A 57671-nucleotide genomic window follows, 5' to 3' on the forward strand; every position below is an offset into this window, starting at 1 on the left:
CGGCTCCGCCATCACCCTCGAGACCAGCGAGCCTCTCTTCTACCTCGCCGCCGCCCTCAACACCTGCGGCTACGACGCCGACCTCGCCGCCTCCGCCCCGATTCGCCTCAAGGTCCGCGAAGAGATCAACGCCGAGGTCGCCTCCAGTCCCGCCGCCCGCACCAGCCGGGACGCACTCTGCAGCTACATCCGCCTCCACACCCTCAACGACAGCGGCCTCAACCTCGCCCAGTACATCTCCCTCGCGCTCTACGTCACCCCGCCGCCCGCCCTCACCCCCACTGCCGACGAGACCGAGCTTCCCCCCGACGCCACCCAGGTCGTCAACATCCTTCCGCTGCTCCGAACCTTCGCCGAAGACATCCACCTCAACGCCATCTGGGGCGAGCACCGCACCGAGTACGAAGCCCTCGTCAACCGCGTCCACGACCCCCTGACCAAGATGGTGCTCAACACCAACATCTACCTTCGCCTCCCCGTCAGCAGCTACGACGGCCGCCGCTTCCTCGTCCTGCTCGAGCCCATGCTCGCACCCTCCTCCACCAACGCCCGCATCTACGCCAGCGACTACATCGTCGTCGCCTCGCCCGCCGGCGAACCCCTCGGCGCGGTCCACATGGACGACATCCGCCACATCTATCTCCACTACGAGATCGAGCCCCTCGTCTATTCGCGTGCCTCCGCCATGGAGCGGCTCACGCCCCTGCTCAAAGCCGTCCACGACTCCCCCCTCGAGTTCACCTACAAGTCCGAGATCGTCCCCCTCATCACCGAGTGCCTCATCAAGGCGATCGAGGCCCACACCATGGACGTAGGCATCCCCAAACCCCAGCGCCCCACCGTCGTCCGCGAGCGCACCGACATGGAGCGCTTCGACGCCGAGAACACCGCCTACGAGCATCAGGCCGAGGCCGTCCGCCGCAAGACCCTCGACCTCGACATGCGCCAGGGCTGGATCCTCGCCAACTACTTCTACGACCAGATCGCCCAGATGGAGAAGGACTCCGTCAGCCTCAAAGAAGACATCGGTCAGATGGTCTACGGCATGGACGTCGATCGCGAACGCAAGCTGGCCCGCGACATCGCCTTCCTTCCCCAGGGCACCCACGATGTCCTCAACCAGTCCGCAGCTCAACTTACCGGACTCCAGCTGGCTGAGATGAAGTTGTACAAAGGTGATCTCCCCGGCGCCTCCGAGATCGCCAACAAGGTCCTCGCCGACCCCACCGGCGACCACGCCCAGGCCCACTACGTCCTCGCTCGCGTCAACCTCATGCAGCGTCAGCCCGGCGCTGCCATCGGCGACTTCCAGCAGGTGCTCGACACCTCCAAAGATCCCCGCACCCTCGCCTGGTCGCACATCTACTTAGGCAGACTCTACGACGTCAACCAGGAGCGCCCGAAGGCCGTAGCCGAGTATCAGGCCGCACTCGTCGTCCGCGACGCCCAGCCCGACACCAAGGCCGCCGCGGAAAAGGGCATCAAAGAACCATTCGCCGCACCCAAGGTCGAGCACGCACCCCAGCCCGACGATGACGACGCTCCACTCGACCCAAGCGGCAAAGCGGAGAAGGAAGCCTACCGTCCGCCACCGCCGCCCCAGTAACCATCCGTCCGGCAGCTGCATCCATCCGGTAAAGTAGAGCGCAGAGGGGTCTTGATGACGACATGACGACGCGTCACAAAAAGCCCGGAGATTCCGCAAGCCCCGTACGTCCCGCACGTCCGGCCCGGCCAACCAAGCCGCAGCCCAACGGCGCCCCCGCGTCCATCTTCGATCACACCTTCAAGAACCCCGACCTCCTCACCTGGGCCCTCACCCACCGCTCCCTCGCCTACGAGACCGACCCCTCCGCATCGCCCGATCCCGAAGCCGACAACGAGCAGCTCGAGTTCCTCGGAGACGCCGTTCTCGGCCTCGCCGTCGCCGAATCCCTCTTCCGCCGCTTTCCCTCCTCGCGCGAGGGCGAACTCACCCGTCTCCGCTCCTCGCTCGTCAGCCGCCGCCACCTCGGTGAAGTAGGCAAACGCATCGACCTCGGCTCTCTCCTCCGTCTCGGTCGCGGCGAAGAACAAAGCGGTGGACGCAGCAAACCCGCCCTCCTCGCCAACGCCATCGAAGCCGTCATCGCCGCCCTCTACCTCGACGGCGGCCTCGACGCCGCCCGTGCCTTCATCGAAAAGCAGATCATCGAACCCGCCGTGCCCGACCTCAACCTCGCCCTCCAGGCCAGCGAAACCTTCAGCGGAGCCATCGGCGACCACAAATCCGCTCTGCAGGAGCACCTCCAGGCCATCGGCGCAGGCCAGCCCCAATACGTCCTCACCGCCCAAAGCGGCCCCGACCATCAAAAACTCTTCCGCGTCGAAGTCCGCGTCGATGACGGCTCCGGCGGCTCCCGCGCACTCGCCGAATCCGAAGGCAGCACCAAGAAACAAGCCCAGCAGGAGGCCGCCCGCCTCGCCTTCCAGCGCCTGCTCTCCGAAGCCGCCGCTGTCCTCCCTGCCGCAGCCGAAATGGAGGCGACGAAGTGACCCCACCCGTCATCGCCTCCCAACCCCCGACCGCCTCTCCAGCCCCGCATCCACTCCCAGCCGAGCCCACCCGCCGCCATTCGTCCGCCCTTCACCACCCACCCGCGCATCACGAAAAAGCCGGCGTACTGCCCTCGCTCCAGTCCCTCCTCTACCTCATCGTCATCGCCATCTTCATCATCACCTTCTGCGTCCAGCCCTTTCGCATCCCGTCAGAGTCCATGGAGTCCACCCTCCTCGTCGGCGACTTCCTGCTCGTCAACAAACAGTCCGCCGCCCCCGACGGCTCCGGCACCCTCCTTCCCGCCGCCGCCATCCACCGCGGCGACGTCATCGTCTTCCACGACCCCGTCGACGCCACCCTCCACCTCGTCAAGCGCGTCATCGGCATCCCCGGCGACCACCTCCGCCTCCGCGACGGCCGCGTCTATATCAACGGCCGCGCCCTCGCCGAACCCTACGCCGTCTATCGCCCCAGCCCGCCCGACAACTTCCGCGACAACTTCCCCCGCCTCCAGTCCGCCGACCCCGAGATCGACTCCCGCTGGTGGATCCGCATGCGCTCCCTCATCGACAACGGCGAACTCATCATCCCCACCGGCAACTACTTCGTCCTCGGCGACAACCGCAACGACAGCGAAGACTCCCGCTACTGGGGCTTCGTCCCCCGCAACGCCATCGTAGGCAAACCCCTTCTCATCTACTTCTCCCTCCAGCAGCACGACTCCGACGGCTCCTTCCCGCAAAACGCCGTCGCCGCCCCACCCGGCCACCATCCCTCCAGCAGAATCGACGCCGTCGTCGACTTCGCCCGCTGGAGCCGCGTCCTCCAAATCGTCCACTAGCTCATTCGCCCTCTTCTCGCGCGAATTCCGCCCCCATCAGCGATACACTGATAGCTGCATCGTGGAGACGAACTTGACCAACACCCTGGAAACCGAAGCCAACATCCCCGAGACCACCCAGCAGGACCAGGCCGAGACCCCGCTCGAATCCCTCGCCTCCATCTGCACCGTCCTCGCCATCGGTCTCTTCGTCATGACCTTCATCTTCCAGAACTTCGAGATCCCCTCCGCCTCCATGGTCAAGACGCTCCTCATCGGCGACCACGTCCTGGTGGACCGCATCGCCCTCGCCCCGCCCGCCAAGTGGGCACCCTTCGTCTTCTATCGTGACGTCCACCGCGGCGACATCATCGTCTTCTTCAAACCCGGCGAGCCCGACCTCTTCCTCGTCAAGCGCACCATCGGCATCCCCGGCGACCACATCCACCTCCGCAACGGCGTCGTCTACCTCAACGGCGTCGCCCAGAACGAGCCCTACGCCGGCATGCCCGTCTCCGACGACAACCCCCAGCACGCCTTCAACGCCTACCGCGACGACTTTCCCGCCGTCCCCCCCGGCCCCTACGACCAGGTCACCGCAAGCTGGTCCGACGATCTCCCCAGCCACATCCAGGACGGCGACCTCGTCGTCCCCCCCGGCAAAGTCTTCGCCATGGGCGACAACCGCACCGAATCCCTCGACGGCCGCTACTGGGGCTTCGTCCCCCGCGAAAACATCGTAGGCCGACCTCTATTCGTCTACTGGTCCTTCCAGACCCCCGCCGACCAGATCGACAAGCAGAGCATCGGCGAACGCATCAGCTTCATGGGCCACATCCTGGTCCACATCTTCGACGAAACCCGCTGGAAGCGTACCTTCCATCTCATCAAGTAAAGAGGACATCGCCGGCGCAGGCACCTCCCGCCCGCGCCGGCCAATCGTCATGCACGAAGCCGATCCAACCATCGAGCAGGCCGAAGCCTCCGGAGCGATCCCTCATCGCACCCTCCGCCGCCTCCTCTATCTCTCCTTCGCCGTCCTCGCGGTGATGCTCCTCGTCCTGCTTCCACCCCTCATCAACGTCAGCCGCTTCCAGCGCCGCATCGCCACCAGCATCGGCGACAGCCTCGGCCGCCCCGTCCACCTCGACAAGGTCAGCCTCAACCTCCTGCCCTTTCCCGGCTTCACCTTCGAAAACTTCGTCGTCGATGAAGACCCCGCCTTCGGCTCCGAGCCCATCATCCGCGCCAACTCCGTCCGCGCCACCCTCCGCATCAGCTCCCTCTGGCGCAAACGCGTCGAGTTCTCCACCATCAGCTTCACCGAACCCAGCGTCAACCTCGTCCACACCGCAGCAGGGAAGTGGAACCTCCAGAGCATCCTCCTCCACGCCGCCCACATCGACGCCGCACCCACCAGCCAGCGCTCCGCCGGCCCCGCGCCCCGCTTCCCCTACATCGAAGCCACCGGCGCCCGCCTCAACCTCAAGCTCGACCAGGAAAAAACCCCCATCTCCCTCACCGACGCCGACTTCGCCCTCTGGCTCCCCGACCCCCAGCAGTGGCACCTCCGCCTCACCGCCCATCCCGCCCGCACCGACACCAACGTCTCCGACACCGGCACCCTCCAGGTCGAAGGCACCCTCGGCCGCGCCCCCTCCTTTGCCCAGGTCCCCATCAACCTCCGCGGCGAGTGGAGCAACACCCCCCTCGGCCAGGCCAGCCAGGTCCTCCTCGGCCGCGACCTCGGCCTCCGCGGCGAGATGAGCGTCACCGCCAACGCCCAGGGAACCATCGGCAACAGCGCCATCCAGGCCACCGTTCACCTCACCTCCGTCCGCCGCGCCGAGTTCGTCCCCGAGCTCCCCCTCGCCCTCGACATCCAGTGCCTCTCCACCGCCACCGGCGACTTCCACGGCTTCGAGAACATCCACTGCAGCTGGCCCCCCGCCGGCTCCTCCAATGCTCCCACCCTCGCCATTACCGGAGCCGTCCCCGACATCCGCCGCCCCCAGGCCTCCGCCCTTGAGATCGGCACCCCCGGCCTTCCCGCCGCCACGCTACTGGGGTGGCTCCACGTCGCCAGCTCCCGCGTCCCCGCCAACCTCATCGCCGCCGGCACCCTCACCGGCGCGATCTTCTTCCGTCCCTCCTCCCCCGCACCGCTCCAAGGCCAGCTCCTCCTCACACGAGCCAGCCTCATCAACCCCCGCGCGGGCACCGCCCTCCAGGGCAACACCTCCCTCATCACCAGCGACATAACCCTCCAATCCCCACCCCAGCCCAACCAAACCCCAGCCAACACCCCCCGCAGCAACGATCCCCACCACAAATACAGCGCCCTCACCCCCACCGGCAGCGTCTTCCTCCTCACCCCCACCTCACTCGACCTCGGCGGAAGAGACCCCGCAACCCTCGACGGCCACTTCGACGCCACCGGCTACACCCTGCACCTCACCGGCATGGCCTCCATCGCCCGCCTCCAAACCCTCTCCACCGCCCTCCCTCAGTTCGGCGACGGCCTCGCCAAAGCCCTACCCACCAACCGCGCCAGCGGCCCCTTCCGCGTAGACCTCACCTCCACACGCACGTGGGGCGGACCCCAAACCTGGACCGACAACACCACCGCCCACCCCGTCGCCACCCATCCCCACCACCGCCGCTAACCCCACCACCACCAGCCACACAAAAAACCACCAGCAACCACCCAAGCACCAGCAGTTGCCCTTACCTTGCAACCGTTGTTGTCTTTGCTGTTGCTGTTGTCGTTGCCTGCTCTTTTGTTTATCATCCCGTCGGGATCTGCGGTTGTCGTTGTCGTTGTCGTTGCTGTCGCTGTCGCTGTTGCTGTTGCTGCTGCTGCTGCGGTTGTGGTTGCTGTTGTTGTTGCCTGCCCTTTGGTTTGTCGTCCCGCAGGGATCCGCTGTTGTTTTGTCTTTGTTGTTGCCGTTGTTTTTGCTGTTGCAGCTAGGTACAGCGAAGCTTCAGCCTCGCGTCTAAGACCGCCGCCGCAAAGCGGCCTCCACTCTGCCGAAGACCGGGGGGCCCCAACGAGCGTTCTTGCTCGATGGGGTGTAACGCCGGAGCGAAAGGCGAAGCCGAAGCGACTAAATATTCCCTTTGCCGTTGTCTCTCCTCCCCAACCCGCCCAAACCTTGTCAACCCCCAAACCCACGAAAACCCGCGCCAGCCGCGAACATTCGCGTGACGCATTAGTTATCCCCCAACCGCTATACTGGATACAGAGCATAGAAAAGCCCCGACAAAGTCGGGGCTTTTCCCATTAACAACCTAACCTGTTTATAAAGAAATATTTACCCGTAACCCATTTAGAATGAAATTTTTACGAAGAGCTAATTTCGCAAATATATAAAATAAAAGACTTAGCGAGGGGGTATAGGGAGGGGAGGGGGTACCCCAAAACCAAAACTAACCCCGAACCGAGATCCCCGAGAACGTAAGCACAACCCGCCCGCGCACCGGAGCCCCAAAGACACTTGCTGGCTGAAACACGCTCATCAAGAGCTGATCCACCACCTGGCTCTTTACTGCTTCACTCTCAGGTCCGGAGACGATGTTGTAGTCGTACACCTGGCCAAGCTCGTTGACGTACGCCTCGACCACGATCATCGAGTCATGATCGGTAACGATCGGACGAGCGTTCACCGCCGAGTACAGATAGTGAGGAGAGGTCATCGCGCCCAGCGGCTCGTCGTTCGCCATCACCGGCTCCGGCACAGCTACCATGCCGAGCAGCAGCGCAATGCCGCCCACCAGCACCACGGCACCGGCAAGACCAGCCGAGACCTGCACCAGCATAGGCCGTACGGCGTTGTCCCACTTCAGGCTCACGGTATCGAGCCAGCTCGACTTGCGATGCGCTTGCTCGTGTGAGATCGCCAGCCGCAGCTTGAGACCGAGATCGGCAGGAGCCTTCGCCGGACCGAGAATGCTGAGCGACCGCTGCATACTCCGCAGCGCATCGAACTGTTCCGTGCAGGCGTCGCAGCTCTCCAGATGCGAGGCAATCTCCTGCATCTGCTGTCCGCTCACAGCACCATCGAGATAGTCGGAGAAAGAGGCTCGGCACTTCAGGCACAGTGGAGAGTTCATTGTGTCACCGTCCGATTAGATGTCTGGGACTCAGCGTAGGACGCAGAATGGGACGACGCAATGACACTTCTGGTGCCGGGGGTGTCGAGCAGGATACGCAGGGCCGAACGCCCGCGCGTCAGCCGCGACTTCACCGTGCCCAGATTGATGTTCAGGATCTCAGCGATCTCGTCGTACGCAAAGCCTTCGATCTCGCGCAGAATAACTACCGTGCGAAACGCCTCAGGCAACTGCCGGAGAGCCCCTTCGATCCGCTCGCGAACCTCAGCCTGCGCCGCATGGTCGAACGGAGAGTCGCCGCGATCGGCAAGCGTCGCGCTCAGCCGGAGTCCGCCATTGTCGGAATCGACGTCGGAGTCCGAGTCGAGCGAAGAGTCGATCGTAATCTCCTGCTTCTTGTGCCGCGACCACCAGCGCCGCTGGTTGGACGCCTCGTGCAGCGCGATGCGATAGAGCCAGGTGCGCAGGCTCGCTTCGCCGTGGAAGCCGCGAATGCTGCGAAACACCTTGATGAAGACCTCTTGGGTGATATCAGCGGCGTCGGCCGGATCATTCAGGCTGCGCGCAATTAGCGAGTAGAGAGGCTGATGATACTGCGCGATCAGAATGGCGAACGCCTCCTCGGAGCCGGCCTTCAGGTCGGCGACGAGTGCAGCATCCTCGGTCGAAATGCCAATCGCGCTGGCTAAATTGCCCACTATCGTGCCCGCCTGCATATCGGGTACCCTCTACACTACGACTTGGTGAATCACCTTAGCAAATGCAGAGCCAGCGAAGCCCCGCAGAGAACAGCATCGGTCCAAAGACAAAGAGGTAACTGCGCCGCCGGCGGCCGAGTGCTCGCTCACTCTAATATCTTTAGACACCGGAACATACCAGATATGTTCCCGAGTGACATTGACGAATGCCACCGACTCCTCCAAAATAGAGAGAGTCCTTCCGCAAGAGTGGGCCTGTGGCGCAGCTGGGAGCGCGCTTCCATGGCATGGAAGAGGTCATCGGTTCGATCCCGATCAGGTCCACCAAACAACCTACCGTAAAATCAATCACTTAGAGCAAGGCCCAGAGTATCGTACAGAAATCGTACAGCGGCCTATACTTTCCTTATGCGCGTTTACCGCGCAAGGAAAGGAGTGCTCCCATGCTCTCGCCCTATACCCGCCACTACGCGCCCTGCAAACAGGTCGACATCTCCTACCGCCGCTGCAAATGTCCGAAGTGGGTTCAGGGAAATCTTCCCGATGGCCGCTACCTGCGCAAGTCCGCCAAGACGCGGAGCTGGGAGAAGGCGGAGCTGCTCTGCCGCAGGCTCGAAGACGAGTCCGACCCCAACAAGCCCGAGGCCAGGCCACGCGCGAAGATCGTCGATGCCATTCAGACGTTTCGTGCGGATGAGGATTCCCGCCGCCTGACCGAGGGCACACTCAAGAAGAGCCGGTACTTCTTCGAGACACAGTTAAAGGAGTGGGCAAAGAACGAGGGCATCGTCTACCTCGACCAGCTCACCCCGGCTGTGCTGACCAAGTTCCGCTCCGGATGGACGAACGCCGCGCAGACCATGCAGCGTAAGCACGAGCGGTTGATCGCCTTCCTCTGGTTCTGCGTCCGCATGGACTGGATGACGAAGAACCCCGCCATCCTCTTGAAACGGGTGAAGGCCGAGCCCACCCCCACGGACTACTTCCCGAAGGACGAGTTCAAGGCGCTGGTGGACGGAACCTATGCCTATGGAGACTGGCGCGGCGGCCACGACTTTGAGCACGGCCGTGATCGCTTGAGAGCTTTGATCTTGATGATGCGATGGGCGGGACTCGCGATCAAGGACGCGGTGACGCTGGAGCGGACACGCCTGAGCGACGATGGGAACCTCTTCCTCTACCGTGCCAAGACCGGGGTGGCGGTCTATGTGCCGCTGCCACCTGAAGTACATACACTGTTGCGGTCGCTTCCGAATTCAAATCCTCACTACTTCTTCTGGAGCGGCAACGGCGACCCGGAGACGGCCAAGCGCGGGTGGGTGCGTTCCCTGGCTTTGCTCTTCAAAAATGTGGCTCTGAAGAGTCCGGATGGCACGCTGAAACGCTGCCACTCCCATATGTTCCGCGATACCTTTGCCGTCGAATTGCTCTTGGCTGGTGTGCCCATTGACCAGGTTTCGCTGCTATTGGGGCACAGCAGCGTCAAAGTGACGGAGAAGCACTACGCGCCCTTCGTCAAAGCTCGGCAGGCGCAGTTGGCGCAATCGGCGCGGATGGCATGGGAACAGGCTGAGGAGAGGCGCCCGGCCATGCCGGTGAAGGGCAAGAAAGCCGTTGCCGTCAGTGCGGCATGACAGCCTTGCGACGCTCACTTGCGTTATCTGCCACTACGATAGGAGAAGGACCCGCAATGGCAAATGTTCCAGCCATTTCCGAAGACTACACCGGCATCCGCGCAGGGATCGTTGCGCTGTTGCAGGAGGCCCGTGCGGCGTCAATGCGCTGATGACTGCCACATACTGGCAGATCGGACGACGGATCGCCGAGTTTGAGCAACGCGGAGAACAGCGCGCCGAGTATGGCGAGCAACTGATCGAAGAACTCGCCAGAGACCTGACGCGGCAGTTCGGTCGCGGATTTGGCAGAGCCAATCTTTGGCAGATGCGGGCTTTCTACCGGGCGTGGCCAGACCAAAACATTCTCCAGACACCGTCTGGAGAATCTGGAATCCAGCAACTTTCCAGCCGCTTTCCGCTGCCTTGGTCTGCATATGTCCGGCTGCTCTCGGTCAAGCGCCCAGAAGCACGCTCCTTCTATGAGACGGAAGCCCTTCGGTCCGGCTGGTCGATTCGGCAGCTCAACCGACAGATCGAAAGTCAGTTTTATGAACGAATCGCGCTCTCCAAGAATAAGGCAGCCATGTTGAAGAGGGCCGAGAGCGCTCAACCCAACGATGCGGTCACTCCAGAAGAGGCGATTAAAGATCCGTTCGTCCTGGAGTTCCTTGACCTCAAGGACGAATACTCTGAATCCGATTTGGAAGAGGCGCTCATCCGGCACCTACCGACTTTCTGCTGGAATTGGGCGACGACTTCGCCTTCCTTGGGTCGGCAGCGCAGGTTGCGTATTGACGATTCCTGGTTTCGCATCGACCTCCTCTTCTTCCATCGGCGTTTGCGCTGTCTCGTGATCGTCGATCTCAGGGCAGGAAAATTCAACTATGCGGACGCTGGCCAGATGCACCTCTACCTGAACTACGCCCGCGAACATTGGATGAAGCCGGATGAAAATCCGCCGGTGGGTTTGATCCTCTGCGCGGAGAAAGGCGTTGCCGAGGCGCACTATGCTCTCGACAACCTCTCCAACAAGGTGCTGGCCGCCGAGTATCAAACAATCCTGCCGGATGAAAAACTCATCGCCGAAGAATTGAAACGTTCACGTTCGAGGATCGAAGAACGATTCTCGCTTGCAAGCGGGGAACACTAGATCAACTTCCGATAGCCGACCACCCAGCCCGAAGGCCCCAGCCTCCTGTGCAGGTCTCGATAAGTGATTTGGCCTGAAGTTGTAAGTTGCTACTCAAGCGTATGCCTGAAGCGTTGCCAATGCAGCCTCATTCAAGCCTTCCCAATGAGTTACAGCCTTGTTCAAATCGATGAATCTGTATCGGTCAAGCAGCTCACGCCGACTCTTTTCATCGGCGCGGAAATCAATCATCACCAAGGGGGTTTTTCTGTACTCAAGAAACCCATCATCCCAATACTTAGTTTGGTAGTTGGTAACTAGCCGATATATCACCTGTCGCAGATACTCGTCTTGCGCGGGCATAGAAAACCCGATAATGGTCATCCCGAAATTAAGGCCACCATCTCGTCCTAAACCTTTCCAGAAGTCCTGAAAGATGGATGAATACACTAGCTTCAGAGGAGACGGGTTCAGCAAGAGCGGGGTTGCAAGAAACAACGGTCCGCTCTTGTATAGCTCCGCTGCGTTTCCGACCCTGTAAATACGTTGTAACGGATCGCCCGAAAATCGCGGGCCATCTGTCAACGGCTTCAGATCAAGCTCCTGAGTCTTGCTAAATACTGGGTGCTCATGCCCCGGATGTAGTCCTCGTACTAGCCGCGTCTCTTCGATCTCGTCATACTGTGTCCGGTCGAACCAATCTACTGAACCGTGCATTTTTAGAATCACAACTTCTTCTCTGGAACTGTCGATTTCTGCCTGACCATTGCCGACATTCTGGTATCGAGACGGGAAAAGGCGATAGGCGATTCCCTCGACATCAAGGGCCCGCTCAAGCAGGGTGTCGTAGTTGAACGTTAGGACGACATCCGATGGCTTGAGGAGTCGAGCGAATGCCAAGTACAAACTCGGAATGTTTTCTTTTTGAGGTGTGCGTTCGGTGAGAATTTCGCCGATGAGCGTCTTGACTAGAATCTGTGTTTCGTTTCCATCCGGACTCCAGGTGTCTGATCCTCGAAGGCCTAAATAATGCTCAACATCAAGGTATGCCATGAATTCTTCAAACTGCACAGCCTCCGGTGAAAGAATCTCTGCATCACAGTCTCTCTTGTAATCGATGTAGGCTTGCAAATCTTTCGCGAAATTTTGATTGGCTCTGTCACTGGTTGACTTGGCTCTCCTGCGTATCTCGGGCCATAGCTCATTGGCCAGAGGTAGCCCCGCTAAGCACGAAAATCCCGCGCCTAATATGTATATCGAATACCTCTTGGTGACGGAGTGTGTCGTACTCACGGAACCAGGCATATGCGGAGTCACCTTTCGACGAAGACGTTTGAATCCCAATCGCCCTTTTAGTGTTGCATGTCCGTCGATACATCGCCGAGTCACTCATCGAGCGTCGAGAATACTCCAAGCTCCAGATTTCTCTCGAACTTCGGGCAGCACTGACGCTGTCTATTCTAGGAACGACTGCCCACGATCCGTCCCACACTCAAAACGGGCTCTTTAGTCCCACTGAAGTTCATCCGCGTTTCCGCAAGCGCTGGTGAACACGCAACATCACGCTCTCCGGTATTCGCAGAGTTCGGTAGCCTCGCGCAAACCGGCTCTCCGTCGTACCCCATTCGATCACCCCAGGTTCCTTTTCGAAGATCCTTCGGATGGTGTTTCCGCTAAGCCCCCAAGACTTGGAAATGTCGTTCACCGAGTAATGCCTTTCGAGAGCAGGGTCATCGGTGGAAGGTTCTGGTTCGACCCACCGCTCCCCACTCCATCGCCCAGATGGCGGCTCTATCCGGTTTGTCCGTTGGATGATTGAGGCCAAAGCCATACGGCATCTCCAAACGTGGAATGACGGTATCGGAAGATACCGGGAAATGTGCCTAGCCTCTCTCGACAGAAGCGTCCTGTCTAATACTTTTCATTTATCGGGTGATACGTTTCACGTATCACCTTGGGACAACTTCGTCGAAAACAGGCATTTTGCCGCGTGGCGTAATTATGGCCAAAACCCACTTTTCTGTTGATAACCGGGATTTAGATTGACAGAATTTCCACAGGCGGAGATGGAGATGCGGTTATCCGCTCGTTTGGAGCAGAGTCGAGAACGCTACTTCTTGTCGAGCGGTGGGCTATGTATGAATGGGCCGAGCTTCGCCATTTCAAATACTTGCTGACGATCCTGGAGAGACAGGGATTCCGACCTGCTGCGGAGGAGTTGCGTACCGCGCAACCCAATCTCAGCGTTCAGGCCAGACAGTTCCAGGAGAACGCTTCGGTTCGTCTCTTTCGCAAGATGAAGGGCGGGCGTATCCGGCCCACGGACACTGGAGTTGCATTCAAGGTCTTAGCTAAGTTCCTGCTGGAGACACGCGATGAAGTCATCGATGCGCTCATAGCGATTGAGCGCGGTGAGGTTGACTCCGTTCGGTTCGGATGGGGAGCCGGTTGGATTGGATCTTCAACGTTCCGACGTTCACCCGATGGAAGAGGCAAGCGGGTTCCGTGCTTTGCTGGACTTGGAGGAGCCGAAGTACAGCGTCGAGCAAATCAGCGCGAAGACGGGCAAGAGTCCGGTGTACGTGGCCTCTCGCCTTAAGCTGACTGAGCTAACGCAGAACGTTGTGGATGCGTTTTACCGTGAGGAGATCGGCGTCGGCCACGCGCTCCTGCTGGCGAAACTCCAGCCCGACCAGCAGGAACAGGCGCTCGCTGTTTGCTTCAAAGAGGATTGGAGCGCGGGTGGCCAGAAGGCGAAACGCATTCTGCTTCCTGTCCGCAGCCTGCAATTCTGGATTGAGTCGAACATTCTTCTCGTTCTGAAACTCGCGCCCTTCGATAAGCGCGATGCGCAGCTTGTACCAGCGGCAGGCAGTTGCGTGGACTGCCCCATGCGGACAGGGCATAACAAGCTCCTGTTCTCCGATCTAGGCAAACTGGACGCTTGCACCTCGCCTGGTTGCTATCAGGCGAAGGTAGAAGCCCACGTCGCTAAGGCCATCGCTGCCAAGCCCACGCTCGTGCAAATCAGCACAGCCCATGGACAGCAGAAAGAAGGCAGCGTCACGTTGCCGCGCAACAAGTACACCGAAATCCGGCCCGACAAGCCCGCCACCAAAGAACAGGCCACACGACCGGAGTTCAAAACATGCAAATACACCACCGATGCCATCGTCTCCGATGGCATCGACAAAGGCGAACTGCGCAAGGTCTGCACCGAGCCAACCTGCCCGGTGCATCATCCCAAGTCGCGTTCGCAGAAGGTCGCGGACGATCCGAAGTGGAAGGCGGAACAGGAGAAGCAGCGTCGGGAGACTGCCATCGCCAACACGACAGGAATCCGCATTCTCGCGGCCATCACCGCAGCCGTCCCGGTGCGATTGATGAAACGCGACCTGTTGTTTGTGGCCGAACGCTTGGCATCCTTGCTGGACGAAAACCGTCTTGCCATCGTTGCCAAGCAGTACGGCATCAGGAAGTCCAAAGACAGCGACTCACTTGGGAAGCTGTTTGCCGCATACCTGCGTCGTGCCGAGGAAAGCGTATTGGGCAAAGTGTTGGTGGAATCCACCATCCTCTACATGGCCACCCGGCACAACCCGTCGCAGGTGCTTCACGATGCCGCCGCTGTCTATAAGGTGGATATCCGACTATTCCGCCACGCGTCGAATATACGAATACCATCCTAGGTCATTCGCTCGCCAAAGCAATGGGACCACTTGTGCGTTGGGCTGCGTGAACTCCACCGTGCCGAAGAAGTTCGTGTTGAAGATGCGCTTGATTGCGTCGATCGAGGCCGTACTAGCAGGCGCATCGGCCCCCGTCATGTCGGCAACACCGGCGTTGTTTACCAGCACATCCAGGTGGCCAAAAAACCCTCCCCCCGGCGGCTTCTACATGGTTGGAGTGAACTCGATGCATCTGAGTTGCGCCGGAACTGGGAGTCGGACGATCATTGCCGAGGCTGGCAGCGGTGAGGATTCGCTCACCTGGACCTTTCTTCAAAACTCCTTATCGAAAACTTATCGCTTTTGTTCCTACGATCGTGCGGGAACCGGGTGGAGTGAGCCCCAGCCTGGCGTGCGGGATGCACTAGCCATCTCAAGTCAACTGCACGAGTTGCTAAAAACGGCGCACGAGCAAGGCCCGTTTGTGTTGCTGGGCCATTCACTAGGTGGCCTGTACATCAGGGAATACGCGCAGCAATATCCCAGCGATATTTCAGCTCTCATCTTCCTGGACGCCGCGACACCAGGGGCCTACGAGGGCAAAGCCGCTGATGCACTAGGCTTGGGTGAGGCGACACTGCGGCAACTGACCACTTTTTCCTTTCCAGTGTGGGCCATGGAAGTGTCCGGTTATGCGCGATTGAAACACCTCTGTTCCGAATTTCCTCCGGCTCTTTCCTCGATCCAGGGGTTGTTTATGGCCGACCAATGCATTCCCTCTCAGGATGCGGAACAGCGCCATGAAGCCGTAGCACTTCCGTCCGATGAGCAGGAAGTCTCAAATCTTCCTGGAACCTTACCGGTGCTGGTCCTGTCAGAAGATAAGAGCCCCGTTCTTCAGACGCCTGAGGCTTTCACAACCTGGAATATGCTTCAGGACAGTTTGTTGAGGCTTTACCCGAAGAGCTACCGTGTCATAGCTGCAAACAGTGACCACTTCTTGCAAACAGATTGTCCCAACTTCGCTGCTGACCAGATCCGTGCCTTTCTCGAGCCCGTTCAGGACGGATCTGCCGTATACGGTAAAACGACCACTGCTCCTTGTCGTTAGAACATGACTTGGTGCAATGCCGATCGCGAAGCTAAGCCGAGAGATGATGACGTTACAAGCGTCTTACGGATTGAAGTCGCAGCCATCTATGCCAATTCGACCACAACCTTGGCAGCGGGCACGCCTCTCCTCTGAATGTCGAAGGCGGTCTGGATATCGACATTCTCATCATGAATGCTGGGGCGCAGTTCGGAACCACCAATCATAGGACTGGTGACGGATTCGAATCCACATTCGTGATCAACCACCTGGCGCACTATCTTCTGCTCAGTCTTTTGGAGCCTAGCCTCGCGAAGAACGCCACCATCGTCATCACCACTAGCGATGTCCATGATCCCAAGCAGGTTCCATTTGGACCGAAGGAACTCGATCCCGAGGCGCTTGCTCATCCCAAAGACAAGGGCGGCTTCATGCCGGGAATTAGAGCTTACGCAAGCTCGAAGCTCTGCAATCTTCTCACTGCACGTGCCTTTGAAATCTCCCCATAAGCAGTGAGCAATGGCCTGCGGGTCATTGCTTATAACCCCGGACTGACTGCCGGCACGTCGTTGTTTCGCGAATGGCCCTGGTGGGCAAAGTTGATGATGGCAGTGGCTTCCAGACTTTTGGGGCGCTAATACGATCGAGCAGGCGGCAGATGCGATCGCCGCCCTTGGGCTCGGAACAGTTGTGCCGCCGGCCGGCCGCATCTACGCCTCACTGGTGAAAGGCAAGCTGACATGGCCGAACCCTTCAGAGCTGGCGCAAAGCGATACAGCAATGAAGGAGCTTTGGGTAGAGCGATTGGCCTGCCAAAGAGCAGACAGCACTTCAGCCCAAACCGTAAGATCGGCTAAGGAGTTGTTAGACAATGAAAAAGCTATCGGAGAACTTCAGCAGAGCTCGCGTCGAGACTGACGAATTAGTGACTGATGCCTGTCACTGACGGATTCTCGTCGCGAAAGTTGTCGCGTGTAGGAACTGCAGGAACGAAACTCGATCCTGCAGCAGCTATCTATCGTTTTTTGTGGCAACGAGAGAGGACGGCTTATCTCAAACTTCCGCATTCGACAAACACAATGTGAAAGCTTCGTATCAATCGTCCCGCAGCCTTCCAACCAAATGGCGGCGTCCAGGTCAGAGCAAGTTGTGGACTGATCCTCCCTTGTTCCTTTATGAAGCGACGGTTGACGCGACCATAACTCGCCAGTGACGGACATCAGTCACAAATCTGTCACGAATGGCTAGGCCATCGGTCACGCTCCTGAAGGTTGATCTTAATGTAAAAGAATCACTTAGATCTGGATTCCTCGGCCGCATTGTCAGGCCGTAGTTTGGCAATCCCCTTGCTTGCAAGGAGATTGGTTGCGAAGAAGCTCCCTCGCCTTTTGTTAATGCGCATGTCGTTAGACTCGCGTTGATGGCGGGTTGCGGCATATGGAAGGATCCAATGCATGCTCTTGCCTGCAAATACAAAGCCGTGCGGGCGATAACGCGCTCTCTCGTAGTGAGCTTGTCGGCCGAAGATCAGATGGTACAGTCCTGTCCTGAGGCGAGTCCCGCGAAATGGCATCAGGCTCATACAACGTGGTTCTTCGAGACATTTGTGCTACGGCCATTTCTCGCAAATTACAAACCTTTCCGCGAAGAGTTCCATCGTCTCTTCAACAGTTACTACATTTCTCTCGGCGAGGGGATTGCCAAGAAGAAGCTGCAGTCCTCCTTTTCCCGACCATCCCTGGATGAGATACACGCCTTTCGAGAGTATGTGGACCACGAAATGGAGAGGCTGTTGGCGCAGCCTATAGACGCGGAAGGGGCGCGACGAGTGGTGTTGGGTTTGAATCACGAGCAACATCACCAGGAACTGGCACTGGCGGATATCAAGCACGCATTCTTCTCGAATCCTCTGCGTCCCTCGTATGAACAGACTCCCTTGGCAGACGAGGCCGGCCTCCCGATACCGAAGCTTAGCTGGCACAGTATAGAGGGCGGACTGATTGAAAGCGGCTGTCTGATCGGTGTTGAAGACCCACAGGATTTCTGCTTTGACAACGAGACTCCGCGCCACAGGGTTTATCTGCGGCCCTTCCAGATTGCAAACCGCGAAGTCACATGCCGAGAGTATCTGGAGTTTATGGCGGATGATGCGTATATGCGTCCCGAATTATGGTTGTCAGATGGCTGGGAGACATTAAAGTATTCGGGTTGGGAGGCTCCGCTCTATTGGGAGCGTGACTTCAGCGATGTGACGGGGTGGTGCATCTTTACGTTGAGAGGATGGCACGGCCTCTCCTCCCTTCTCGATACCCCCGTGTGCCACATCAGCTTCTTCGAGGCCGACGCGTTCGCGCGTTGGCGTGGCTGCCGACTCCCAACCGAGGCAGAATGGGAATCAGTCGCCAGCCAGAAGCTACGCACCGGGAATCTGCTCGATACGGGAAGACTGCATCCGGCAGCGGCGACGGGCGAGGGTGTTAATCAGCTCTTTGGAGATTGTTGGGAATGGACGGCCAGCCCCTATATCGCCTATCCGGGATATAAACCCCTCCCCGATGCGTTGAGCGAATACAACGGAAAGTTCATGTCCGGCCAGATGATTCTGCGCGGCGGGTCCTGTGTCACGCCTACAGATCATGTGCGCGCCACTTACCGGAATTTCTGCCGGCCAGCGGCTCGCTGGCAGTTCACCGGAATGCGTTTGGCAGCTTGAAACGTACTGTCCTGATGAGGACTTGCGGTGGCACAGTAGATATCTGTGCCTTCCGCCGTATCGCGACAAGCCCGCGACTAATTCCCGCCAGTGTCGGACATTCGTCTCGAATTTGCCACTCCGCGGGACCTGTAAAAACGCTGTCAGTAGAAGTGATGCATCGCAATGACAATAACTTAGCCTTGGAGATGTACTTACTTGAGGAGTCTCACTCTTTGGCATTGCATTTGCAATCACAGCTCGTGAACGCGAGTATTGAAAGGTGACGAATGGGACTGTCCTGGCAACAAGGTCCGCTTTCATCAGGCGCAATCGAGCGGTTTCTAGTGCCTGAGCCATTGCCCAAGCGACTTCTGTATATCGAGCCGCTACGGCGGCGCATGCGTGTGCGTTTCGGTGGAATGTGGATCGCCGATAGCGAGCATGTCCTTTTGCTCTTTGAACCCGGCCGGTACCCGGTGGCCTACTTTCCGGAGACTGATATCTCTCCAGAAACGCTGGAGCACAGCGAGCACACAACTCGGCACCCCGACCTTGGCGACACCTCCTGGTACATAGTCAAGGCAGGCGAGAAGCAAGCACAGCGAGGTGCGTGGCAACACGTCGACCTACCTGCTTACGCAAGTGAGCTGCAGTCTCGGGTCGCATTCTCCTGGGCAGCTATGGATGCTTTTTATGAAGAAGACGAACGAATTTTGGGCCACGCCGCAGACAGCTACCATCGTATCGACATCCGCCAGACCTCTCGTAACCTCATTGTTCGCCATGGCGACCGAGTGATCGCAGATACTAAGCGGCCACTTGCCCTGTACGAGTCTGGCTTTGCGCCGCGCTGGTACGTTCCACGTGCCGATATCGACGAGTCTGCGCTGACCGTAGTGGAACACCACCAGACCTTCTGCCCATACAAGGGGTTGTGTAGCTACTACGACCTCGGTGACGCACGTCTGGGGGCATGGTCGTATCGTGAGGCCTATCCCGAAGTTGGCCGTATCTCTGATCTGGTGTCGTTCGAGCCGGACGTAGTTTCGGTAGAACTCGACGGGACGCAGCTAAAGCTTGAAACGGGGCAGACGGTAATCACGCATGGTCCTGATCGCGAATTGAGTGTTGCTGAGGCTCGTCTACGCGGATAACCAAATACCGCAATAACGATGGGACTATAAGGTTGCAGGCGTACAGGAGACCGAACCGTGAGAACGCCAAGTTTTTCAATCGAAGTGATCGTGGTGCCCGTAAGTGATGTCGGGCAGGCGCTACGGTTCTATGTCGATCAGATCGGCTTCAAGCTCGATGTGGATTACTGCCCGACCGATGCGTTTCGGATCGTTCAACTCACTCCGCCGGGGTCCAACTGCTCCATCCAGGTCGGCAAAGGGCTCACCGACGCGCCCGCCGGTTCGCTTCGCAACGTCTATATCGTCGTCACGGATCTGGAAGCCGCGTGCGAGAGTCTGCTCGAACGTAGGGTCAAGGTGAGTGAGATCCGTCACAAGACGCCCGTTGGAGCTTGGGACGGAGGATTCGCATCCGGGCTCGACCCTGCTCGCGGAGACTACGCCAGCCTCGCAAATTTCTCTGATCCGGATGGCAACGGCTGGGTGCTACAGGAGCGCGGCTACCGAAACGCGTGACGAAGCTTGGACGGCAACTTGCAATGCAAGCTCGTCAACATCCCTCGGACGTCAGCGAATGTTTTTGAGTACAGGAGGAATTTCGAGCCGGATGACTCAACTGCGTCACACTGCGGAAAGTGATTGCCGTCGGTCATGTGAAAACCATTTTTGCTTCACGGTGATGGGCAGCCCCAGGATATTGGCGGGGCGCCTATCGAGACATTATCTATACATAACCAGATCGGCCAAGTAAGGAGAACTTGTCATGACTCAAGTGCAATCGGAACGAGCAAACAGTGCGGGATCCATCCCTTTGACATCGGTTCATAAGATAGAAGTTGATGGTGTTCATGTCTTTTACCGCTCAGCCGGCAACTCAGAGGCACCTGTGGTCCTCCTGCTGCACGGATTTCCCAGCTCGTCGTTCATGTTCCGCAACCTCATTACCCGTCTCGCCGATCAGTACCGCGTGATCGCGCCTGATCTTCCTGGATTTGGATTCACGGAGGTGCCGGAAGAACGGAAATACACGTATACGTTCGACGCATTGGCCGGCACGATTGATGCCTTTACTGAGGCGCTCGGCCTCAAGAGCTATGCGATCTATGTGTTTGATTACGGAGCCCCGACGGGCCTACGTCTGGCGATACGCCATCCGGAAAGAGTGACGACCATCGTCTCACAGAACGGCAATGCCTACGAAGAGGGTCTTGGCGATGCGTGGGGACCGATCAGAACATATTGGGCTCAGCCAACGGCAGAAAACAGAGAAGTAATTCGCAAAAATATTCTGAACTTCGAAGGGACTCGCTGGCAGTACACCTTTGGAGTATCGAATCCGGAAGTGGTTGCGCCAGAGTCGTACACACTGGATGCGGCTTTGCTGGAACGTCTCGGAAACAAAGATATCCAGCTTGATCTGTTTCTCGATTATGCGTCCAACTTGAAACTCTACCCGAAGTTTCAGGAGTACTTCCGTCAGTCGAAACCACCTTTGCTTGCTATTTGGGGTAAGAACGACCCCTTCTTCATCCCCGCCGGAGCAGAAGCGTTCCGTAAGGACATTCCCAATGCGCAGGTCCGCTTCCTCGACACAGGCCACTTTGCCATTGAGACACACTTTGTGGAGATCGCTGCTGCGATGAAGGAGTTCCTTGGGGCGAATGGAGTCATCGGCCTGCGGTAGAGGTAGCAATCCCTTCTACTCAAAGCGGCATGGTCGTGTTGGTTCATTGAACTCGTGCCTGCGGATTATTGCAGGCACTTTATTTGGAACGAGGAGAAAATGATGGAACGTCGTAATTTTTTAGGTGCACTCACAGGTACATCCCTGGGTGTTCTGCTCAACGGGTCTCTCGGCGAATTTGCGCAGGCGCAAAGCACCACAAAAGCCACGAGTTCCCATAGCTCCGGGACGAGCCAGTTTCCTCCGAACTCAACTATCGTTTTGGTGCATGCGGCGTGGGCGGACGGTTCGTGTTGGCGCAACGTTATTCTGCCTCTAGAACGCCGCGGTCTTCAAGTCATCTGCGCGCCGCTTCCGCTCACATCCCTAACTAACGACACTATTGCGCTAAGTCAGGTATTGGAACGAACCACCGGCCCAGTGGTTCTGGTGGGACATGCCTATTCAGGCGCCGTGATCGCTGCGGTGCGGGAAGACCGGGTGAAGTCTTTGGTTTATATCACGGCGCTCGCGCCGGATGAGGGTGAGACCGTAGCCAAAGTGTTTTATCTCAACCCCAATTCTCCGAAAGCACCGAAGATGGTTCCTGATTCCCATGGCTTTGTATGGCTGCCGGACGACGCGTTTCCCCGAGCGCTTACCCATAAGGCTTCCGCCGATGAATCAAAGATTGCTGCGGCTACGCAACGGCCACTTGGCGTTAAGTGCATTCAGGAACTGGCACCAACACCGGCATGGAAGACCAAGCCGTCGTGGTTTTTGGTCGCAGAAGAAGATCGCATGATCAGTCAGAAGACCCAGCTTTTCATGGCGAATCGTATGCACGCAAAGATTCATTCGGTTCCTGCGGATCACTCTCCGATGATCTCGGATCCCCCGGCCGTCATCAAAGTGATCCTTGAGGCAGCACACGAAACGCTTTCAAAATAGCGTTTGCATAACGAATCTCAATCCTTACCAAAGCATGTAGAAGAGGGTAATTATATGACCGCGAAAAGATCTGTCGCCATCGTCACCGGCGCGAGCCAGGGCATCGGCCGCGCTACCGCACTGCGCTTAGCACGAGATTTCTCGTCTATCGTGCTGGCCGCGAGAAATCAGGACGAGTTGCAGAAAACCGCTGCAGAAGTTAACGCTGCCGGCGCCGAATCACTTGTGTTTGCTCTGGACCTCCGCGAGGCTAGGGCAGCAGAAGTTCTGGTGAAAGGCACACTCGAGCGTTTCGGCCGGATCGATGCTTTGCTGAACATAGCCGGTGCCGTACCCCAGATTGACCTGTTCGAAATGACTGATGCGCAATGGGACGATGGTGCTGCGCTGAAGTTCCACGGTGCGCGCCGCCTTACTATGCAGGCCTGGGATGCATTGAAGGCTTCAAATGGCTCCGTCGTGCTGATTTCCGGAAGCGCCGCTCTCGATCCGAAACCAGGCTTCGCTGCTGTTGCTGCGATCAACGCTGCGATCATAGCGCTGGCAAAAGCGTTCGCAGAGCAAGGCATCAAGGACGGAGTGCAGGTTAATAGCGTTGTCCCAGGCGCAGTCATGACAGGACGAAGGCAATCCTTTTTCCAAAAGTGGGGGCCCGCACACAACCTCACAGTAGAAGAAGCTATTAAAAAGTTTCCTGAAGAAGCAGGCATCACTCGTTTCGGCAAACCGGAAGAGATTGCCGACCTGTTGGCCTATATAGTGTCACCCGCTGCGAAGTGGATGACAGGATCGTCTGTGCGAATGGACGGCGGCGAAATCAAGGGCATCTAGCCTGTTAGATGCTTTGCGTTGCATCTGGCTGAAGGGGATTACACGATGATAGTTACAAATGGAAAATATGCGGGCATGTCTAAGGTCTCTAACGAAAGTGGGTTATCGCTGTTGTTTGCAGTAGATCAGAGAAGCTCGCTAAAGAAAATGCTCGTTGCAGATGGTCGTGCGAATGCCTTGGATCAGAACCTCGATGAGATCAAGACGATTGTCACCAAGATGCTGATCCCGCATACCTCAGCCATTTTGTTCGTCCCCCCATGGGCAACTCGGGTCGAGAGTCCGGCGCAGTAGCAACGGGGATGATGGAAGATTTGGTGCGTCGAAGCCATTCAGAAGGTGCGGGAGACGGCGTCAAAATAATGAATGTCAACGTTCAAAAGGAAAAGGAATTAGAGCTGATAGCCGCTATTTTGGCTGGGGACGCTCAACTCTATCATCAGTTGATTCGTCCTTATGAGCGTAGTGTCTACATCATGTCGCTCTCCTGCATGAAAAACGTGAAGGATGCCGAGGATGTCGCACGGGAAACGTTCGTCAAGGCCTATCGAAACCTCTGGGCTTTCCAGGGCGATTCGGGGTTCAATGCATGGCTTATCAGCATTGCGCTAAACGAGGCGAGAAGCAGGCCAAGGCGGCAGACACCCATCCAGATCGCTTCTTTTGAAGCCCCAGAGTGAAGAGATTCCTGTCACTCCAATACTCTTGCGAGGTTGGCGAGAACTCCCTTGCGAGATAATTGAGCGCGAGGAAATTAGGGGCTTACTCCGGCAAGCAGTTGAGATGCTTGGGGACGTTCAACAGCAAGTATTTCTTCTACACGATGTAGAAGAGTTCAATGTAAGCGACATAGCGCAGATTCTGAACATCAAGGCCTCGTTAGTAAAGGGGAGCTTGGACCGGGCGCGAATGTTACTGCAAAGGTTCCTAGTACCCAAATTGAACGTAACCAGCAGCGCATCCGCCCACCGCGACGAACCTAGCCACTGATATCCGTCACTGTCGGAAATCCGTCGCAACTTCGTCAGTCGGCAATTGAGATAATTTTGATGTCGCAAAGCGATCCCGCAGAGTAGAAAGAGCTTAGCTGGATAAGGTGTCTTCACAGAATAGGTGCTGAGTTTGGAATTCCGGTTGCATAAACCCTACTGGCATACGTTGGCAGCGTCCTATTCTGCATCAGTCGGGCATCAGATGGTGTATTAGATGGGACCCATCGGCGGGTCGTATACGCAACATCTTCAGCCATCGCAAGGAAAGGTAATTATGAGTCTGGATTCGTCAGGAAGTGTTGCTAATGCGGAGAAACAAGAGCTCTCAAGAGACGCCAAAAGCAGTTTAACCAAATTGGCTGCATGGATAAACGATCGTAACGTCCCTTTCCTAGTCACCAGTCTTGGCATGATTGTTATGCTCCTCTGGGCTGGGTCTTATAAGCTGACTGCTCCAGGAGCCGAAGGGATAGTACCCCTAATCTCCAACAGTCCATTGATCTGGTGGCACTTCAAATTATTTGGCCCTTATGTTGGCTCCGATATCATCGGACTTACCGAATTCACAGCCGCGATATTGATTATCGCAGGCTATTTCAGGCCCAAAGCCGGTATCTTGGGTGGGCTCATTACCACGCTCATGTTCTTTATAACCAGCACTATGGTCATAACTACCCCGGGCGCGATTATTGCCGTTCAGGGGATCAAGTACATGAGATACATGAGCTTTGTTGGCCTGTTCCTTTTCAAGGATGTTATATCACTCGGGGTGTCGTTTTACCTCATTAGCTATTTTGGCAGGAAAGCTATCCTTGCCGAAAACAGGAGCTAGGAGACAAAACAGATTGAGGTCAAGGTCCGCATCGTAAGTTCTTTGGCACGGGCGAGAAGTTGAGATTCTCTAGCGGATCACTCAAAAGGAGAACTGCACAAATGGACTTTCAGCGACAGCCGGAAGTTTACGATCTACTCATCCTCGGCAGCGGCGCGGGCTCGAAACTTCTGGCTTGGACTTTTGCAGGACAAGGCCAGAAGGTTGCGGTGGTGGAACGCAGGTATGTTGGGGGAGCCTGCCCTAACATTGCATGTCTTCCCAGTAAGAATGTCATTCATACGGCTCAGATCGCGGACTACGTTCGGCGCAGCGAGACGTTTGGAATCAGCATCGACAACTTCCGCGTCAATATGCCCGTCGTGAGAGATCGAAAGCGAAAAATGGTCCAGGAACTGGTAGATACACATCTCGCGCTCTACAGGCAAAGTGGGGCGGAGCTAATCATGGCATCCGGGCAGTTTGTGGGGGCAAAGATACTTGAGGCGACTCTGCCGGATGGAACGAAGCGGTTGCTGAGTGGCAAGAATATAGTGATCGGCACAGGGACGCACGCGCTTATCGAGAACATTCCTGGGCTGGCAGCAGCGCAGCCGATGACTCACGTCGAGGCCCTGGAACTTGATGTTGTGCCCGAGCACCTGATCATTCTCGGAGCCGGGTACGTCGGCCTGGAGTTAGCACAGGCGATGCGCCGGTTCGGCAGTAAAGTCACGGTCATAGACCGTAATCATCGCGTAATTCACCATGAAGACGACGACGTCACCGAGGGTCTGCAGCAGCTGTTTCAGGACGAAGGCATCGAGTTCGTTTTGAACGCCAGCGTGAAAAGCGTCTCAGGAGTTATCAGGTGGGTCTGTTCGTGTCGCGATCGAGCAGAACGGTGTGGCGAATTCGTTCGACGGTACTCATCTTTTAGTCGCGAGCGGGCGCGTACCGAATACAAAGGACATCGGACTCGAACTCACTGGAGTGGAACTGACAGAGCGGGGATATATCAAAGTAAACGACCGCCTGGAAACGACCGCGCCTGGCATATGGGCGGTGGGCGAGGTGGCGGGAAGCCGGCAATTTACGCACATCAGCGAGGATGATTTCCGGGTGGTCCGTGATAATCTGCCGGTGGAAACCATGTGACGATCGGTCGACAAGTGCCCTTCTGTCTCTTCACGGATCCTAAGTACGCGCGCGTTGGAATGACGGAAAAGGAGGCGAAGGCTCAGGGGATTGGCTATCATCTTTTTAAAATCCCGATGGCGGCAGTATTACGGGCACGCAGTCTTATGGAAACGCGCGGATTCTTGAAGTGCATGGTGGAGCGTGATAGCGATCGCATTCTCGGGTTCGCGGCGTTTGGCGTGGGCGCAGGCGAGATCATGGGATGCGTACAAATTGCGATGCTCGGCCGAATGCCATATACCACTCTTCGCGAGGCGATCCTCGCCCATCCGACGATTCCAGAGGGGTTGACCGCTCTGTTTTCGCTGGCGTATCTCAATAGACACTGCGGGATTACAGATAAAGAATAGTGAATCGTCCAATCGAGAATTCAGTGCCCAAACTACTGTCCGTCAATGTCGGTCTTCCACGAGAAATTGAATGGCAGGGCAAACTTGTTCGTACCGCGATTTTAAAGCGTTCCTTACCTCATCGCGTTATTGCTCGACGATTGAATCTTGATGGCGATGGCCAGGCAGATCTTCAAGGTCATGGCGGCGAACAGCGTGCCGTGATGGTCTATCAGATCCAGGCCTATCGGTATTGGGAGCGCGAACTCGGCCAGAAAGGCTTTGAGTTCGGACAGTTTGGAGAGAATTTCACTGTGGATGGTCTGGCGGACGATGAGGTCTGCGTCGGAGACCGGTACAGAATCGGCAGTGCGGTATTTGAGGTGACGCAGCCCCGCGTTACTTGCTATCGGCTCGGAATTCGAATGAATAACCTTCAGATGCCTGCTCTCCTCGTTTCACATCGGAGGCCCGGGTTCTATTGCCGCGTAATCGAAGAGGGAGAAGTGGGTGCCGAAGACGAAATTCTAAAGATCGCTGACGGGCCAGGAAAAATCTCAGTCGCTGAAATCGATTCTTTGTTGTATCTTCCGAACCACGACCCCAGCCGAATCGCGATTGCAGCATCCATTCCTGCACTGAGTCCGGGATGGAAAGGCTCTCTGGAGGAGTTGCTCAAGGCAGACAAAAGGGGAGTCCATACCGGAAACGCAGGACTAACACCGTCCATTTCGCCCCCGCCCGCATGGAACGGCTTCCGAAGGCTCAGGGTGGCATCGGTTCATCGGGAGACGAGCGAAGTGACGTCAATCGTGTTCGTGGCGGTCGATGGGCCGCCTCTCCCTCCTGCGCTCCCCGGTCAGTATCTCGTGTTGCGGCTGGTCCCCGACAAGAGTTCACATCCCATCGTCCGCAGCCACTCCATCTCAGGCTCTTCAAGTTCGGGCTCCTATCGCATCAGTGTCAAGCGCGGGACGGGCCCAGGGAGCCGCTATCTGGTGGATGCGACACAGATCGGCGATTCATTCGAGATCAGTGCTCCGCGCGGCGATTTCGTGTTGCGATCTGGTGTTCGCCCTGTCGTGCTGTTGAGCGCAGGTATTGGCATCACTCCGCTTCTCTCCATGCTGTATACCCTTGCAACGGCTGAGGTCGAACAGCGTCGGGAAGTATGGTGGATTCATGCCGCACGGAATGCAAAAGAGCACGCTTTCGCTGAGGAAGCGCGAAAACTTCTGGCCGAAATTCCTGGAAATCACTCGGCAATCGCATATAGTAAACCGGAATTGACAGATAGTCTCGGCGAGGGCTTCGACATTGACGGACACCTTGACCTCGCGAACTTGCAACGACTCGGGATCCCCACCGAAGCCGAATTCTATTTGTGCGGTCCGACGGAGTTTCTCGCGGATATGCGTCGTGATCTGACTTCTTTGAGGATTCCGCCAGACGCGGTGCATCAGGAGGTATTCGGACCGGCAAACTCCACCGAGGCGGGGATGGCGAAAGCGGAGGGCAGAATTCCGCATCCGCCAATTGGTTCTCAAGGGGATGGACCTATCGTGTCCTTCACTCGCAGTGGTCTTGCGGTGCCGTGGGACAACCGTTTCCGGAGCCTGTTGGAATTTGCTGAAGCTTGTGACGTGCCGGTGAAATGGTCCTGTCGCACCGGTGTCTGTCATATTTGCGAGTGCGGAATCCTGGACGGCAGGCTGAACTACACTCCCGAGCCGCTGGACCAGCCAGCGGCAGGCAATGTGTTGATTTGCTGCTCGACGCCTGAATCGCAAGTCAATTTAGACTTATGATCCTCACAGAAAGAACTAAGCGGAAAGAAACCGCTTTACGGCAACCAGAGTGTCGTCAGGGTTGTCTTCCGGAAAGAAGTGGCCACCCTTTATCGATTGTCCTTGCGCATGCGGAGTCCATTGTCTCCAAATGCCCAGCGATCCTCCGTCTTTTGCATAGAAGGTATCTAGTGGGCCACCCTCAGCCCAGAGATGCAGCATTGGGCATTCGGTTTGCCTCGATGCTTCCTAGTCGACGCGATCATGTTCAACATCGATCGTCGCTGCGGCTCGATACTCCTCACAGATGCCGTGAATACGAGCTGGATCGCGAAACGCTAAAAGATATTCTTCGAGAATCTCTGAGCCAAAGGTGCCGTGTCCAAAGGGGTTATCGAAGACAGCCTCGGGTGCCCCAAGCAGATATCTTTCCGGAAGAGGCTGCTGCTGTGCCAGTAAAACCCAAGGCCAGTAGGTCCGAGCAAAGCGCGCATCGGATCGGCTCCAAGATTCGAGAATTGGAATTACATCGAGTACAGCGAGACGCTCCACATTCTTCGGATGGTCCAGGGCCATACGGTAGGAGACGCGCCTCCACGATCGTGCCCAATTAACGTGAAAGTCGGAAATCCGAGTTTCACCATCACGTCGACCAATTCCTTAGCCATTGCGCGCTTTGAATAAGGGAAGTGATCGTTCGTAGAAGCCGGTATCCCGCTACGGCCATAGGCGCGTAAGTCTACGCATATTACGGTATGGTTCTCTGCAAGTTTCGGCGCAAGGAACCGCCACATTAGGCTGGTGCGTGGAAAGCCGTGTACCAACAAAATAGCCGGCCCGCTCCCATAGCGACGTACGAATATCGTATTTCCTGCGACCTCAACCTGAGACATCTCGAAAGAACTCCGATCGGCTGAAGTTGCTCCAGTTTCCATCGGGCGTTGCGCATGCACGAGCTTGGCGAGTGGGCTCGTCAATAGGACACCAAGAGACGCCCCTTTGAGTGTGTTAAGAAACATACGACGCTCTCCATTGTTCCTGCTGGTAATGACTATTTCTCTCACTATCGCGGCGCCTACTATTAAGCGCTGTAGAACCCCTTACTTATTGCAAGCGTCATGCCAAAAACAGATGGCATCATTCGTGTGGAGATTGTTGAGATAAGTTGTTCTGACTTCGCAAGATGGCTTGCTAATGGAAATAAAAGATTAATGCCGCTGGTGACAGATCTGTGACGGATAGCCAGCACTGGCAGTTTTTCGTTGCAACCGCCATCGCATCGAATCTCTGTGGGGTTGAACTAGTAGAATTTCGAAAGAGTCCCGGTCCGGACATCCACGTGCAATGCTTAAAAAGCAGTCTTACTATGTCATTGCGAGGACCAGATGATGAATCCTTCATCTTCAGCTACAACGGAATTTCATTGCCCTTCCAATAGTGAACAACGAGTGGCCGCACTCAACTCAATAGAGGAGTTGAAGGGCCTGACTCTGGAAGAACTGCTATGGATTGCGGATTCTGGCACTGAGCGATCTGCCCAGAATGGAGAGCTAATTTTCAGCCAGGGATCACCACCACATCATCTCATCTTCGTTCTCGCTGGCGAGGTCGTGATCAAACGTCACACCTCGAGCTCTGTCTCGGTACTCACAGGCAGGACGGGACGAATCACCGGGAAGACCCCTTTTTCTCGTATTCAGGCTTGGAACGCTGATGGCCGGGCTTCAAGCAATGTTTGGCTTCTCGAACTTCACGAAAGCCAGTTTCCGGCATTGTTAAGTGCGATTCCATCGATGACGGAACGCATGGTTCGGGTTCTGATCGACCGTAACAGAGAGTACACAAGGGCTGAAGAACAGATAGGCAAGATCTCGGCGCTCAGTAAACTTGCCGGAAATCTGGCGCACGAATTGAACAATCCGGCGAGCGCCGCACGGAGTGCGACGCTCGCGCTGGGCCAGCATTCGGCGCTCGTTAAAAGCGATGTGCGGTATCAACTTGGCTTGAGATTGGCAGACCATACGGCTCTTGATCTTTATCTTGAGGGGCTGGATGCAATTCGATCGAGAGTCGGTTCAGGATCTCGTTCCAGCACTGTAATGCTCACTGGTGAACTGGAAGAAGCGCTGTGCGATTGGTTGCAAGACAAGGGCTTCGAAGAGGCGTGGAAATTAGCACCTGTCCTCGCGGAGGCTGAAGTGTCGATCTCTCAGCTTCAGGATTTCTTGGCTCCGATTCCACTTGATCTTCAGACGATTGCGTTGCGCGACCTTCTGGCGACAGTGAGTCGGGATGCATCCATTGCTTCAGTCATTCAGGCAAGCGAACGGATCTTTCGAATCGTCGCCGCAGTGAAGGATTATTCCTACATGGATCGCCAACCTCTTCAGGAAATCGATATCCCGAGTGCTTTAGACAACGTCCTGATGATGTTCCAACCGCGCCTGAAGGGCCTGATCATCAAGAAGAATGTCGCACCGGAGCTGCCCTTGTTCCAGGGCTTTGGGAGCGAGTTGAATCAAGCATTCTCGGCCTTGATTGAAAATAGTCTCGACGCCATTGGGGATAAAGGGACCCTTACGCTATCGGTGAAACTGCAGGGCAAGACATTTCTCGTCGAAGTTGAGGATGACGGCCACGGAATTCCGAAGGAATGTCAGGATCGCGTGTTCGAGCCATTCTTCACGACCAAGCCATTTGGTGGAGGATTAGGGCTTGGGCTTGATACTGTCCAACGGGTTGTAGCAAAGCACTTCGGCGCGGTGTCGTTTGATACATCCGCCCAAGGCACAACTTTTCACGTCCGACTGCCGCTGGATCGGGTAGAAATCTACTAACGCATCGCGTTACGGCGCATTTATGGGTGCTACAGTCGCAAAGAGAGGTGCAAACCCAGATGGCTTTTCGCCTGTTATATGGCAGTTGGAGCTCCCGTACGAAAGCGTGAAGTACAAGGGCGTCAACGCAGAACTCGATACATGCGAAGCAGACCAGAACGGTACTGAAATACGGAACCATCAGACAGCGAATACAAGAGCGCCGATCGCCATTCCAACGAAGTTCGCAAAGGTTGCGAGTCCCGTGATTTGTTCTCTGTGTTTCGGGTCGAGCGATGCCGGATGCTCGACATCAAAGGATGAGTCGCATCAAACACGACCGATAGAGCGGTGATGATCAGAGCCGAGATCCAAAGCATACTATGCTTCCAGGGAACCGACGGCCGCGTTACCCGTTTGCCCAAGCTGAGTGCTGGTGGTGAAGGCGTTGAAACAGTGTGATTACATCGCGGATCAGCGTTACAAGATCGAACGACAGAAGTGTCGCGTAGGTCAGCTTTCAGTAAGTGCGCTCGTGGAATGCCTCTCTGCTGCTCAGGAAGACCGCCTCGGTCGCATGGGAATCGCTTTGTCGCAACTCGCGATGTTTGCCAAAATCGATTTCTCTGCTGTTGACTCTTGCGCTCGCGCGTCGCGGTCTATGCATATCTGAATCCTTATAATCGCACGCACGCAAAGAGGCAAAGCAGTACAAGGCAGCTATTCGCAACGTTAGTCCTCTGCTTGCCGATAGCACAGGCATCAATCTTCACGCGCATAGGGGTTGTAGATGTTGAAGTAATCAACCTCCTAGCCGGAGGAACTCGCGTCACCGTGCTCGCCTAGAGAAAAACTTTCGCTATGGTAAAGAATCGGATAGTCTGCTGACGTCGCGTGCGGCTGCCTTGGTGAAGGTCATGCGGATTCCATGCTTCGGTCGCAGGATGACCATCGGACGCGCTTCGATCGTCTGACCTGGAGTCAGCTGAAAATCGTAGCTCCTGAGTAGATTGCTTAGAATCATGAGGATCTGCAGCATCGCATAGTGATTGCCGATACAAACCCGGGGTCCGCCTCCGAAGGGCAGATAGGTGAAGGGTGTGCGCAGCTTCTCGCTCCCTTTGATAAAACGCTCCGGGTCAAAACTCTCCGGACTTTGCCAATGGCTCGGAGCATGGTGCGCGCCGTACACGTAAACGATGACCGTCGAACCTTGGGGTATGACAATGTCACCTATTCGGTCGTCCGCTACTGCCATGCGGTCGATCATCCAAAACGGTGGATAGAGACGGAGCCCCTCCTGAATCACTTGCGTGGTGAATTCAAGTCTGGGCATGTGCGCGTGGCTCAGAGGTTCGTCACCCATTACGGAATCGAACTCCTGCCGTATTCTTTCGAGGCAATCCGGCTGCGTGCTCAGAATATAGAGAAGCCACGATAGACCATTCGATGATGTTTCATGGCCAGCGACCAGAAGTTGCATGCTCTCGCTGAGGACCAGCTCATCACTCATGCCTTCGCCGTTACTGTAACGGGCGTCCATCAAGGTCTGCAACAGATCGTGACCGGGCGCTTGCTGGCGACGCATCTTGATGTAATTCATAAGAATGTTGTCCGCGCGGGCTCGCATCTCTTCATGTCTGCGCAGTTCGCCTGACACTTCAAACCATGGATTCAGATAAGGCTGAAGGGTCTGCCGAACGATAAATTCCTGAACGGTGCAGATGGTTTGGCTTACGACGTCGATGTCTTCGTCTTTTAGCTTGGCGCCAAAGAGGGAACGGGCGACCATCGCGAAGGTCATCTTCATCAGGTGAGGGTAGATATCGACGGGGTCGGCACCGAGTTGTCGATCGAAATCACGCAGTGACTCGACGAGGGAGTCCTGCATAATCGCTGACAGAGCCTCAAGTTGCTTTCGGTCGAAACCCTTTTGGATGAGGCGTCGCTGGGTGCGCCAAGCTTCACCGTGGGTGGTAAGGAGACCTTTGCCCAGGAAGTGGCCCATTCGCTTTACTTGAATTTCGGATTTCTGGTAGTTTTCTGCATTGGTCTTCAACACGTGCTGAATGACCGTTGGATTGGTGGTAACGATGGCCTCTTTGAGGCCGCCCAAATAGAAACGAAACGTGTCGCCGAAGAGCTCGGTGTACTTTGATAACACCTGCACGGGATTGCTTACCATCGCGCGCGAATCGGCAAAAGATCGAAATCGGGAGACGGCGGGTATAGGTGTGGACAACGTTACACCTCGGTCTCCGGGAGCTTCGCTAGAACTATGAGGAGTTTCATGTGGTCCGGCTGAAGCTGTTGGGGTAGCCATAAGTAAAGTACGAAACGCTCAAAATTAGGTTTCACTTCCTAATTGTTTCAAAAGTATCAGATGATGCCAGATCGCACGCGTCATGGTCGGATGTTGTCGATAGGGAACTCCGAACTCGTCGGCAGTCTCCTGCACAATCCGGGTCAGCGGAGCGTAGTGAGTGTGGCACACAAAAGGGCACAGGTGATGTGCGATGTGATGGTTGAGGCCGCCCGTAAGCCAGCCCACGACCGGGTTGCTGGTCGCATAGTCGGCCGTAGTCGCAAAGATGTGATACACGCTATTGTCGAACTCGTTACGGCTCGAGGGGAAGTACGTACTGTCGATCGTGTGCGTGGTCTGGAATACCAGCGATACTGTCAAACCGACGATCAAATGGACGATCACGAACGCCCCAGCAACCAGTAAAGGCGATCTCCCTAGCAGCATCACCGGCAAAATAAGCATGTAGGCGAGGTAGAAAGCCTTTCCTGCGAAGAGGATGGCGTACTCTCGAGCCGGATGCCTGGTGCGTTTCAGATAGTCGTGGGTTGGAAAGAAAAAGGCCTCAAAGTCCCTTACGAAGACATAGTCGAGCGAAAACATCGCGTAAAAAAACAGTGCATAGATGTGCTGGAAGCGGTGCCACCCTGCACGGGGCTCATGAGGTGTAAATCGAAAGATGCCGCGACCTGTGAGCGCATCGTCTTCGCCGTGGAGATTGATGCAGGAGTGGTGGCCTCGATGATGGAGGATTCGCCACATATACGAGTTGATTCCGCAGATATCGAAGACATAGTTCAGGGTTTTATTTACGGACGGCACAGACGAGATGGCGTTGTGATTGCTGTCGTGGGCGATGTTCAGCAGAAGAAATGTCTGGGCTAGGCCGCCTAAAAGATAAAAGGCAACAAACTTCCACGAATCCAGCCTAAGTGCGTAGATAACAGCCCAACTGCCCGCCAGCACTGCGAGACCCACAGCGATCTTGACCCACATCGTGCGGTCGGCTTTGGGGGAAATATTGCCATCGACGAAGAATTTATCGAGGCGTCGTCGTAAGACCTTCGGGAAGGAAGAGGCACTTGCCGGGTCGCCGATCGGCTGCCACGACGAACCTTCGGGTGGTGCGATACTATCTGTATCCTGAATGAGAGTGATCACCACTTCGGTCCCGGACGTCACTGGTGCCTCCGCAAATCATTTCAAGCCTGTCCGGAGCATCCTGGCCGGCAGAGTCGATGACCGACGCCAGGGGTGAGATCGTATGACCCTGCCACCCGCAGCGTTGCAAACTCATGGTACCGCGAAGACTTAAGGATAATCAAGGATATCCACCAAATGAAGGCTCCGCACCGCATTCTGTGAGCGAAGACGCGTTGCATTGCTTATCGGCTCTGCTACCATAACCCGATGGATCGCGTTTGAATGGGGTGATGGACAGCCCCTCAGGGCTTCGTCGCCCTATCTATTCGGTCGCCATAAGATTTGCCTTTACCGGACTGAATGATATGGAAAGCGCAAAACGACTCAGAGACCCAGCCGCATTTCTCCTCGCCAAGTCACCGGAGAGCAGCAATAAGTGTAATGTTTTAGTACGTACTGAATTTTGTTATTTAACCTCGGGAGTATTGCTGATCTATTATGGCGTCGATTTTAGACCAATTGGATAGGCTGGGAGACGAACACCCGCACAAACTCCTTTATTCGTACCTTGACCTGAACGGCAACCCAATCGAATGCTACTCCTACGCGTCGTTTATTGAGCGGACGAAGGCGATCGCCGGTCATTTGCTGAAGGAGGGTCGTTTCGCGGCAGAGGACCGACTTTTGCTCGCCTACCCGCCGGGACTCGAAATGATCTGCGCGTTTTTTGGTTGCGTACGCGCCGGATTGATCCCCGTTCCGGTCTATCCGCCCAGCTCTCGCGGCTTCCAGAGCGCGCTGTACAAGATGGTCCACATCGCCAAGGATTGCCAGGCTTCCGGGATTCTAACGAGCGCTGACTACCAGGCATCTCTAAAGACAAACCTCACTCGAAGCGGCGTGTCGGCGTCCGGTGTCGACATCGACTACATCTCCGGTCTTCCATGGATTGTCACCGAAGAGTTCGTCTCTGAGACTTCGAGCGAGCCTTACTTCGGCACTTCGAAGATTCTGTTCCTCCAATACACATCAGGGTCGACGATGGAACCCAAGGGTGTAATGGTGACGCACGAGAACATCCTGCAGACCTGTCCGCTTGTGATCGACCATCCCAACCCGATCGTTGTATCGTGGCTTCCGCAGTATCACGATATGGGACTAATCGGATGCTACCTTTATCCTGCGCTGAGAGGCGGCACAACATACGGCTTCGCCTCCATGGACTTCATTCAGCGGCCTATCCTGTGGTTCGACACGATAACAACCTATCGGGCAACCGCGACTGCGGCTCCCAACTTTGCTTACGACTACTGCCTGCGTCCCGGAAGGCTGTCCAAGGAGGGCCTGGAAGACTGCGATCTTAGCTCTCTCCGGGTGCTGATGTGCGCTGCGGAACCCGTAAAGCCGGATACCTTCACACGGTTTCTGGAGACCTTTGAGCCCTTTGGGCTGAAATCGGAGAGCTTTTATGCTGCCTTCGGGCTGGCTGAAAATACTCTTGCCGTTTCACTCGGCGGCCGCACTATTGTTTCCGTCAACAAGCGTGCTCTCGCTCTGGGTAAGGCGCGCATGACGACCGAGGTCTCGGAAATCGACGGGGCGACGCAGATTGTCAGTTGTGGCACTCCTCTCGCAGGTATCGACGTTAAGATCGTCGATCCGGAGCAGCATGTCGCTCTGAAGCCGGGCCACATCGGTGAGATCTGGGTCGCCGGAAGCGGCAAGTGCCTGGGTTACTGGAATAATCCGGAACTGACGCTGAAGCAGTTTCGTGCGCGACTCGTAGACGATAGCCCTTATGACGATGGCTACCTCCGAACCGGAGATATGGGATTCTTCAACGACGGCGAACTCTTTGTTTGTGGTCGCATCAAGGACATGATCATCCTCCGTGGACAGAACTACTATCCGCAGGATATCGAGAACGTTGTGGAGAGAGCGTCCGGCCTGATCAGGCCCCATTGCATCGCTGCATTCCAGATTCACGAAGATAGCGAGCCTGCGCTGGCAATCGTGGCTGAAGTGAAAAATCCTAAGGCTGTTCCGGATGCGCGAAAGATTGCTGCCGCCGTTCGGAATTATCTGAATGTAGAAGTGGCGTTGATCTCCTTCATAGCTCCCCGTGCGATCCCGAGAACCAGTTCGGGCAAGATCATGCGCCACAAAGCTAAGCACATGTGGCTGGAAGGACAATTTACCGTTCTCTCGGAGTTTTCGAGGGAGAAGGACGCCGGGTGCTCCGAGTCTGATTCCGGCATAAAGTCGTCTTTCGACGAATTGAAGGCCAGGTACAACTTGACGGGCATGGAGTCCTACAACCTGGTTGAAGCTGGGCTGGATTCCCTGGATCTTGTTGTGTTCATGCATGAGCTCAAAGAGCTTTTGAAGGATAAAGGCGCTGAGATGCTGGCGCGGCAGGTCGATATCGGAGTCATTCAGCGTGTCAGCGTAGCCGATCTATTCCGATTGGCGGAGCAGTTGGAACATGCACCTGAAGAAGCACTGGTTCAGTTACGCCAATCCTTGGCAGCTTTCCGTGATGAGCAGCGCGCAGCGGAAAAGCAGATGATGAGCGACGACAGCAAACTCGTCTTCGACCCTCCGGTACCAACCTCTTTGCCCGAAACACCGATTGCGAATCACGTGCTGTTGACGGGTGGTACAGGTTTTATCGGACCGTTTTTGATGAAGAGCTTGCTGGAACAGACCCGAGCGAAGATCTATGTTCTCGTTAGGGCGTCCGACGAAGTCCAGGGCAGTCAACGACTGCGTGCGGCCATGGAGTCGATGGGACCTTGTCCGGCCAGGATGATGCAGATGTTTGAGGCCCGCGTCATTCCAATCTGTGGCGACCTCGGGCAGCCAATGTTGGGTCTAACGCAGGACGTCTGGGATTTCCTGGCCAGTGAAATGGATACCGTCTTCCACAACGGGGCTACGGTGAACTATTTGTTTAACTACGACCGCATGCGTGACGCGAACGTGATGGGGACCAATGAGGTCTTGAGACTGGCGTTCGAAGGACGGTCTAAGGAATTCAATTATGTCTCGACTACCTTTGTGTTTGGCTGGGCTGTCAAATCTGTTCTATATGAGACCGACTTCAACAAGGATATGGAGCTTCTTGATTTCGGGTACAGCCAGTCCAAATGGGTAGCAGAGCAAGTGGTTGCAGACGCGCGCAGCCGAGGACTCTCCACGCGGATCTTCCGTCCTGCTCTCGTGAGCCCCTCGATAACGGGCGGAGGCAACAACTTCGATATCGCCGTTCGCCTTGTGGCGTTTATGGTGAATCACGGCATTGGAGTCGACGCCCTGAACCAGGTTAGCTTCGTTCCCGCGGACATTGTGGCGAACAATATCGTCGCAATCTCCACGACTGCCGGTACTGCGAACAAGACGTACCACGTGGTGCGGGACGACTATGCGAATATGCTGGATATTACCGGGCTCATTACCAAGTCGACCGGTCGGCAATTCGATATATTCAGCATCTCCGACTTCGTTCCCGAGCTGATCCGGAGATGTCGGAAAGAAGATCTTCTCTTTCCGCTGCTGGATTTTCTGGTGGGCTCCGTGGACAACATCTCCGCGATGGAGTTCAAGCGCTATGAGAGCTCTTCCTATCAGGAGGCCCGCGACGCCTCGAAGTGGGGCATCCCGGACCCGTCTCTCGAAGATACGGTCGCTGGTATTTTGAAGTTCATGCACCGCAAAGGGATTATTTCAGTTGCGGCTCGTGAACTCAGCACTGCGCCATCACCTACTGAACCTCTTGCCTGCACGGACGCATAATCCGTCTACTGCTTTTTGAATACCAAGTTCTCGGTTAGATGTTGGCCATTTTCAAAGATGCCGGAGGTGGTCAGCGTCATCTGCTGACCATCCGCGGAGACCACCCACCTGTCTTTTTGAGCTACTTGGTCGTCTCGCCAGTAGCTCGCGTCCACGGTGTGGGGATCGACAAGTTGAAGTGTGACGGTATCGTTGCGGGAGTTCTTTAAATCGTATTTCTTCCCGTCAAAGCGGGCGGTGTAGCTGAAGTCACCCGAAAAACGCACCCCACCGTTTCCATCTGCCTCGATCTTGACTATCGACCCCTGTCGCAAACGAGTCTTGCTGGGGTCCTGCGTCCACTCGCCAGCCAATGGGTCACCGGCGACCTTCGCCCCCCCGCTCCGAGCCCACTCGGTGATCTGGTCGGCATGACCTGCGCTTATCGTCGTAATCGTTAGCTCGTTCCCATTACTTGATAATCTCTCGCGAACCGTCGCCACGACAGCTCCATTCTTCTTCTCCTTCACCTCGGCCTGCCTTTTACCGATCCTGCGCAACTCGACCTGATTGAACGCAGGATTCCCAGATACGGACGTCTCGTGTCCATCCGACTTCGCTGTGAAGTCGAGGCGGGTTTCGCCAGACATGACGACATGTACTGCGTCATGTAGAGCTGTGACGGAGAGTTTATTGGGAGGATTCAAGCTAGATTGCGCGGAGATGAGCGTCCAGGAGCCAATACGGGGGTCTGAGGCTCCAGATTGAAAAGCGGCAAGCAGTGCGAGCAACGCGAATTTAAGAATTGATCCTCCTAATCAGACGGAACAAATTTAGCAGATTCAGAGAGCCAGATGGGTCTGCGCCGAGCATCTGTTTCGTCCTACTAAGTCTTTTGATGCCTGCGGAGTAGGGCAGATCACCTAACTTGCGACTATTTGTATGACATTATGGGACTCATGTATGTGCGCCGTTTTTGGGTGGCCGGGATAGTTCTTGCCGCTGTCATTGCGCTTCTTCCGTTCTCTTTCCACTCCGAGCGCCATCTGGAGACGGCAACCCGTGTCGAGGGGAGCGAAGCAGAGACGGTCCGGCAGGAGCTTGTCAGCCGTTTTCATTCCCCATTCGTGGATAGAGTTGTCCTGGTGATTCAGGGGCTCCCTCCTGCGGATTCGGTAGAGGGCGGCCAAGCGTTAGCAACTGTCGTCGCAGCTCTGAAAGAGGAACCCGGGGTGTCCGGCGTCGTCTCCTATCTCGAGTTGCGCGATCCGATCTTTTTGGGCAAGGGCGGTGGAACCTTTGTTCTGGTGGGCCTGTCGTCGACCGATGGCCCAGTGGAGGCGCTCGTTCCTAAGCTTCATGAGCGGGCAAACTCTCTCGCCAATCAACTGCGGGGCCATTACCCGGCGGTGAAACTAGAGCTGACGGGCGAGCTCCCGCTGAACTTCGACATTCGCAAGGCAAGCGCCGACGATGTGCGACGCGGCGAAAGCCTGGTGATTCCTGCGACCCTCGTACTTTTACTGGTGGCCTTCGGAAGCCTGGTCGCGGCCATGATTCCATTAGCCGTTGGTCAGCTTGCCATCGCGACTACTCTCGCGATCACCGGACTACTAGCTCATCGCTTCCACTTATCCATTCTGGTTCAGAACTTGGCTACTATGCTTGGTCTAGGTTTGGGAATCGACTACGCGCTTCTCATGGTTAGCCGTTTCCGGGAAGCGATCTCCGCCGGGCACGACGGATCTGAGGCTTCGGTCATAGCAGCACGTCAGGCCGGTCGTACGCTCCTGATCTCAGCCTCGACTGTAGCGATAGGATTTCTAGCCCTATTGACGGTTCCCATCAGTGAAATCCGCTCCATCGGCATCGCTGGATTTCTGGTAGCGGGAATCAGCGTGTTGCTTACAAATACCCTCGTTCCGGCCGTGTTGGCGTTGCTCGGCCCGCGGATTGATGCTGGCCGGATGCCGTTTACTCCTAAACTGGATGCGGATCGTGCCGCACATACAGGAAACCGCTGGAGAAAATGGGGAAAGGTAATTGTTGCCCATCCCTGGCTTGCCCTGCTTCTGGCAGGCATACCTCTGCTTCTGCTCGCGTGGCAAGTCATGCGGCTGGATACCAGTATGCCCAAGGGAGATTGGCTTCCGGAGTCGGCGGAATCGGTTCATGCGCTGCATACGCTGGAAAAGATGGATCGAGCCGGCGTTGTTTATTCGATGCGCATCATCGTAGAACTGCCGGCGGATTCCATTGCGCAGACCGATGCGGGATGGAACGCCCTTGATCGCCTCGGCAAGAGCATCGCGAGCGACCCTCGTTGCGCCCGCGTCCTTTCTATCGCTACGATCGCGGAGGGCAACCGTGCCTCCCTCACCGACCTCTCTCGCGAGACGCGACGTACGTTTCTGAGCAGTGACGGAAGGGCGGCACTCCTTGAAATACTGCCGGCAACTTCGGTCTCCCTGCGCGATCAAGTCGACTGGGTGCGGGAGCTCCGGAAGACCGGCGCGACAGCTCTTACCGGCATACCCGGAGCAACTATACAAGTTGGTGGTATACCGGCACTCAACGCAGACTATCAGACGATAGTCACAGATCACTTTGTGCCAGTGATGGCAATGGTAGTGGTGGCGACGCTCCTGGCGCTTCTGGCTGGGTTCCGATCGCTCTTCGCTGCCGTAAAGGCTATTGCACTGAACCTGCTCTCGGTCGCAGCTTCTTTCGGAGCCTTGGTTTTAGTCTTCCAGGATGGGCACGGAAGTAGCCTGCTGGGAGTTCCAGGGGGAACGGGAAGCGTGTTCCCGCTTGTTCCAATCGTGGCCTTTGCTATCGTCTTCGGACTAAGCATGGATTACGAAGTATTTTTAGTTGCGCGGGTTCTCGAAGCCAGGAGAAGCGGGCTCAGTGAGATGGACGCAATCCCAGAGGGAATGGCGAGAACCGCAGGCCTGATTACGAGCGCCGCCGCGATCATGATTGTAGTCTTCGCGGCCTTTACCTTTGGAAACTTCCTAGTGGTCAAGATGATCGGATTCACGCTGGCAGTCGCCGTATTGATTGACGCGACGCTGGTTCGAATTGTGATCGGCCCCGCGCTCCTTCGGATTGCAGGTGATTGGAACTGGTGGCCTGGAGGACTCGCTAAGTCACGCAGTGTGAAGGTGATGGCCAGTCGCGAATGAAGCCGTTCGTTTGGTCGGCCCTCATTATAAAGAATCTTGATTCATTGGTTGTCGGGCCGAGGGACGTCTCGCCAAAAAACTGTTGGGTTAAGTTTGAAGAGGGACGCCTTGGCGTCCCTCTTCGAACTGCGAATCGTAAACAGCCAAGGAGCCTTAGAACATAAAGCGTAGCGACATCTGAATCTGCCGTGCGCTGCCGATGGCGTGGGTGACGATCCCGAGCCCGGCTGGGCAGTTATAGAAGCCTACGTTGGTGGCGTCGCAGGCAGTCGGCAGAACGGGTGTGCCGGCGACGGGGAAGCCGTTGTAGTTCTCGTTCTGCGAGACCTCGTTGCCGGGTACGTCGAAGCTGCTGGTGTTGGTGAGGTTGTAGACGTCGAAGGTGTACTTGAGGCTGTAGCGTTCGTTGAACCTCGTCAGTTTGATGAGCGAGGCATCAGCGCGCTTCTGGAAGGCTTGGCGGAAGATGTTGCGCTGACCTGTGGTGAAGCCGGTCTCATAGGGATCGGAGGTTGGCACGGCGTTGCTGAGACCACCGGCTGCCAGAAGCGGGAGGGTGAAGCAGGAGCTCTTGAGGGCTTCGTCTCCTGTACCGAAAGCTCCGGAGCGGCCGGTTTTGGCGTTCTTCGCGGTGCATCCGGGGGCGAGGGGAACGATGGGATTCGTGATGCCGTTGCTGACGCCGTAGTAGATGCTGCCGACGGCGCCGCTGAAGTCGATGACAGAGTAGGGTTGACCGCTCTGCAGGACGGTGAGGCCGACGAGAGACCAGCCGTTGGTGAAGAAGCTCTCGATGTTGTGCTCGTGGATGAAATCGGGAAGCCTGTAGACGTAGTTGAAGTTGATGACGTGGGTGCGGTCAAAGTCAGACGAGGCGTACCCGTCGCGCAGGTTAAGGGGATTGTTGCCGTTGTAGAAGAGGCCAAGGCCGCTCTGCTCGTCGAGCGCGTGAGAGTAGGTGTAAGAGGCGGCGACCTGCAGGCCGTGGCTCATGCGCTTGTCGATGTGGGCTGTGAGAGCGTTGTAGGCGTCGACGCCTGCGGCTTTGAAGTCGATGGACTCTGCCGCATAGCCGACGTAGGGAACGCGATGGTCGACGTTTCCTCCTTCGTAGTCCTCCCGGTAGGAGGAGTTGTCGGGCAGTAGAGCGCCGCCGACGTTATAGCCGTAGGAGTAGTTTTCCCCGTGGATGGGACTGGCGGGAGAGGCGATGCCAGGCTGATTGAAGGGAACGGGGATGACCTGATGGCGGCCGAGATTGCCGACGTAGCCGATCTCTACGGCGATGTCGTTACGCGGCTGCCATTGGATATCGAGCGTGTAGTTGTAGGTGTAGGGGAGCTTGTTGGCGCGGTCGTAGACGCCGAGCGAGACGGGCTGGCCGCCGTTGCTGATGCTCGCGAGGTTGGGCAGATACTTGCTGAGGTCGGACGATTTGGGGTTGGTGGGAGGCGCGTTCTGGACGTTGGTGTATGGATTGGCCAGGTTGCCTGTGGCCGCGTTTGCAGACGTTGGAGCAGCAAAAGGATCGTTGGAGCCTCCAGCCCCACTGGTGTTCTGGCCGCAGGTCGGGATGTAGCCGTTATAAAGGGTATTGTTGGGGCAGCTTTGAGCTGTTACGAAGGGAAGCTGCTGGTTGACGCCGAAGGGGCCGCCCGTGACGGTGCCGATGGCGTAGCCGGGCGAGAGGTAGCTGAAGAGCTCTCCGCGGTCATAGTACATGCCAAAACCGGAGCGGACGACGATCTTGCTATGGAACATCTCCGGCTGCCACGCTGCTCCGAGGCGCGGGCCGAAGCCATACTGGCGTCCGGTAAGGGTGGTGGGGCTGATGCCAGAGGTTCCATTCGCATTGTTGCCTGCGATGATGAAGCCGGGCTGGGTGATGGTGTCCGAGGCCGCGTTGTACTGATAGGCGTTGGGATCGCCGGGATGCTTCGGGTCGGGGAAGTCAAAGTTGAAGATGCGGCCCTCTTTTTCGGTGAGTCCACCGTTCCAGTCGTAGCGGAGGCCAGCGGTTAGCGAAAGATTGGGCGTGATCTGGAACTTGTCCTGAACGTAGCTGCCGATCTGGTTGGCGCGATAGTAGCGGCTGGCATTACCCTGCAGGAAGGAGCTGACATAGAAGGCGGTGGAGGAGCTGCCAGGGGTGACGTAGCCTTGCGCGTAGGCGCTCAGGTCGTCGGTGGCGACGGTGCCGTTGCCTGTGCGCTTGTCGATGGTGTTGAGCTGGGTGTAGCTGTAGTTGGTGCCGAAGCTGACGGTGTGTCGGCCGAGCGTCCAGATGGCGTTGCCAGAGGGTTGCCAGCGGTTCTGAAAGGCACCGGTATTGGGAGCCTGACCTTCCGCGTTTGGACCGATGTTCAGGATGCCGGAGCTTTCGAGACCGTACTGGCCCTGGGCGCTACCCAACACGTTCACGATGGAGACGCCGGGAAAGTAGTTCGAGCCGAATTCGTTGATGGAGACCGTGCCGAGCGCGCCTCCGGGGATGGCATTGGGACCGAAAGGCTGCTCATTATCGACCCAGGTCTTTTCGCGGATGAAGCCCATGGTCTGTGTGGTGCTGAGGTTGGACCGGAGCAGGTAGGTGTTGGTAATGGCAATGACCTGTGCGCCGGAGTCGAGGTGCTCAGTGAAACCAGGAACGCTGGAGTAGGCATAGGGCGCGATGGTGGGATCGTGCTGGTAGTAGTACTTGAGGGAGAGGGTGTCTTTGCTGGAGATGTTGTAGTCGATGTTGGCCACAGCCATATCGGCCTTGAAGTAACCGGTGCCGGGGATGAAGGCGTTGAACGGATGAGAGGGCGAGAGGCTGGAGGAGCCGGTGTCATTGGGGATGAGCCATTTGCCGGGTTCGCCGGGAAGCGAGGGCGAGTTGAAGAGGGCGAGGGCTGTGTTATCGATATTGCTGGCGGCGAGGCCGGAGCCGAAGTTGTTGTTGACGATGCCTGCGAAGCCGGCCGCAGTGCGGTTAGTGTCGGAGAGTCCGACGGGCACATCGAGGAAGGAGTCGCCAATCTCCTGGTCAGAGACGCGGAGGTGTTGATAGGAGACGAAGCCGAAGAGCTTGTCCTTGATGATGGGGCCGCCGAAGGTGCCGCCGACGACGTACCGGTGCAAGCCCGGATTCACGAGCTTGGGATCACTGTTGATGATGGGATCGTTCTTAAAAAAGAACGGCGCTGCGTTGAGCCAGTTGGTGCCGCGTTGGCCGTAGACGCCGCCGTGGTAGGCGTTTGTGCCGGAGGCGGTGCTCATATCGATGTGTGCGCCGGAGGTGGAGCCTTGCTGAGCGTCATACATGGAGGCGTTGACGCGAACCTCGGAGATCATGTCGGGCGCGGGCGTGGGGATGGCGTTGCCAATGGAGAGATAGACGGAGGCCACGGACTGGATGACTCCGCCGCCGCCGTTGCTGGTGGAGGCTCCGGTGCTATTGATGACACGGGCGGAGCCGACCTGGCTGGTGCTCTTGCCGTTGAAGAGGTTACTGGCATCGACGCCGTTGAGGGTGAAGCTGTTACTGGTATCGCGCTGGCCGTTAGCCCAGATGGGCGGGTTGCCGAGGCCGGAGAGGGCCCCGGTGCCGCCGGGCAACTCCGCGCTGAGGCCGGGCGAGAGGATCGCGGCCGTCAGGGGGCTTCCTGTGGGCAAGGGAATTGACTGGATCTGCTCCCTGTCCATGACATAGCCGTTGGTTGTGTCCACGGCGTTCATAAGCGGCACTGCGTCTACGCTGACGACAGTGTTGACCGCACCAACAGTGAGCGATGCGTTGACCGTTCCGGTGCGGTCGCTTTGCACGGGAACTGCTGCCATCTTTTGTGTCTGGAACCCATCCTTGGTGAAGGAGAGGGTATAGGTGCCGATGGGGAGATTGGCAAAGTCGTAGAACCCGTTGCCACTCGAGACCTGGGTCCGAGTGAGGCCGGTCTGCTCGTCTACTACCGTGACGGCGACTCCGGGCAGGATGCCGCCCTGGCTGTCTGTGACGGTGCCTGTGATGCCCCCCAGGGTCTGCGCGAAGGCGGGAGAGATCAGCAGGAGAGCCAGCAGCTGACAAAACACGACGATGAGTGATAGGCGAAGACGCTTAGTCATATACTGGCTCCGGAAAAGTACTGCAGCTTGTTCGAATGCTGGTTTGCGATCAATCTTTTTGAGACTGTTTGGACGGATGGGCAGAGATACACGAATGCAGCGATGCAGCGCGGCAAATCCGCGGCAACTACGCTTAGGAGACTGGAGTGAAAAAACTCAGGATTCGTGAGACTCAGTTTTTTATGTTGAACTTGGAATGATTTTGAGCATAACTGAAATCGTCAAAATCGAGAAGTGAATTCGTGATTCCCAAGGATGCGTCTTTGACATGAAGATGATGCTCCTTGGAAGACTTCAGACAGGGCTTGTGAGGCCACGTGCCTTCAGCATGGGCTCGATTTTTGGCTGCCTGCCAAGCCAGGCGGCGAAGAGAGTTGCGGGATCCTGGGTGTTTCCCTGCGAGAGGACCATGGCGCGGAGGCGGTCTCCGTTGTCTCGGGTGAGGCCGCCGTTCTCTTCAAACCACTGGAAGCCGTCGTGTTCGAGCATCTCGCTCCATAGATAGGCGTAGTAGCCTGCTGCGTATCCACCGCCCCAGATGTGAGAGAAGTAGGTCGACCGGTAGCGGGGCGGAACGAATCTGAGGGCGATGTTTTTCTTTTCCAGGGCGGATTGCTCGAAGGCGTTAGGATGTTGCGGCTGGGTGCTGTCGGGAAGGGTATGCCACTGCATGTCGAGTTCGGCGGCGGCAAGTAGTTCCGTGAGCTCGTATCCCTGGTTGAAGTCGGCGGCACGCTTCATCTTTGCTGCGAGCTCTTCGGGCATCGGTGCGCCGGTCTGGTAGTGACGGGCATAGTGATCGAAGATGGCGGGATAGGTGGCCCAGTGCTCGTTGAACTGGGAAGGGAATTCAACGAAGTCTCGCGCTACGGATGTTCCGGAGAGACTTGGGTAGACGGTCTGCGAGAAGATTCCGTGGAGTGCGTGGCCGAACTCGTGGAAGAGCGTGATGACGTCGCTGAAGGCGATGAGCGCGGGTTCAACTTCGGCGGGCTTGGGGACGTTCGAGACGTTGTAGATGACGGGGAGGGCGGCCATCAGGTTCGATTGCCGCACGAAGCTGCCCATCCAGGCGCCGCCGTTCTTGTTGTCGCGCTTGTAAAAGTCGCAATAAAAGAGCGCTAGAGGCTTGCCGTCAGCCTCTACTACTTCGAAGACCTGGACGTCCGGGTGCCATACCGGGAGGTCGTTGCGTTGGTTGAAGCAGATGCCATAGAGCTGGGTTGCTGCATGAAAGACGCCGTCGTGCAGCACGCGGTTCAGTTCGAAGTAGGGACGCAGCTCGGCCTCGTCAAGATCGTACTTCGCCTTCCGCACCTGTTCAGAGTAGAACTCCCAATCCCATGGTTCGAGTTGGAAGCCACCATCTTGAGAGTCGATCACCTTTTGGATCTCACTCGCTTCATCTTTCGCGTTGGCTACCGCTGCTGGGACCAGCGCGTCCATGAAGCTGACCGCAGTTTCGGGGGTCTTCGCCATCTGATCATCAAGCTTCCATGCTGCGTAGCTGTCGAAGCCGAGCAGCTTTCCTTTCTCCGCGCGAAGCTGGGCGAGCCTGGACACCGTTGCCCGCGTGTCGTTCGCATCATCACGTTCGGATCGGCCCCAGGAGGCTTTAAATATTGCTTCACGGGTATCCCTTGTGTGCAGCGCCGAGAGCCAAGGCTGCTGCGTCGTATTCTGCATGGGAAGCAACCATCCTTCCATCTCTCTTGCCTTCGCCGCTCGCTCCGCGCCGCTGATCTGTGCCGAAGTCAGACCTGCCAGGGAATCTTTGTCCGTGGTGAAGTAAGCGGCTTCCTTTGAGGCTGCCAATATCTTGCTCTTGAAGTCGTTCGAGAGCGCAGACTCCTCTTCATTGATCTCTTTCAACATCTGCTTATCGGCGTCGGGCAGGTTCGCCCCCGCACGCACGAACTGCCTGTAATAAATCTCCACCAGGCGGAGCGCCTCCGGGTTTAGCTCCAGCGACTCGCGCGCCTCATAGACCGCTGCTACGCGTGCAAAGAGTTTGCTGTCCAGAAAGATTGCATCGTGATTTGCCGCCATACGCGGAGCTTCTTCCCTTTGCACTCTTTCGAGCTCTGGATTGGTGTTCGCTCCGGTCACTCCGTAGAACGCCGCTAGGACACGCTGCAGCAAAGTGCCTGTCTTTTCCATCGCCACGATGGTGTTCTCAAAGGTCGGCGCGGCGGGGTCATCAGCGATCACCCGCACTTCTTTGAGCTTCTCTGTCATTCCTGCCTCGATGGCAGGCTGATAGTCGCTATCCTTAATCTGGTCGAAGGGAGGTGCCTGGAAAGGCAGAGTGCTCGGCATATAAAAGGGATTCGCCGGGCCAAACTCGGCTATGGCAACTTCGGCTGTCACGACACCTGAACTTATCATCCTTGCTGCCCTCACTCTCGTGTCCTGCTTCTCGTCTATCTGATCGTCTTATTCATCTTCTGCCATAAGGCACTCATGCTGCCACTCACAGTGCCATCTCACCCCGTCACGAAGACCACCCATCTGCCGATAGATACTGCATGTACAAGACGCGGTACAATCGCCAACATCTCTTTCGCCAGCAGGATTCGCCATGCCAGCCGTAGACGCCGACGCATTCCAGCTCGCCCGAACCCCACGCCCCACCGTCTTGCCACCGCTTGCCGGGCTTGATCTCCATGCCCTCTACTACTCCGCCCGCACCGGCGGCGATTTTTTCGACGCCGTCGCCGCTGGCCCACGCGTCATCTTCCTGCTTACCGATATCGCCGGGCCACATGCTCAGGCCTATCCAATCGCCGCTCGTATCCAAGACACACTTCACCAACGCGTACCGGAGCTGTTTGGCTGTGGCGAAATCAACCTTCCCGACACTCTTGCCACGCTGGCCCACGCGATCAACCACACCATCCTCGAGGCGACCGGCAGAGCCTGTTTCGCCCCTACATTTTTCGGCTGCTTCGACCCGTCTCTCGGTATCCTTTGTTATCTGAACGCCGGCGGACAACCAGCGATCTTTCGCGACACCAGCGGCACGCGCACCCTTGGAGGGGGCTCCATACCGCTTGGGCTGTTCACTCATCTGACCTTCGAGCCAGCCATCCAAGTGTTCGAGCCGGGAGCCACTCTACTCCTGGTGACCAAAGGAGTTCCGGAGGCAAGTCGCGGACAGAGGCACTTTGGAGTGGAACGCCTGACGCGTCACATGGAGACGTTTATGGACGGATCCGCCTTCGACCTGTGCAGGACCACATTGCATCAGGCGCATCGCTTCAGAAAGCTTCCTTGGTATAGTCTGCAGCGACTGCCTTTCATGAAGCCTGAGCGGGTGGAGGATTTGACCGCAGTGGCACTGGTGCGTCCTTTCTAGCACTGAAAGCATCTTCGTTATCTTCTGTTTCTTCTCGGCAGGGCTGAGGCCCAGAACTCCTCCGTTTTCGTCTCTGGTGGTTACAATGCCTGCATGGAGAAAGTAGCCGAACAGGATCCTCGAGTTTACTTCGCCGCCGAGAGAACCTTCCTTGCGTGGATTCGTACCGGACTCGGTCTTATGGGGATCGGCTTCGCCGTCAGCCGCTTTGGTCTTTTCCTGCACCAGATGAGCGCGAGCATGGCTCATCTGCCCACCCGCACCTCGGGTATCTCGGCTTGGTCGGGTATTGCGCTGGTTGGGCTTGGTGTTGTCGTCAACGTCGGTGCGGTCGTCCGGCACTTCCAGTTGATCCGGGAGCTTAGCTCAGGGACTTGGCAGCCGGGGCGAGTTTCGAAGGATGCTGTGGTGCTTGGCCTTCTTCTGGCCGCCGCCGGAGTTGGCATGGTCGTCTATCTCCTGCTTATCCGCTAAGTCCTTCCCGGCGTCTTCACAGATGCTATCTTGCGCCTGTTGGCTCGCTTCTTGGGCGCAAGTTGGTAGAATCAAAGGAAGGAAAGATAAAGTGGCCCGCGAGATAAGTTATGCGGTTGATTTGACCTTGGATCTCCTGTCGCATCTCTATCGGTCGCTCGCTGAGCACTCTTCCGGACAACAAGTTTTTTCGGCGTACTCCAGATGCCCGTAGCCAAACTCACTATCGAGCTAGAAATTCCGGCAGCGCAGTCGCTCAAGGACCGCCGCCAAGTGTTGCGGTCGATGAAAGATAAGCTTAGGCATGGCTTCAACCTGTCGGTCGCCGAGCTCGACGAGGGCATTGTGTGGAATCGCGCCACACTGGGTATCGCGGCGATATCTTCCTCTACGAGCTACCTCACAGGACAGATGCACCAGATCGACCTGGCAGTGCACCGTATTGCCAACAATCTAAGCGCGGAGATCCTTGATTCGTACGCGGAGATCCTTGCAGAATGAACCACAGTTCAGTCGTATTAGCCTATAATTCGCCCTTAGCCGCCGCAATCGACAACGTCTGCCCCGAAACCTGGCCCGCCGACTAGGTCAAACGGCCCAACTTTGATATCCTCAACCGTTCGCTTCAGTCAAAACCATATGCCCGAACAACGCGCCAGAACGTACCACCGCAATCGAGTTGCACAGACCTTCTCCGAAGAGATCGGAGCCATGCTGGAGGGTGAACTCTCCGATCCTCGCATCGCTCCCAGTTACGTAACCGAGGTTGTGCTCGCCCCCGGGGGTAAGTCTGCCCGGATCTTTGTCGCCGTCCATGGCAGCGAGGACGAAGAGGCTTCCACGCTGGAGGGTCTGACTACTGCCAAAGCGTATATTCGCTCGCAACTCCGTGATCGCATGGGAGTTCGCCACATTCCCGAACTTACATTTGCCATTGATCGGTCTGAAAAGATGACTGGTCGCATGGATGAGCTTCTTGCCCGCACTCGTAAACGCGAAGATAAGCGCGCCGCGGCGGCCCAACCCGTTTCTGTGCAAACATCCGACCTGCCGACGCCCTCCAAACCATGACCCTTGCCACCCATCCTCTGGAAGTCAGGCAGCACGAGGCAGAGATTGCCGCCGTATTAGCGGTGTTCCGCTCCCACAGCCGTTTCCTGCTCACCTCCCACGCCCGTCCAGACGGCGACGCAATCGGCTCGACACTCGCGTTGGCCGAGGTGCTCGACCAGCTTGGCTGTCATACCGACATCGTCTTCGCGGATCCGATCCCTCATATCTATCGCACACTGCCAGGGGTTCATCGGGTTCGGCTGGCGCCGTCCGTTTCAGATGTGGATCCAAATCTGAGTACGCCTGCGATTCTGCTGGAGTGCGACGGTATCGCCCGCACCAGCCTGCTTGGCCTTGAAGGCCGGCCGCTGATCAACATTGACCATCATGCCAGCGGACGCCCGTTTGCCTCGATCAACTGGATCGACGAGCACGCCTGCGCTGTGGCGGCGATGGTCTACCGCATCGCCATCGCTGCCGGTGTGGAGATTACACCTTCCATGGCAACCTGCCTCTACACCGGTATCCTCTCCGATACCGGAGCCTTCACGTACCCGAGCACAAGCGCCGAGACCTTCGCGCTGGTCCATCACCTGGCCGATTCGGGAGCCAACCCGAGCCAGATCGCGCGCGATATCTACTTTTCCAATCCGGTCACCAAGATTCAACTGCTTGGTATCGCGCTTTCAAATCTGCAGTGCGACGGCATCCTCGCCTGGACGTGGGTCACGAGTGAAGATATGGCCAGGATTGGAGCCATCGCCGAAGACTGTGAGGGCGTGGTGAACTACCTGATCAGCATTGCGGGGGTGGAGTCGGCGGTGTTTCTGCGAGAGGTCTCGGATGCAAGTCAGTTTCGCCTGAGCATTCGCAGCAAAGGCAAGATCGACGTCGCGCAGGTTGCGGAACACTTTGGCGGGGGTGGTCATCGCAGCGCCAGCGGCTGCACCCTCGACGGGCCTCTCGGGATAGCGACCGAGCGCATCCTTGCCCAGTTGCGCATAGGACTCTGTTAGCCTTGTCTCGCTTCTCTAAATAAATGAACGATATGCAACAATCCGCCGACCCGGATGCCGGGATCTCCCACGCACCTGTTCCATGGCTTCGCCGGCATGTCGAACTGCCGTCGCTGGTCACGGTGCGTGAGTTCCTCGTCCTCTTTGTGGTCACAATCTTTCTCTTGCTATACGGACTGGTTCCGATGTTTGGCGGGGACCAGCTTGGGCTTGTAGGCGCCGACGAGCCTCGCTACGCCCAAATAGCCCGCGAGATGCTTACCGCGCACTCGGAGGCCTGCCACGAGGTCGACGCCAAGATGGTGCCGCGCAGCCTGCGTCTGGCCGACCTCCGTGCGTCATTTCACTGCATCGCTGGGGGTACGGTAACTCCGATCCTCTATGGGCAGCCGTGGCTGGAGAAGCCAGCGCTCTACTACTGGCGCGCGATGAGCTTCTTCAAGGAGTTTGGCGTCTCGGATTGGACGGCACGGTTGCCCTCCTCGTCCGCTACGCTTGCGCTAGTCATCCTGGTCTTTCTTCATATGCGGCGCTTCCGTCCGGGAGGGCATCTGGACGCGGCGCTGATCACGACCTCGTGCATTGCGATTGTCAGCTTTGCGCGGGGGGCCTCCACCGATATGCAGCTGGCCGCGCCGTTCTGCATCGGGATGCTGGGCTGGTATGCCTGGTACGAGACCGGAAGGAAGTTCTGGCTGTTCGATCTGTACTTCTTTGGCGCGGCTGCTACGCTTGCGAAAGGCCCCGTAGCTCCGTTTCTTGCGCTATGCATCATTCTGCTCTTTGTCGGGCTTCGCCGTGAGTGGTCGGTTCTGCGGCGGACGATATGGTGGCCAGGCGTTCTGCTCTACTTGGCGATGGTTCTACCGTGGTACATCGCAGTTCAAAAACGCAACCCGACTTTTGGCAGGCTGTTTTTTATCGAACACAATCTGGAACGATTTGCTACCAATCGCTATCAGCACCATCAGCCCTTCTGGTATTACATTGCGGTTCTTCTTATTGGGCTAATGCCGTGGACGGTGCTGGCTATCCGCGCACTGGTGGACTCCATCGAGGTCTCGATCGCAGAGTGGAAGGTGCGGCACAAACCGCAGCGCTATCTAGGCCACACACGTGCGGGCGATGCCTTTCCGGAGTTCCTGGTTCTGTGGACACTCTTCCCCATTCTTTTCTTCTCATTTTCGGGTTCCAAGCTTCCCGGCTATATTCTGCCTTCGATCCCTCCCCTCACCATTCTGACTGCCGACTACCTTAACCGCGTCCGTCGAGAAGGCCTTCCGCGCTGGCTGCTGTGGTCTCACGCGGGCCTCTGTGGTCTCCTTACCTTCGTCCTTGTGCTGGCGCCACAGCATATGAAGTACGAGACGCTGGTGCCGTCCGCGCAGTGGCTCCTGATCGCTGGCGCGTCTGCTATAGTCTTCGCCGCGATCGTCTTTCTGGTCATCCAGCGCTGGGGTATCTCACAGGTCTGCAACGTCACCCTGCTTCCAATTCTTGCTTCTCTGATCTTCCTGCTGGGCTTTCATGGCAAAGATCTCGACATCAACTACTCTGCCCGTCCCCTCGCACGTGAGATTCAGCGCCAGGCACCAGATGTGAAACTGGTGGCGACGGACCTGATTAAGCGCGACATGGACTATGGGCTGGCTTTCTATCGCAACCAGCCTATGATCCACTACGGCAGCGATGGGGTTCCTGACGCCGAACATATCCTGGTCATCCGCGCCAACGATACCGCAGAGCTGGACCACTGGCTCGCCGGACGCGTCTATAAACCGATCTTCCTCTACGAATCGCAGGGTCTTGAGGTATATCGGGTTTATGCTAAGTCTTGACGGACCAGAGTCTTCGTCTCGCTTCGCCCGTTTCTGACCTCTAACTTCCTATAAGCTCAACGGAGACCTTCCCGAGAGTATGACCGTCGCGACCCAACTCGAGATACTGGACCTTCGTCACTTTTCCGCGCGCCAGCTACGGCCTCTGCTCGAAGCCGAGGCCCGCATCTGGGAGAAACAGCTTCGCTGGAACTACAAGGCCTCCACCGAGCTTCTGCTGCAATATCTCGACTCGCGCATTCTGCCCGGTTTCGTTGCCCTCGACCGCGGGCGCATCTGCGGTTTCACCTTCTGCGTGTACGAGGGCCACAAGGCGGTTATCGGCGATGCGTTCGCTCTGGCCGACGACCCCGGACAGACTCTTTCGATTGCGCACACCCTGCTACACCAGCTTCTCCAGCTGCTGCGCTACTCGCCCGATATCCAACGGGTCGAGTCCCAGTTACTGCTCTACAACGCAGGCACGATCGGCGAGGTATTCCTTGCGGCGGGCTTCAGTCTCTATCCTCGCTTGTTCATGGAGTACGACCTCCTGCGATCTCAACTCGCGGTCGTCGAAAGAGAGACTGTAAGCGGAGGGCTCAAGCGTGAGATTCCAGGAGAGAGTGGAGTTCAGGTCCGTCCAAAAGCAGAGCCGCCGCCACACATCCAGCTTACGGCGTGGACTGCGGAACACTATCAGGCCGCAGCCGAGCTGATCCACGAGTCCTACATCGGCCACATCGACGCCCGTATCAACGATCAGTACTGCTCCCTGCACGGCTCGCTGCGTTTTCTTCATAATATCGTTCGTTTTCCCGGCTGCGGCGTGTTCGATGCCAGCTCCTCATGGGTGCTCTACGATAGGCGCAACGGGGCGCTGGTCGGCATGGTCCTCTGCTCCCGTGTTGCGGACGATGTCGCTCACATCACCCAGCTCTGTATCTCTCCCCGCTATCGCGGACACGGGCTTGGCCGAAGACTTCTGGACCATTGCACCGGACATCTAGCCCGAACCGGCTTCGCCGCCATCACCCTGACCGTGACCGAAGCTAACCAGCAGGCTGTCGCGCTCTATCGCGACAGGGGCTTTTCGATCCGCCACCGCTTCGAAGCGATGGTATTAGACAAGGCCTAGCCCACACACCCTCTACGCTCTCCTCGACGATAGGGAAGGCCTCTCTGCGCATGTGCATGCAAGCTAGCTTCTACAGCGCTTTACCGGCCGGAGAGCGAGCCTTGACGCCGTAAACGATCCGGTGGTGGCTGTTTTGAATAATCAGTAAAGATAAGTTTGTGAGGAATAGGATTTACGCAAGTGGGAATGACTTGCCTTGCCACGGGGGAGTATCCCATCGCCGATAAGCTCATGTCCTTTGTGCAAAGTAGCGATAAATAAAGGTAATTCATACCGATTCCCTGAAGAGTGGACCAGCCAAAATTTTTCCTAATAAAAAAATCTTGACAGTTGCTGTGCGCGGTAGATAAAGTTCGCGTCGCGTAGAAAATACAAACTCGACGCAGGGAAGGCCATGTCCCACCGGCCTCTTCTAACGGATTTACCTTTCTGGAGGAACAGTATGAGGCACCACATCAACCTGAATGCGCCCGCAGGAAAATCGCGCTTATGGCACCTGCACTTCGGTCTTACCCTGCTGCTCTGTATGGCGATGATCCCGGTCCCTGCGGCGCTTGCTCAGGTGCTGTACGGCACGCTTGCCGGCACCGTGGCGGACTCAACGGGTGCCGTCATCCCGAATGCGTCAGTGGTGCTGACCAACCAGGGGACCGCGGAGGCCCGCACAGTTACGACCAACGCACAGGGTGAATACGCTGCCCTTAATCTTTCGCCCGGAATCTATACGGTAGCTGTCGCGCGAAGCGGCAACTTTGCTGGATTCACGGAGAAGAACGTCGCTATTAATGCCAATCAGCAGGTTCGTGTGGATGTCACGCTTCAGCCCTCCAGCATATCGACCGAGGTAACGGTGGATACGGCAGCGCCGATGCTCCAGACCGAGACGGCCGAGGTCAATCACAGCATCAGTCAAGCACAGGTCGCAGAGCTGCCGCTGACATCGACACAGGGACGAAACTTTCAGGCGCTGTACACGCTTGTCCCGGGAGCCGCGGCGGTCTCGGAGCAGAATTCAACGGCGTCTAATCCATCGCGCGCGATCTCGGCGAACGTCAACGGCACCGGATACAACGGCAATACAACACGCATCGACGGCGCCACGAACACCTACGGATGGCTACCCTACATTATTGCGTATGTGCCCCCAGCGGACTCGATTCAATCCGTCAATCTCGTAACCAACGCCTTCAACGCCGAACAGGGAATGGCGGGCGGCGCCTCCATCAACGTCATCGTCAAGACTGGAACCAACCAGTTCCACGGCAGTGTCTGGGAGTACAACCAGCTCTTCAACACCAACGCCCGGCCCTACGTAGAAACCGCTTTGGTTCAACCTGAGGTTCCAAAGAATATCTTCAATCAGTTCGGCTTCTCTATCGGCGGTCCTGTCTATATTCCGAAGATTCTGACCGGCAAAAAGAAACTCTTCTTCTTCCAGGACTTCGAACGTACGACGCGGCGCCAGCTGATCACAGGCCAGGCGACTGTGCCGACCACAGCAATGCTTGGCGGTGACTTCTCCTCGGTCGCCGGAACCACGACGCTCTATGATCCTCAGCCTGGTGGTCCTGGTAATCCGTATCTACCGGTAGGCTCTCGTCCGACGTTCATGTCGGAGTATGGATGCAACTGTATTCCGCTCTCTCGCCAATCGTCAGCGGCGGCAACGATGCTGAAGCTTTTGCAGCCTATCTCTAACGCAGTCGGCACACCATCCGCTGCGGCCCTCTCCGGACAGCTGATCAACGACTACAACGGCGCTGGAACTTTGGCTTATAACCGCAACACCTCCGACTCGAAGGTGACCTACAATCCGAGTGACGCTACGAGTATCTTTGGCCGCTATAGCGTAGAGCCATTCAACGTTAGCGATCCTCAGGAGCTGGGAGCAGCTGGTGGCAGCACATTCGACGGTGGACAGCCCGGCGCAGCCGCAGGTCGCATTCAAAACGTCGGACTCGGCGCCAGCCACGTCATCACGTCGAACCTCGTTGTCGATGCTGACTTTGGCTATACCCGTCAGGTTACAGGAGCGCAGTCTGCGATCGACATCGCCGATGGCAACTTCGGCCTAGACGTGCTGGGAATCCCGGGAACGAATGGCGTTGGCACCAACTATGCGGGGCAGCCGGCCTTTGCCTTCTGTAACACAGGCGCCACAAATAATAACTGCTTCAATACTTTGGGAAACGCCAACGGAGCAAATCCGTTTCTATTCCGGGATAACCAGTTCACCACGGATGTGAACGTGAGCTGGACCAAGGGTAAGCACGCCATGAAGTATGGCTTTACTTACTACCACTTCGATCTCAATCACTTTCAGCCTACAAGCGGCAACGATATCAATACGCCACGCGGCGGTTTCCGCTTCCAGGGTGGCCTGACGAGCAACTCCACAAGCAATCTGACGGACTATAACGCTCTGGCTGATTTCCTGCTGGGCCTTCCAAACAATGGCACAGGCTTGGCAGTTGCGAAGGCAGTCCAGTTGACCAATCCAAACTCCCTACGCTGGACTCAGTTAGCCGGCTACGCTCAGGACCAATGGATCGCATCCGCGAAGCTGACAGTGAACTACGGCGTCCGCTATGAGTACTATCCGGCTCCTTACCGGGATCATACGGGCGTCTATCGCCTGGATCCCACGCTGCCACAGTCAGGCAACGTCGTGATTGGAGGCGTGGGCGGCAACCCGGAGAATGCGGGCTTCAAGATGGGGTATGGCTCTTTTGTTCCACGTCTCGGGCTTGCGTACCGTGTCAACGAGAAGACCGTCATTCGCACAGGCGCGGGATTCACCACTGATCCAGACAGCCTCCGCTTCCTGCGCGATTCCTATCCTGAGGATCTCGCTCCAAACTACTCCGGAACCGCCGCAGCTACGATTGCTGTCGACCCATCCGGGAATCCTCTCCCCCTTACCGTTGGCATCCCGGCTCAGGCAACGCCGAATCTTTCGAGCGGTTTTGTTTCGCTTCCGGTTGGCTCGACAACCAACACTGCACCTGCAAACTATCGCCGTGGTTACATTACGAGCTGGAACTTGTTTATCCAGCAAGACCTCGGTGGACAGTTCGTCGCGAATATTGGCTACGTTGGAACGCATATTGTTCGCTCTTCCACTGGCCTCACTTTGAATGCTGCCCCTCTGCCGAGCTCTGCTACCACTTGTATGGCAAATGGGATGTATAGTCCAGATTCAGGATTGACGGGCAAGTGTAACTTTGCCGCCAACGAGATCATCAACCAGCAGCATTGCAACGCCTCCACCGGTTATCTTTGCTACAACACTGGCGGTATCACGATGAACGAGCCTCTGTTCAGCGCAAATTATGACGCTCTACAGTCACAGTTGACCCGTAATGCGGGCCGGCTGGCGCAGGTCGGCGTGGTCTACACGTGGTCGCATGCGATCAA

Annotated in this window: 47 protein-coding genes, 1 tRNA gene and 1 pseudogene (1 of these 49 cut by a window edge); 39 read left to right on the plus strand and 10 right to left on the minus strand. The window is 56.9% G+C overall.

Annotation, left to right across the window (positions count from 1 at the left end; genetic code table 11):
* The 6 genes from GSQ82_RS03590 to GSQ82_RS03615 all read left to right on the plus strand — a co-directional run.
* Positions 1-1606: lipopolysaccharide assembly protein LapB (locus GSQ82_RS03590; RefSeq protein WP_158790658.1), on the plus strand; the 1606-nt coding region annotated here is incomplete at its 5' end.
* A gap of 62 nt (positions 1607-1668) precedes the next feature.
* Positions 1669-2535: a ribonuclease III gene (gene rnc / locus GSQ82_RS03595; protein WP_158790659.1), complete on the plus strand. Its 867-nt coding sequence runs from the start codon at positions 1669-1671 to the stop codon at positions 2533-2535.
* Positions 2532-3380 (plus strand): signal peptidase I, encoded by an 849-nt coding sequence (gene lepB, locus GSQ82_RS03600; RefSeq protein WP_254061396.1) that lies wholly within the window; start codon positions 2532-2534, stop codon positions 3378-3380. Before rnc ends, lepB (GSQ82_RS03600) begins: the two co-directional genes overlap by 4 nt.
* A gap of 73 nt (positions 3381-3453) precedes the next feature.
* The gene (gene lepB / locus GSQ82_RS03605) at positions 3454-4254 is read left to right on the plus strand and encodes a signal peptidase I (protein ID WP_158790660.1); all 801 of its coding nucleotides are present in this window, start codon (positions 3454-3456) and stop codon (positions 4252-4254) included.
* A gap of 49 nt (positions 4255-4303) precedes the next feature.
* Entirely contained in the window at positions 4304-6025 is a 1722-nt protein-coding gene (locus tag GSQ82_RS03610) for an AsmA family protein (RefSeq protein WP_158790661.1), read from the plus strand.
* 142 nt (positions 6026-6167) lie between these two features.
* On the plus strand, positions 6168-6359 hold the full coding sequence (locus tag GSQ82_RS03615) for a hypothetical protein (protein ID WP_158790662.1): 192 nt from the start codon (positions 6168-6170) through the stop codon (positions 6357-6359).
* 429 nt (positions 6360-6788) lie between these two features.
* Here the strand turns inward: GSQ82_RS03615 and GSQ82_RS03620 are convergent, their stop codons facing one another.
* Both GSQ82_RS03620 and GSQ82_RS03625 read right to left on the minus strand, forming a co-directional pair.
* Positions 6789-7472 (minus strand): anti-sigma factor, encoded by a 684-nt coding sequence (locus GSQ82_RS03620; RefSeq protein WP_158790663.1) that lies wholly within the window; start codon positions 7470-7472, stop codon positions 6789-6791.
* Positions 7469-8188 (minus strand): RNA polymerase sigma factor, encoded by a 720-nt coding sequence (locus tag GSQ82_RS03625; protein ID WP_158790664.1) that lies wholly within the window; start codon positions 8186-8188, stop codon positions 7469-7471. The genes GSQ82_RS03620 and GSQ82_RS03625 overlap by 4 nt, the downstream gene beginning before the upstream one ends.
* 233 nt (positions 8189-8421) lie before the next feature.
* Between GSQ82_RS03625 and GSQ82_RS03630 the strand changes: the two genes are divergently transcribed.
* The 3 genes from GSQ82_RS03630 (at position 8422) to GSQ82_RS03640 (ending at position 10936) form a co-directional block, all read left to right on the plus strand.
* Positions 8422-8497 (plus strand) — tRNA-Ala (locus GSQ82_RS03630).
* Between the two features lie 116 nt (positions 8498-8613).
* On the plus strand, positions 8614-9804 hold the full coding sequence (locus tag GSQ82_RS03635; protein ID WP_158790665.1) for a site-specific integrase: 1191 nt from the start codon (positions 8614-8616) through the stop codon (positions 9802-9804).
* Positions 9794-10936, plus strand: a complete 1143-nt coding sequence (locus GSQ82_RS03640; protein ID WP_254061397.1) for a YhcG family protein — start codon at positions 9794-9796, stop codon at positions 10934-10936. The genes GSQ82_RS03635 and GSQ82_RS03640 overlap by 11 nt, the downstream gene beginning before the upstream one ends.
* Before the next feature lie 93 nt (positions 10937-11029).
* Here the strand turns inward: GSQ82_RS03640 and GSQ82_RS03645 are convergent, their stop codons facing one another.
* Positions 11030-12046 carry an SIR2 family protein gene (locus tag GSQ82_RS03645; protein ID WP_158790666.1) on the minus strand — a complete coding sequence of 339 codons (1017 nt, stop codon included), beginning with the start codon at positions 12044-12046 and terminating at the stop codon, positions 11030-11032.
* Positions 12047-13049: 1003 nt separating this feature from the next.
* Here GSQ82_RS03645 and GSQ82_RS03650 point away from each other — a divergent pair.
* The 19 genes and pseudogenes from GSQ82_RS03650 (at position 13050) to GSQ82_RS03725 (ending at position 28089) form a co-directional block, all read left to right on the plus strand.
* A complete protein-coding gene (locus tag GSQ82_RS03650; protein ID WP_254061398.1) occupies positions 13050-13514 on the plus strand; it encodes a LysR family transcriptional regulator in 465 nt (154 codons plus the stop codon).
* A complete protein-coding gene (locus GSQ82_RS03655; RefSeq protein ID WP_254061399.1) occupies positions 13399-14604 on the plus strand; it encodes a chromosome partitioning protein ParB in 1206 nt (401 codons plus the stop codon). Before GSQ82_RS03650 ends, GSQ82_RS03655 begins: the two co-directional genes overlap by 116 nt.
* Positions 14598-14654 carry a hypothetical protein gene (locus GSQ82_RS25530; RefSeq protein ID WP_371417161.1) on the plus strand — a complete coding sequence of 19 codons (57 nt, stop codon included), beginning with the start codon at positions 14598-14600 and terminating at the stop codon, positions 14652-14654. The genes GSQ82_RS03655 and GSQ82_RS25530 overlap by 7 nt, the downstream gene beginning before the upstream one ends.
* A 176-nt stretch (positions 14655-14830) precedes the next feature.
* Positions 14831-15694 carry an alpha/beta fold hydrolase gene (locus GSQ82_RS24885; protein WP_254061401.1) on the plus strand — a complete coding sequence of 288 codons (864 nt, stop codon included), beginning with the start codon at positions 14831-14833 and terminating at the stop codon, positions 15692-15694.
* 170 nt (positions 15695-15864) lie between these two features.
* Entirely contained in the window at positions 15865-16182 is a 318-nt protein-coding gene (locus GSQ82_RS03670) for a hypothetical protein (protein ID WP_158790667.1), read from the plus strand.
* A 941-nt stretch (positions 16183-17123) separates the two neighbouring features.
* Positions 17124-18386 carry an ergothioneine biosynthesis protein EgtB gene (gene egtB, locus GSQ82_RS03675; RefSeq protein ID WP_158790668.1) on the plus strand — a complete coding sequence of 421 codons (1263 nt, stop codon included), beginning with the start codon at positions 17124-17126 and terminating at the stop codon, positions 18384-18386.
* Positions 18387-18655: 269 nt separating this feature from the next.
* Positions 18656-19522, plus strand: a complete 867-nt coding sequence (locus GSQ82_RS03680; RefSeq protein ID WP_158790669.1) for a DUF427 domain-containing protein — start codon at positions 18656-18658, stop codon at positions 19520-19522.
* Positions 19523-19579: 57 nt separating this feature from the next.
* Positions 19580-20020 (plus strand): VOC family protein, encoded by a 441-nt coding sequence (locus GSQ82_RS03685; RefSeq protein ID WP_158790670.1) that lies wholly within the window; start codon positions 19580-19582, stop codon positions 20018-20020.
* Positions 20021-20267: 247 nt separating this feature from the next.
* Positions 20268-21188: an alpha/beta fold hydrolase gene (locus tag GSQ82_RS03690; protein ID WP_158790671.1), complete on the plus strand. Its 921-nt coding sequence runs from the start codon at positions 20268-20270 to the stop codon at positions 21186-21188.
* A gap of 99 nt (positions 21189-21287) precedes the next feature.
* Positions 21288-22118, plus strand: coding sequence for an alpha/beta hydrolase (locus GSQ82_RS03695; RefSeq protein WP_254061402.1), 831 nt, complete (start codon positions 21288-21290; stop codon positions 22116-22118).
* Between the two features lie 54 nt (positions 22119-22172).
* Complete coding sequence (locus GSQ82_RS03700; RefSeq protein ID WP_158790672.1) at positions 22173-22949, plus strand: SDR family oxidoreductase; 777 nt, start codon at positions 22173-22175, stop codon at positions 22947-22949.
* 18 nt (positions 22950-22967) lie between these two features.
* Positions 22968-23243 (plus strand): hypothetical protein, encoded by a 276-nt coding sequence (locus GSQ82_RS03705; protein WP_158790673.1) that lies wholly within the window; start codon positions 22968-22970, stop codon positions 23241-23243.
* An 8-nt stretch (positions 23244-23251) separates the two neighbouring features.
* A complete protein-coding gene (locus GSQ82_RS24890) occupies positions 23252-23629 on the plus strand; it encodes a sigma factor (RefSeq protein WP_254061403.1) in 378 nt (125 codons plus the stop codon).
* A 103-nt stretch (positions 23630-23732) separates the two neighbouring features.
* The gene (locus tag GSQ82_RS24895) at positions 23733-23939 is read left to right on the plus strand and encodes an RNA polymerase sigma factor (protein WP_254061454.1); all 207 of its coding nucleotides are present in this window, start codon (positions 23733-23735) and stop codon (positions 23937-23939) included.
* Between the two features lie 276 nt (positions 23940-24215).
* Entirely contained in the window at positions 24216-24773 is a 558-nt protein-coding gene (locus tag GSQ82_RS03715; protein ID WP_158790674.1) for a DUF417 family protein, read from the plus strand.
* Between the two features lie 101 nt (positions 24774-24874).
* Positions 24875-25603: pseudogene (locus tag GSQ82_RS24900) on the plus strand (FAD-dependent oxidoreductase); the annotation flags it as partial.
* A 55-nt stretch (positions 25604-25658) separates the two neighbouring features.
* Complete coding sequence (locus tag GSQ82_RS24905) at positions 25659-25910, plus strand: FAD-dependent oxidoreductase (RefSeq protein ID WP_254061404.1); 252 nt, start codon at positions 25659-25661, stop codon at positions 25908-25910.
* A 14-nt stretch (positions 25911-25924) separates the two neighbouring features.
* On the plus strand, positions 25925-26302 hold the full coding sequence (locus GSQ82_RS24910) for a hypothetical protein (RefSeq protein ID WP_256370054.1): 378 nt from the start codon (positions 25925-25927) through the stop codon (positions 26300-26302).
* A gap of 23 nt (positions 26303-26325) precedes the next feature.
* Positions 26326-28089, plus strand: coding sequence for an MOSC and FAD-binding oxidoreductase domain-containing protein (locus tag GSQ82_RS03725; protein WP_158790675.1), 1764 nt, complete (start codon positions 26326-26328; stop codon positions 28087-28089).
* A gap of 228 nt (positions 28090-28317) precedes the next feature.
* Here the strand turns inward: GSQ82_RS03725 and GSQ82_RS24675 are convergent, their stop codons facing one another.
* Together GSQ82_RS24675 and GSQ82_RS25535 are read right to left on the minus strand one after the other, a co-directional pair.
* Complete coding sequence (locus tag GSQ82_RS24675; protein ID WP_216847028.1) at positions 28318-28644, minus strand: hypothetical protein; 327 nt, start codon at positions 28642-28644, stop codon at positions 28318-28320.
* Positions 28593-29087 (minus strand): alpha/beta fold hydrolase, encoded by a 495-nt coding sequence (locus GSQ82_RS25535; RefSeq protein WP_216847010.1) that lies wholly within the window; start codon positions 29085-29087, stop codon positions 28593-28595. The genes GSQ82_RS24675 and GSQ82_RS25535 overlap by 52 nt, the downstream gene beginning before the upstream one ends.
* Before the next feature lie 366 nt (positions 29088-29453).
* Here GSQ82_RS25535 and GSQ82_RS03735 point away from each other — a divergent pair, with 366 nt between their 5' ends.
* Positions 29454-30905, plus strand: a complete 1452-nt coding sequence (locus tag GSQ82_RS03735) for an ATP-binding protein (protein ID WP_158790676.1) — start codon at positions 29454-29456, stop codon at positions 30903-30905.
* Positions 30906-31743: 838 nt separating this feature from the next.
* Here the strand turns inward: GSQ82_RS03735 and GSQ82_RS03740 are convergent.
* Entirely contained in the window at positions 31744-33126 is a 1383-nt protein-coding gene (locus tag GSQ82_RS03740) for a cytochrome P450 (protein WP_158790677.1), read from the minus strand.
* Between the two features lie 105 nt (positions 33127-33231).
* On the minus strand, positions 33232-34371 hold the full coding sequence (locus tag GSQ82_RS03745; RefSeq protein WP_158790678.1) for a fatty acid desaturase: 1140 nt from the start codon (positions 34369-34371) through the stop codon (positions 33232-33234).
* Between the two features lie 459 nt (positions 34372-34830).
* On the opposite strand from GSQ82_RS03745, the gene GSQ82_RS03750 reads away from it, so the two are divergent.
* Positions 34831-38127, plus strand: a complete 3297-nt coding sequence (locus GSQ82_RS03750) for a fatty acyl-AMP ligase (RefSeq protein WP_158790679.1) — start codon at positions 34831-34833, stop codon at positions 38125-38127.
* Positions 38128-38132: 5 nt separating this feature from the next.
* On the opposite strand, the gene GSQ82_RS03755 is transcribed toward GSQ82_RS03750, so the two are convergent.
* Complete coding sequence (locus tag GSQ82_RS03755) at positions 38133-38813, minus strand: hypothetical protein (RefSeq protein ID WP_158790680.1); 681 nt, start codon at positions 38811-38813, stop codon at positions 38133-38135.
* Between the two features lie 243 nt (positions 38814-39056).
* Between GSQ82_RS03755 and GSQ82_RS03760 the strand changes: the two genes are divergently transcribed.
* On the plus strand, positions 39057-41294 hold the full coding sequence (locus GSQ82_RS03760; RefSeq protein ID WP_158790681.1) for an MMPL family transporter: 2238 nt from the start codon (positions 39057-39059) through the stop codon (positions 41292-41294).
* A 153-nt stretch (positions 41295-41447) separates the two neighbouring features.
* Here GSQ82_RS03760 and GSQ82_RS03765 read toward each other — a convergent pair whose 3' ends face one another.
* Together GSQ82_RS03765 and dcp are read right to left on the minus strand one after the other, a co-directional pair.
* Entirely contained in the window at positions 41448-45398 is a 3951-nt protein-coding gene (locus GSQ82_RS03765; protein ID WP_158790682.1) for a TonB-dependent receptor, read from the minus strand.
* Positions 45399-45692: 294 nt separating this feature from the next.
* Complete coding sequence (gene dcp, locus GSQ82_RS03770) at positions 45693-47768, minus strand: peptidyl-dipeptidase Dcp (RefSeq protein ID WP_254061406.1); 2076 nt, start codon at positions 47766-47768, stop codon at positions 45693-45695.
* A 211-nt stretch (positions 47769-47979) separates the two neighbouring features.
* Between dcp and GSQ82_RS03775 the strand changes: the two genes are divergently transcribed.
* From GSQ82_RS03775 to GSQ82_RS03810, 8 genes are all read left to right on the plus strand, one after another.
* Complete coding sequence (locus GSQ82_RS03775) at positions 47980-48756, plus strand: PP2C family protein-serine/threonine phosphatase (protein WP_158790684.1); 777 nt, start codon at positions 47980-47982, stop codon at positions 48754-48756.
* 93 nt (positions 48757-48849) lie between these two features.
* Entirely contained in the window at positions 48850-49230 is a 381-nt protein-coding gene (locus GSQ82_RS03780) for a YidH family protein (protein WP_158790685.1), read from the plus strand.
* 204 nt (positions 49231-49434) lie between these two features.
* Positions 49435-49731: a DUF503 domain-containing protein gene (locus GSQ82_RS03785; RefSeq protein ID WP_158790686.1), complete on the plus strand. Its 297-nt coding sequence runs from the start codon at positions 49435-49437 to the stop codon at positions 49729-49731.
* Positions 49732-49869: 138 nt separating this feature from the next.
* Complete coding sequence (gene rbfA, locus GSQ82_RS03790) at positions 49870-50301, plus strand: 30S ribosome-binding factor RbfA (protein ID WP_158790687.1); 432 nt, start codon at positions 49870-49872, stop codon at positions 50299-50301.
* Positions 50298-51299: a bifunctional oligoribonuclease/PAP phosphatase NrnA gene (locus GSQ82_RS03795; protein ID WP_158790688.1), complete on the plus strand. Its 1002-nt coding sequence runs from the start codon at positions 50298-50300 to the stop codon at positions 51297-51299. The genes rbfA and GSQ82_RS03795 overlap by 4 nt, the downstream gene beginning before the upstream one ends.
* A gap of 23 nt (positions 51300-51322) precedes the next feature.
* On the plus strand, positions 51323-53137 hold the full coding sequence (locus tag GSQ82_RS03800; protein WP_158790689.1) for a glycosyltransferase family 39 protein: 1815 nt from the start codon (positions 51323-51325) through the stop codon (positions 53135-53137).
* Positions 53138-53216: 79 nt separating this feature from the next.
* Complete coding sequence (locus GSQ82_RS03805; protein ID WP_158790690.1) at positions 53217-54254, plus strand: N-acetyltransferase; 1038 nt, start codon at positions 53217-53219, stop codon at positions 54252-54254.
* A 442-nt stretch (positions 54255-54696) separates the two neighbouring features.
* Positions 54697-57671: the 5' portion of a TonB-dependent receptor gene (locus GSQ82_RS03810; RefSeq protein ID WP_158790691.1), read on the plus strand. 691 nt of this gene lie beyond the right edge of the window; the window shows 2975 of its 3666 coding nt (coding positions 1-2975); the start codon lies at positions 54697-54699; its stop codon lies beyond the right edge, outside the window.

This window comes from Granulicella sp. L60, assembly GCF_009765825.1.
In the GTDB taxonomy this organism is placed as follows: Bacteria; Acidobacteriota; Terriglobia; order Terriglobales; family Acidobacteriaceae; genus Edaphobacter.

What these genes read in the sequence shown, in the direction of transcription:
- rnc (WP_158790659.1), top strand. Translation starts at nt 1,669, where the DNA reads ATGACGACGCGTCACAAAAAGCCCGGAGATTCCGCAAGCCCCGTACGT.
- GSQ82_RS03610 (WP_158790661.1), top strand. Translation starts at nt 4,304, where the DNA reads ATGCACGAAGCCGATCCAACCATCGAGCAGGCCGAAGCCTCCGGAGCG.
- GSQ82_RS03620 (WP_158790663.1), bottom strand. Translation starts at nt 7,472, where the DNA reads ATGAACTCTCCACTGTGCCTGAAGTGCCGAGCCTCTTTCTCCGACTAT.
- GSQ82_RS03625 (WP_158790664.1), bottom strand. Translation starts at nt 8,188, where the DNA reads ATGCAGGCGGGCACGATAGTGGGCAATTTAGCCAGCGCGATTGGCATT.
- GSQ82_RS03635 (WP_158790665.1), top strand. Translation starts at nt 8,614, where the DNA reads ATGCTCTCGCCCTATACCCGCCACTACGCGCCCTGCAAACAGGTCGAC.
- GSQ82_RS03650 (WP_254061398.1), top strand. Translation starts at nt 13,050, where the DNA reads ATGTATGAATGGGCCGAGCTTCGCCATTTCAAATACTTGCTGACGATC.
- GSQ82_RS03655 (WP_254061399.1), top strand. Translation starts at nt 13,399, where the DNA reads ATGGAAGAGGCAAGCGGGTTCCGTGCTTTGCTGGACTTGGAGGAGCCG.
- GSQ82_RS24885 (WP_254061401.1), top strand. Translation starts at nt 14,831, where the DNA reads ATGCATCTGAGTTGCGCCGGAACTGGGAGTCGGACGATCATTGCCGAG.
- GSQ82_RS03670 (WP_158790667.1), top strand. Translation starts at nt 15,865, where the DNA reads ATGAATGCTGGGGCGCAGTTCGGAACCACCAATCATAGGACTGGTGAC.
- egtB (WP_158790668.1), top strand. Translation starts at nt 17,124, where the DNA reads ATGCATGCTCTTGCCTGCAAATACAAAGCCGTGCGGGCGATAACGCGC.
- GSQ82_RS03680 (WP_158790669.1), top strand. Translation starts at nt 18,656, where the DNA reads ATGGGACTGTCCTGGCAACAAGGTCCGCTTTCATCAGGCGCAATCGAG.
- GSQ82_RS03690 (WP_158790671.1), top strand. Translation starts at nt 20,268, where the DNA reads ATGACTCAAGTGCAATCGGAACGAGCAAACAGTGCGGGATCCATCCCT.
- GSQ82_RS03695 (WP_254061402.1), top strand. Translation starts at nt 21,288, where the DNA reads ATGATGGAACGTCGTAATTTTTTAGGTGCACTCACAGGTACATCCCTG.
- GSQ82_RS03700 (WP_158790672.1), top strand. Translation starts at nt 22,173, where the DNA reads ATGACCGCGAAAAGATCTGTCGCCATCGTCACCGGCGCGAGCCAGGGC.
- GSQ82_RS24890 (WP_254061403.1), top strand. Translation starts at nt 23,252, where the DNA reads ATGATGGAAGATTTGGTGCGTCGAAGCCATTCAGAAGGTGCGGGAGAC.
- GSQ82_RS24895 (WP_254061454.1), top strand. Translation starts at nt 23,733, where the DNA reads ATGCTTGGGGACGTTCAACAGCAAGTATTTCTTCTACACGATGTAGAA.
- GSQ82_RS03715 (WP_158790674.1), top strand. Translation starts at nt 24,216, where the DNA reads ATGAGTCTGGATTCGTCAGGAAGTGTTGCTAATGCGGAGAAACAAGAG.
- GSQ82_RS24675 (WP_216847028.1), bottom strand. Translation starts at nt 28,644, where the DNA reads ATGGCCCTGGACCATCCGAAGAATGTGGAGCGTCTCGCTGTACTCGAT.
- GSQ82_RS25535 (WP_216847010.1), bottom strand. Translation starts at nt 29,087, where the DNA reads ATGTTTCTTAACACACTCAAAGGGGCGTCTCTTGGTGTCCTATTGACG.
- GSQ82_RS03735 (WP_158790676.1), top strand. Translation starts at nt 29,454, where the DNA reads ATGATGAATCCTTCATCTTCAGCTACAACGGAATTTCATTGCCCTTCC.
- GSQ82_RS03750 (WP_158790679.1), top strand. Translation starts at nt 34,831, where the DNA reads ATGGCGTCGATTTTAGACCAATTGGATAGGCTGGGAGACGAACACCCG.
- GSQ82_RS03760 (WP_158790681.1), top strand. Translation starts at nt 39,057, where the DNA reads ATGGGACTCATGTATGTGCGCCGTTTTTGGGTGGCCGGGATAGTTCTT.
- GSQ82_RS03765 (WP_158790682.1), bottom strand. Translation starts at nt 45,398, where the DNA reads ATGACTAAGCGTCTTCGCCTATCACTCATCGTCGTGTTTTGTCAGCTG.
- GSQ82_RS03775 (WP_158790684.1), top strand. Translation starts at nt 47,980, where the DNA reads ATGCCAGCCGTAGACGCCGACGCATTCCAGCTCGCCCGAACCCCACGC.
- GSQ82_RS03780 (WP_158790685.1), top strand. Translation starts at nt 48,850, where the DNA reads ATGGAGAAAGTAGCCGAACAGGATCCTCGAGTTTACTTCGCCGCCGAG.
- GSQ82_RS03785 (WP_158790686.1), top strand. Translation starts at nt 49,435, where the DNA reads ATGCCCGTAGCCAAACTCACTATCGAGCTAGAAATTCCGGCAGCGCAG.
- rbfA (WP_158790687.1), top strand. Translation starts at nt 49,870, where the DNA reads ATGCCCGAACAACGCGCCAGAACGTACCACCGCAATCGAGTTGCACAG.
- GSQ82_RS03795 (WP_158790688.1), top strand. Translation starts at nt 50,298, where the DNA reads ATGACCCTTGCCACCCATCCTCTGGAAGTCAGGCAGCACGAGGCAGAG.
- GSQ82_RS03800 (WP_158790689.1), top strand. Translation starts at nt 51,323, where the DNA reads ATGAACGATATGCAACAATCCGCCGACCCGGATGCCGGGATCTCCCAC.
- GSQ82_RS03805 (WP_158790690.1), top strand. Translation starts at nt 53,217, where the DNA reads ATGACCGTCGCGACCCAACTCGAGATACTGGACCTTCGTCACTTTTCC.